The 57012-nt window shown below is 74.7% G+C and carries 48 protein-coding genes and 1 pseudogene (1 of these 49 only partly in view); 25 read left to right on the top strand and 24 right to left on the bottom strand.

The window, feature by feature from the left end; all coding sequences use genetic code 11:
- Window positions 1-317, top strand: partial view of a cysteine desulfurase family protein gene (locus BF93_RS09035; protein ID WP_038372158.1) — the 3' end only. It extends 805 nt beyond the left edge of the window; only the last 317 of its 1122 coding nucleotides appear in the window; its start codon lies beyond the left edge, outside the window; it ends in the stop codon at window positions 315-317.
- A gap of 54 nt (window positions 318-371) precedes the next feature.
- Here BF93_RS09035 and BF93_RS09030 read toward each other — a convergent pair whose 3' ends face one another.
- The 3 genes and pseudogenes from BF93_RS09030 to BF93_RS09020 form a co-directional block, all read right to left on the bottom strand.
- Window positions 372-677, bottom strand: a complete 306-nt coding sequence (locus BF93_RS09030) for a hypothetical protein (RefSeq protein ID WP_051486767.1) — start codon at window positions 675-677, stop codon at window positions 372-374.
- Between the two features lie 92 nt (window positions 678-769).
- A pseudogene (locus BF93_RS09025) lies at window positions 770-1948 on the bottom strand (magnesium and cobalt transport protein CorA).
- Between the two features lie 151 nt (window positions 1949-2099).
- A complete protein-coding gene (locus BF93_RS09020; protein ID WP_232226292.1) occupies window positions 2100-4520 on the bottom strand; it encodes an AAA family ATPase in 2421 nt (806 codons plus the stop codon).
- 88 nt (window positions 4521-4608) lie between these two features.
- Here BF93_RS09020 and BF93_RS18965 point away from each other — a divergent pair, with 88 nt between their 5' ends.
- The 3 genes from BF93_RS18965 (at window position 4609) to BF93_RS09005 (ending at window position 7842) form a co-directional block, all read left to right on the top strand.
- Window positions 4609-5922: a sensor histidine kinase gene (locus BF93_RS18965; protein ID WP_051486766.1), complete on the top strand. Its 1314-nt coding sequence runs from the start codon at window positions 4609-4611 to the stop codon at window positions 5920-5922.
- 2 nt (window positions 5923-5924) lie between these two features.
- Window positions 5925-6680 carry a response regulator transcription factor gene (locus BF93_RS09010; RefSeq protein ID WP_038372154.1) on the top strand — a complete coding sequence of 252 codons (756 nt, stop codon included), beginning with the start codon at window positions 5925-5927 and terminating at the stop codon, window positions 6678-6680.
- A gap of 67 nt (window positions 6681-6747) precedes the next feature.
- The gene (locus BF93_RS09005; RefSeq protein WP_038372153.1) at window positions 6748-7842 is read left to right on the top strand and encodes an AAA family ATPase; all 1095 of its coding nucleotides are present in this window, start codon (window positions 6748-6750) and stop codon (window positions 7840-7842) included.
- Between the two features lie 54 nt (window positions 7843-7896).
- On the opposite strand, the gene BF93_RS09000 is transcribed toward BF93_RS09005, so the two are convergent.
- Window positions 7897-8691 (bottom strand): SDR family NAD(P)-dependent oxidoreductase, encoded by a 795-nt coding sequence (locus BF93_RS09000; RefSeq protein ID WP_038372152.1) that lies wholly within the window; start codon window positions 8689-8691, stop codon window positions 7897-7899.
- A 50-nt stretch (window positions 8692-8741) separates the two neighbouring features.
- Here BF93_RS09000 and BF93_RS08995 point away from each other — a divergent pair, with 50 nt between their 5' ends.
- The 4 genes from BF93_RS08995 (at window position 8742) to BF93_RS08980 (ending at window position 11973) form a co-directional block, all read left to right on the top strand.
- The gene (locus BF93_RS08995; protein ID WP_038372151.1) at window positions 8742-9068 is read left to right on the top strand and encodes a hypothetical protein; all 327 of its coding nucleotides are present in this window, start codon (window positions 8742-8744) and stop codon (window positions 9066-9068) included.
- A 62-nt stretch (window positions 9069-9130) separates the two neighbouring features.
- On the top strand, window positions 9131-10426 hold the full coding sequence (locus BF93_RS08990; protein ID WP_038372149.1) for an alpha/beta fold hydrolase: 1296 nt from the start codon (window positions 9131-9133) through the stop codon (window positions 10424-10426).
- A 70-nt stretch (window positions 10427-10496) separates the two neighbouring features.
- Window positions 10497-11393 (top strand): TIM barrel protein, encoded by an 897-nt coding sequence (locus BF93_RS08985; protein WP_198025392.1) that lies wholly within the window; start codon window positions 10497-10499, stop codon window positions 11391-11393.
- Between the two features lie 79 nt (window positions 11394-11472).
- On the top strand, window positions 11473-11973 hold the full coding sequence (locus BF93_RS08980; protein ID WP_038372148.1) for a GNAT family N-acetyltransferase: 501 nt from the start codon (window positions 11473-11475) through the stop codon (window positions 11971-11973).
- Window positions 11974-12035: 62 nt separating this feature from the next.
- Here the strand turns inward: BF93_RS08980 and BF93_RS08975 are convergent, their stop codons facing one another.
- Window positions 12036-12482, bottom strand: a complete 447-nt coding sequence (locus BF93_RS08975; protein ID WP_156954106.1) for a hypothetical protein — start codon at window positions 12480-12482, stop codon at window positions 12036-12038.
- A gap of 322 nt (window positions 12483-12804) precedes the next feature.
- Between BF93_RS08975 and BF93_RS08970 the strand changes: the two genes are divergently transcribed.
- Window positions 12805-14019: a Cmx/CmrA family chloramphenicol efflux MFS transporter gene (locus tag BF93_RS08970; protein WP_051486765.1), complete on the top strand. Its 1215-nt coding sequence runs from the start codon at window positions 12805-12807 to the stop codon at window positions 14017-14019.
- Here the strand turns inward: BF93_RS08970 and BF93_RS08965 are convergent.
- Both BF93_RS08965 and BF93_RS08960 read right to left on the bottom strand, forming a co-directional pair.
- A complete protein-coding gene (locus BF93_RS08965) occupies window positions 13934-14683 on the bottom strand; it encodes a response regulator (RefSeq protein WP_038372146.1) in 750 nt (249 codons plus the stop codon). The genes BF93_RS08970 and BF93_RS08965 overlap by 86 nt on opposite strands.
- Entirely contained in the window at window positions 14680-15990 is a 1311-nt protein-coding gene (locus tag BF93_RS08960) for a sensor histidine kinase (RefSeq protein ID WP_051486764.1), read from the bottom strand. Before BF93_RS08960 ends, BF93_RS08965 begins: the two co-directional genes overlap by 4 nt.
- Window positions 15991-16146: 156 nt before the next feature.
- Here BF93_RS08960 and BF93_RS08955 point away from each other — a divergent pair, with 156 nt between their 5' ends.
- Entirely contained in the window at window positions 16147-16890 is a 744-nt protein-coding gene (locus tag BF93_RS08955; RefSeq protein ID WP_051486763.1) for a GAP family protein, read from the top strand.
- Window positions 16891-16937: 47 nt separating this feature from the next.
- On the opposite strand, the gene BF93_RS08950 is transcribed toward BF93_RS08955, so the two are convergent.
- Window positions 16938-18287 carry an MFS transporter gene (locus BF93_RS08950; RefSeq protein ID WP_051486762.1) on the bottom strand — a complete coding sequence of 450 codons (1350 nt, stop codon included), beginning with the start codon at window positions 18285-18287 and terminating at the stop codon, window positions 16938-16940.
- Between the two features lie 105 nt (window positions 18288-18392).
- Between BF93_RS08950 and BF93_RS08945 the strand changes: the two genes are divergently transcribed.
- From BF93_RS08945 to BF93_RS08925, 5 genes are all read left to right on the top strand, one after another.
- A complete protein-coding gene (locus BF93_RS08945; protein ID WP_051486761.1) occupies window positions 18393-19484 on the top strand; it encodes a glycoside hydrolase family 172 protein in 1092 nt (363 codons plus the stop codon).
- Between the two features lie 361 nt (window positions 19485-19845).
- The gene (locus tag BF93_RS08940) at window positions 19846-20772 is read left to right on the top strand and encodes an aldo/keto reductase (protein ID WP_051486760.1); all 927 of its coding nucleotides are present in this window, start codon (window positions 19846-19848) and stop codon (window positions 20770-20772) included.
- Between the two features lie 200 nt (window positions 20773-20972).
- Window positions 20973-21899 carry an aldo/keto reductase gene (locus BF93_RS08935; protein ID WP_051486759.1) on the top strand — a complete coding sequence of 309 codons (927 nt, stop codon included), beginning with the start codon at window positions 20973-20975 and terminating at the stop codon, window positions 21897-21899.
- 253 nt (window positions 21900-22152) lie between these two features.
- A complete protein-coding gene (locus tag BF93_RS08930; RefSeq protein WP_038372144.1) occupies window positions 22153-22650 on the top strand; it encodes an FBP domain-containing protein in 498 nt (165 codons plus the stop codon).
- 95 nt (window positions 22651-22745) lie between these two features.
- Window positions 22746-23372, top strand: coding sequence for a hypothetical protein (locus BF93_RS08925; protein WP_038372143.1), 627 nt, complete (start codon window positions 22746-22748; stop codon window positions 23370-23372).
- 42 nt (window positions 23373-23414) lie between these two features.
- Here the strand turns inward: BF93_RS08925 and BF93_RS08920 are convergent, their stop codons facing one another.
- The 14 genes from BF93_RS08920 to BF93_RS20215 form a co-directional block, all read right to left on the bottom strand.
- Entirely contained in the window at window positions 23415-24071 is a 657-nt protein-coding gene (locus BF93_RS08920; RefSeq protein WP_038372142.1) for a nucleoside/nucleotide kinase family protein, read from the bottom strand.
- Complete coding sequence (locus tag BF93_RS08915; protein ID WP_038372141.1) at window positions 24064-27507, bottom strand: UvrD-helicase domain-containing protein; 3444 nt, start codon at window positions 27505-27507, stop codon at window positions 24064-24066. Before BF93_RS08915 ends, BF93_RS08920 begins: the two co-directional genes overlap by 8 nt.
- A complete protein-coding gene (locus BF93_RS20035) occupies window positions 27504-30293 on the bottom strand; it encodes a PD-(D/E)XK nuclease family protein (protein WP_038372140.1) in 2790 nt (929 codons plus the stop codon). Before BF93_RS20035 ends, BF93_RS08915 begins: the two co-directional genes overlap by 4 nt.
- A gap of 139 nt (window positions 30294-30432) precedes the next feature.
- Window positions 30433-30765: a nucleoside triphosphate pyrophosphohydrolase family protein gene (locus tag BF93_RS08905; RefSeq protein ID WP_038372139.1), complete on the bottom strand. Its 333-nt coding sequence runs from the start codon at window positions 30763-30765 to the stop codon at window positions 30433-30435.
- Window positions 30766-30840: 75 nt separating this feature from the next.
- Window positions 30841-31419, bottom strand: coding sequence for a hypothetical protein (locus BF93_RS08900; RefSeq protein ID WP_038372138.1), 579 nt, complete (start codon window positions 31417-31419; stop codon window positions 30841-30843).
- Between the two features lie 78 nt (window positions 31420-31497).
- Complete coding sequence (locus tag BF93_RS08895) at window positions 31498-32484, bottom strand: hypothetical protein (protein ID WP_232226291.1); 987 nt, start codon at window positions 32482-32484, stop codon at window positions 31498-31500.
- 181 nt (window positions 32485-32665) lie between these two features.
- Window positions 32666-34189 carry an arylsulfatase gene (locus BF93_RS08890; RefSeq protein ID WP_084148409.1) on the bottom strand — a complete coding sequence of 508 codons (1524 nt, stop codon included), beginning with the start codon at window positions 34187-34189 and terminating at the stop codon, window positions 32666-32668.
- A gap of 85 nt (window positions 34190-34274) precedes the next feature.
- Window positions 34275-35426, bottom strand: coding sequence for an SPFH domain-containing protein (locus tag BF93_RS08885; RefSeq protein ID WP_038372136.1), 1152 nt, complete (start codon window positions 35424-35426; stop codon window positions 34275-34277).
- Between the two features lie 180 nt (window positions 35427-35606).
- Complete coding sequence (locus tag BF93_RS08880) at window positions 35607-36140, bottom strand: glutathione peroxidase (RefSeq protein ID WP_051486757.1); 534 nt, start codon at window positions 36138-36140, stop codon at window positions 35607-35609.
- A 231-nt stretch (window positions 36141-36371) separates the two neighbouring features.
- Window positions 36372-37940 (bottom strand): HNH endonuclease signature motif containing protein, encoded by a 1569-nt coding sequence (locus BF93_RS08875; protein WP_051486756.1) that lies wholly within the window; start codon window positions 37938-37940, stop codon window positions 36372-36374.
- Window positions 37941-38194: 254 nt separating this feature from the next.
- The gene (locus BF93_RS08870) at window positions 38195-40114 is read right to left on the bottom strand and encodes a penicillin-binding transpeptidase domain-containing protein (protein WP_038372134.1); all 1920 of its coding nucleotides are present in this window, start codon (window positions 40112-40114) and stop codon (window positions 38195-38197) included.
- A gap of 82 nt (window positions 40115-40196) precedes the next feature.
- Entirely contained in the window at window positions 40197-41108 is a 912-nt protein-coding gene (locus tag BF93_RS08865; RefSeq protein ID WP_038372132.1) for a PfkB family carbohydrate kinase, read from the bottom strand.
- 18 nt (window positions 41109-41126) lie between these two features.
- Entirely contained in the window at window positions 41127-42077 is a 951-nt protein-coding gene (locus BF93_RS08860) for a serine hydrolase (protein WP_051486755.1), read from the bottom strand.
- Complete coding sequence (locus BF93_RS20215) at window positions 42070-42915, bottom strand: LysR family transcriptional regulator (protein WP_051486754.1); 846 nt, start codon at window positions 42913-42915, stop codon at window positions 42070-42072. The genes BF93_RS08860 and BF93_RS20215 overlap by 8 nt, the downstream gene beginning before the upstream one ends.
- 136 nt (window positions 42916-43051) lie before the next feature.
- Here BF93_RS20215 and BF93_RS08850 point away from each other — a divergent pair, with 136 nt between their 5' ends.
- Complete coding sequence (locus tag BF93_RS08850; RefSeq protein WP_038372131.1) at window positions 43052-44524, top strand: alanine/glycine:cation symporter family protein; 1473 nt, start codon at window positions 43052-43054, stop codon at window positions 44522-44524.
- Window positions 44525-44591: 67 nt separating this feature from the next.
- On the opposite strand, the gene BF93_RS08845 is transcribed toward BF93_RS08850, so the two are convergent.
- Both BF93_RS08845 and BF93_RS08840 read right to left on the bottom strand, forming a co-directional pair.
- Entirely contained in the window at window positions 44592-46721 is a 2130-nt protein-coding gene (locus tag BF93_RS08845) for an NADPH-dependent 2,4-dienoyl-CoA reductase (RefSeq protein ID WP_084148407.1), read from the bottom strand.
- A 120-nt stretch (window positions 46722-46841) separates the two neighbouring features.
- Window positions 46842-47957: a MerR family transcriptional regulator gene (locus BF93_RS08840; RefSeq protein ID WP_038372130.1), complete on the bottom strand. Its 1116-nt coding sequence runs from the start codon at window positions 47955-47957 to the stop codon at window positions 46842-46844.
- 123 nt (window positions 47958-48080) lie between these two features.
- On the opposite strand from BF93_RS08840, the gene BF93_RS08835 reads away from it, so the two are divergent.
- The 9 genes from BF93_RS08835 to BF93_RS08795 all read left to right on the top strand — a co-directional run.
- Window positions 48081-49121, top strand: a complete 1041-nt coding sequence (locus tag BF93_RS08835; protein ID WP_038372129.1) for a GNAT family N-acetyltransferase — start codon at window positions 48081-48083, stop codon at window positions 49119-49121.
- Window positions 49122-49483: 362 nt separating this feature from the next.
- Complete coding sequence (locus tag BF93_RS08830; RefSeq protein WP_232226289.1) at window positions 49484-50659, top strand: YncE family protein; 1176 nt, start codon at window positions 49484-49486, stop codon at window positions 50657-50659.
- Window positions 50660-50764: 105 nt separating this feature from the next.
- A complete protein-coding gene (locus tag BF93_RS08825) occupies window positions 50765-52432 on the top strand; it encodes a purine-cytosine permease family protein (protein ID WP_038372128.1) in 1668 nt (555 codons plus the stop codon).
- 7 nt (window positions 52433-52439) lie between these two features.
- On the top strand, window positions 52440-52742 hold the full coding sequence (locus BF93_RS08820) for an urease subunit gamma (protein ID WP_038372127.1): 303 nt from the start codon (window positions 52440-52442) through the stop codon (window positions 52740-52742).
- Between the two features lie 9 nt (window positions 52743-52751).
- Window positions 52752-53081: an urease subunit beta gene (gene ureB, locus BF93_RS08815; RefSeq protein ID WP_038372125.1), complete on the top strand. Its 330-nt coding sequence runs from the start codon at window positions 52752-52754 to the stop codon at window positions 53079-53081.
- Entirely contained in the window at window positions 53081-54784 is a 1704-nt protein-coding gene (locus tag BF93_RS08810) for an urease subunit alpha (protein ID WP_038372124.1), read from the top strand. The genes ureB and BF93_RS08810 overlap by 1 nt, the downstream gene beginning before the upstream one ends.
- Window positions 54785-54788: 4 nt before the next feature.
- Complete coding sequence (locus BF93_RS08805) at window positions 54789-55556, top strand: urease accessory protein UreF (protein ID WP_051486753.1); 768 nt, start codon at window positions 54789-54791, stop codon at window positions 55554-55556.
- Window positions 55549-56349: an urease accessory protein UreG gene (gene ureG / locus BF93_RS08800; RefSeq protein ID WP_038372123.1), complete on the top strand. Its 801-nt coding sequence runs from the start codon at window positions 55549-55551 to the stop codon at window positions 56347-56349. Before BF93_RS08805 ends, ureG begins: the two co-directional genes overlap by 8 nt.
- The coding region (locus BF93_RS08795; RefSeq protein ID WP_051486752.1) for an urease accessory protein UreD at window positions 56346-57012 on the top strand (667 nt) is incomplete at its 3' end. The genes ureG and BF93_RS08795, both read left to right, overlap by 4 nt.

Below are 57012 nucleotides of genomic sequence, written 5' to 3'. Positions count from 1 at the left end.
GCCGGGTCCTGGCGGCCTACGACGGCGCCCTGCTCACCGGGCCCCGCGCGCCGCGGCATCCCGCCCATGCCTCGTTCTGCTTCCCCGGCGTCAGCGGCGAATCGATCCTGCTGGACCTCGAGGAGCGCGGCGTCATCGCCTCGAGCGGATCGGCCTGCGCGGCCGGCAGCGACGAGCCCTCGCACGTGCTCACGGCGCTCGGCATCGACCGCGAGATCGCGCAGACCGCCGTGCGCCTCACGCTCGCCCCGACCACCACCCCCGAGGACGTGGACCGCGCGGCCGCCGCCGTCGAGGACGTGCTGGGCGGGCGCTGAGCGGCGCGGCTCGCTGAGCCGCGCGCCCGCCGGGATCGAGATCCCGCCGACCGGTCAGACGGTCGCGGCCTGCCAGGCGCGCACCGCTTCGGTCACCTCGTGGCCGAGCATGCTGGTGCGGTCGCGATCGCGGTACCGGGACGCCGAGCCCCGGGCGACGGGGGCGGAGGCGTCGATCGCCCGGGCCAGGTCGTCCAGCGCATCGGGCCCGCGGCGCAGGTATGCGCGGCGCTCGGACAGGTTCAGGACGATGAGCACGCTGTAGCCGAAGGACCGGTGCTCGCAGTGGGCTTCGAGGAGCAGCTCCTCGTCCTCCTGCAGCAGGTACCAGGAGCCTTCGCGATGATCGATCACCTTCATCCCGTCATGCTTCCATCGGGAGGCAGCCGCTCCCAGGCCGCCGGGGCGCCGTGACCGTTCCGTTGCCGAGGCCGGTCATGGCCTCCGAGGGATCAGATCCAGCCGCGGCGGCGGAAGGCGGCGTACAGGGCGACGGCGACGGCCAGCATCATCACCAGGGCGAAGGGGTAGCCGTACGCCCAGTGCAGCTCGGGCATGCGGTCGAAGTTCATCCCGTACACGGTGCCGACGATCTGCGGGGCGAAGAGGATCGCCGCCCAGGCGGAGATCTTCTTGACCTCCTCGCCCTGGGCCACGCTGAGCTCGCTGAGCTTCTGCATCTCCTCGTTCTGCGCCTGAGCGACGAGCGTGGCGTTCACGGTGAGGATGTCGCGCAGCATCTCGCGGAACCCGCTCACGTGCTCGACGACCTGCACCAGGTGGTCCTCGACATCGCGCAGCTAGCGCTGGAGCTCCTCGTCGGTGCCGTACTTCTGGAAGCCGGCGCCCAGGCTGCTCAGCACTGCCAGCAGGGGCTTGGTGGCGCGCTCGAACTCGATCACCTCGCGGGAGAGCTCGTAGATGCGCCGCGAGACCCCGGGGTCGCGCAGGAACACCTGGGTCTCGATCTCGTCGATGTCGTTGGACAGCCCCGCGACGACCGGTGCATAGCCGTCGACCACCCGGTCCAGGACCGCGTAGAGGATCGCCTCCGGCCCCAGGCGCAGCAGCTCGGGGTTGGACTCCAGGCGGCGGCGCACGGCGGAGAGGTCCGGGGACTCGCTGTGCCGGACGGTGAGCACGAAGTCGGGGCCGACGAAGAGGTGCACCTCCCCGAACTCGACCTCCTCGACGTCGTCGAGGTAGCGGGCGGCGCGCAGCACCACGAACAGGGTGTCGTCGTACCGCTCGATCTTGGGGCGCTGATGGGCGAGGATCGCGTCCTCGACGGCCAGCTCGTGCAGGTCGAACTCCGCGGCCAGGCTCGCCAGGTCGTCCTGCCCCGGGCGGTAGAGGCCGATCCAGCCCACCGCGTCCTCCTGGGAGCGCAGCGCCCGGTACGAGTCGGCGAGGCAGGCGGGGGATGCGATGCGCGCCCCGTCGACGTACACGGCGCTGTCGACGATGCTCGACTCGGCGCGGGATCCCGCGGGCGTCTCCCGGCGCGGGTCCTCCGCGTCCGCGGGCGCATCGGTCGTTCCCGCGGAGGTGATGAGGTCCGGCTCGAGGCGGCGCCGGCGTCGGCGAATCCGGGAGAAGGGCAGCTCAGGCAAGGTCCACGTCCCGTCCATAGATCGCTCGGGCCCTGGTCCGGGGCGGACGGGGCCCGCGACAGGATAGGCGCGGCGACTGGGAGTAGCAGGCGGCGCAGGGCTCAGGACGCGCCGAGGGCGACGCGGCGGGGGATTCCCCGGAGGCCTCGCGCTGCGGGGGAGTTCCCCCTCAGAGCGCCCAGGCGAGGAAGTCCTCGGCGACCAGGACGGGCTTGCCCCATCTCGCGGCGCTGCGGGACTTGGCGGACTGGCTGCCGCGCTCGGCGACGACCAGGACATCGGTCCGGGTCTTGGTGACGTTCGCGACCGGGAGCAGGCCGCGCCGGGCGGCGATCTGCTCCATCTCCTCCCGCTCGAGCACGCCGTGGTCGGGGTGGACGACGGTGCCGGTGAAGCACACCCGCACCCCCGGCTGCAGCAGCGTCGCGAGGTCGGGCGGGCCCTCGAGCTGCAGGTCCGCGGGCAGCACCGTCACCCCGTAGTGGGCCTCGACCTCGCGCAGACGGTCCACCGCGACCTGGTCGGCGTCGATCACCCGCTCCCATGCCGCGGCCAGGGACTGCGCGAGCAGGTGGGCGGCGTCGTCCTCGGCCGAGACGTTGCCGCCGACGACGAAGCCCGTCGGGCCGTCCGTCCCGGCGGCGCCGGTGGTGCGGGCCAGCAGGTAGCCGTGCCCGCGCGGCAGCTGCGGGAACACCTGGCCGACGGGGGACAGCAGCGGCAGGCTCGTCGCATCGGTCGCATCGGTCGCATCGGTCGCATCGGTCGCATCGGTCGCGTCGGTCGCGTCGGTCGCATCGGTCGCGTCGGTCGCGTCGGTCGCATCGGCCGCGTGGGCCGCCTCGCGGCGCAGCCGCAGCGCCGCGTCGCGCACGGCCCGCGCCCGGTCCAGGGCCGTGCCGGTGCGCAGGGCGGTGCGCTCGGCGCTGGTGAGCTCGGCGGCGGGCAGCTCGACGCCCATCGGCATCGGCTCGAGGCGGCCGTTGCGCTTGAGCTCGACGTCGATGTGCCCCAGCAGCTCGTCGATCCCGACGCCCACGCCGACGCGACCGGCCAGCAGCGGGGACAGCGCCGGCCAGGCCTCGGCGAGGACGGGCGCCAGCTGCACGTCACTGGTGGTGATGCCGTGCTCCGTGCGCGCCCGGTACAGGTCCATGGTCGGGTTGACGACGGTGGAGGCCTCGTCGCCGTCATCGGTGACCACGGCGATCTCCACGGGCCGCGGCCGGAAGCGGTCGCCGCGCTCGCCGACCATGAGGGCGGCGAGGTACACCTCGCCCAGGGCGTCCTCCGCCGGGGCCGATGCGGTGAGGAACCGCCGCACCCGCGGGTCCGTCTTGAGGTCCCGGGGCAGCACGTCGCGGCGCAGCACCAGGCCCTCCAGGCTCGTGCACCGGCTCAGCGCCACGTACAGCTGGCCGTTGGCGAAGGTACCGCCGGTGAGGTCGACGACCACCCGGTCCAGGGTCTGCCCCTGGGACTTGTGGATGGTGATGGCCCAGGCCAGCTTCATCGGCAGCTGGGTGAAGCTGCCGACGACGTCGTGGAGCAGCTGCCCGCCCTCGACTCGCGGCCGGGTCACGTCCCAGGTGTGCGGGCGGACCTCGACCTCCTCGCCCTCACGCAGGCGGACGTCCACGACCGGACCGTCCGCATCGCGGCGGATCCGGGTGATGCGGCCGATGCTCCCGTTGACCCACCGGTCCGAGGGGTCGTTGCTGAGCATCATGACCTGGGCGCCCTCGGCGAGGTCCAGGCGGGCATCGGTGGGCTGCTCGAAGCCGTCCAGGTCGCCGCGGATCTCGGCGGCGAACGGGTGGACGGGCCCGGGCAGCTGCGCGAGCATGCGTGCGTTGCGGCTCTTCACGGTGGAGTTGGTGGTCGCGAGGGTCAGCCAGAACTCGTGCTCGGCCGGCTCGAAGTCCCGGTCGGTGCGGGTGTTCAGCCGGGTGCGGGCGTCCTCCAGCAGTGCCCCCTCGCGCACCTGGTTCAGCAGGTCCACCAGGTGCGCGTCGCCGATCTGCCGGAACACGGTGGTCAGCTCGACGACGGGGAAGGCGTCGCGGTCGAAGTGCCGTGCGGAGAAGAAGTACGGGCTGCCGAAGCGCTCCTGGATGAACCCGGCCTCGGAGTCCCGCACCACCGGCGGCAGCTGGTGCAGGTCCCCGACCAGCACCAGCTGCACCCCGCCGAAGGGTGCGCCGGGCTTCGGCCCGAACCGCTCGAGCGCCGCGACGAGGGCGTCGAACAGGTCCGCGCGCACCATCGACGCCTCGTCGACGATCAGCACCTCGAGCTCGGCGAGGGTCCGGGCGAAGCGCCCCGGGAAATACCGGGGCCCGCGGACGGTCTCCTCGCTGACCCCCGGCGGGAAGGAGAACAGCCGATGGATCGTGTACCCGTCCACGGTCAGGGCCGCGATCCCGGTGGGGGCCACGGTCACCGCCCGCCGGTCCGTGCGCTCCAGGAACAGGCGGATCAGCGTCGACTTGCCCGTGCCCGCGCGACCGGTGAGGAACATGCTCCGCCCCGAGAGCAGCAGGTCCAGCGCCGTGCGGAACTCGTCGGTCATCGTCAGCGGGGAGCCCATGGGAGCCATTGTCCCCGAGGCCCCCGCCGCGCGGAGGTCGTGCTTTCGGCCGATCCGCCGGGCCGGCCCCGGTTCCTACGATGTCCTCATGCCCGCCCCCGTGATCGCGTCCTCCGCGCACCCGTCCCCGGCCGGCGACTCCGCGGACAGCCCCTCCCCGGCCGGGCCGTCCCTGGAGCCGCCGCCTCCCGCCCCGTGGTGGCTGCGCGCCCTGCGCGCCGTCGGCGTCTCCGCGATCTGCCTGATCATCGGCCTGCTCGTGCTGGTCTTCGTCTACGGGACGACGATCGACGAGCAGGGCGACCTCTCGGACCGGCTGGTCGCCCTGTTCGTCGTCGACCTGCTGGTGGGGCTCGCGGCGGCGCTCGCCGTCGGGCCGATGCGCCGCGCCGGGGCCGCGAACCTGATCCTGGTGGCGGCCCTCGCCGTCAGCGGCATGTCGGTCGCGGCGGCCGCCGTGGCCCTGGCCCGCCTCGGCGAGCGGCGCACACGGCTGCTGGACGCGGCGGCGATCATCCTCGCCGTCGGCGGCTCGGTCGTCTCCTCCCTGCTGTTCCGCTGGGCGGAGGGATCGTCCAGCGGGACCCTGCCCTGGGAGATGCTGATGACCTGCGCGTTCGCGGCAGCGGCGCTGCTGTGGGGCCGGGCCCGGGGCACCCGCGCGGCGCTCATCGCCTCGCTGCGCGCGCAGGCCTCCACCGCCCGCCGCGAGCGGGACGCCCTCGAACGGGAGCATCGCGCGCTGATCGCGCAGGCGCAGGCCGAGCAGCGGGCCGCGATCGCCCGCGACATGCACGACAGCCTGTCCCACCATCTCTCCCTCATCGCCATGCACGCCGGCGCGCTCGAATACCGCCGGGACCTGCCGGAGGCGCAGCGGCAGGAGGCCGCGAGCATCATCCGTCGCGGCGCCCAGGCCGCGAACACCGAGCTGCGGGAGGTCCTCGGGGCGCTGCGCGCCGACGGCATGCCGCTGCCCACCGCCGCGGACCTCGTCACCATGCTCGAGGACGCTCGCGCCGCCGGGCAGGAGATGACGCTCCTGTGGAGCGATGCCCCGGCCGAGGATCCGGCCGCCGGCGAGGAGCCCTTCACCCCGCAGATGCTGGACGGCATGAGCCGGGCGGGCGTGGTCACCCTGGTGCGGATCGCCCGCGAGCTGCTGACCAATGCGCGCAAGCACGCCCCGGGCACCCGGCTGGACCTGCGCCTGCACCGTGCGGGCGAGCAGCTCGTGCTGCGCGCCTCCAACCCCGTGCCCCGGGAGGCGCCCGCCGCCGGCGCCCGGCTGGGGCTGGTCGGGGTGCGCGAGAGGATCGTGCTGCTGGGCGGCAGCCTGCACATCGAGGACGGGACCGCGGGACGCTTCGCGGTCGAGGCACGACTTCCCTGGAGGGACTGACCATGACCGACCCCGGCACGGGCACCGTGCGGCTGCTCCTCGTGGACGACGAGAACCTCATGCGCGCCGGGCTGCGCCTGATGATCGACGGCGCCGAGGGCATCGAGGTGGTGGGGGAGGAGGCCGATGGCGCCGGCGCCCTCCGCGCCGTCGACGCCCTGGATCCCGACGTCGTGCTCATGGACATCCGCATGCCCGGCATGGACGGCATCGAGGCGACGCGGCGCCTGCACGCCCAGGGGGCCCGCGCGGCGATCGTCGTGCTCACCGCCTTCGACACCGATGGCTTCCTGCTCGATGCCCTGCGGGCCGGCGCCGTGTCCTTCCTGCTCAAGGACACCCCTCCGCAGGACGTGGTGCAGGCGGTGCACGAGGCGGCGCAGGGCCGGGCGCGCTTCTCCCCGCTGGTGCTGCGGCGCCTGGTCGACCTCGCCGCCGACGGCGCGAGCGGGGCCGAGGGGTCCCGTCCTCGCGACCCCCGCGCCGGATCGCTGCCGGACGGGGCGCCGCGCGGCGCATCGGACAGCCCCGGCGGCGGGCTCCGCTCCGCGCCCGCCGGGCAGCTTCCCGCCGGCGTCACCGCCCGCGAATGGGAGGTCGCGCAGCTGGTGGCGCAGGGGCTGACCAACGGCGAGATCGGCGAGGCGCTGTTCCTGTCGCTGCCCACGGTGAAGACGCACGTGGGGCGGCTGTTCGACAAGCTCCACGTCACCAACCGCGTCCAGCTCGCGATCCGGGTGCTCGAGCTGCAGGCCTGAGCCGTCGGGCCGTCCTGCAGACGATATTCCTGTGCCCGCCCCGCCTACCTCCCAGTAGGCTCCTGACATGCATGTTCTACGTCTGGCCGGGCCTCCCGGCGTCGGCAAGTCGACGCTGGCGCTCGCCATCGCCGCGCGCCTGGCGGCGGACGGGGAGCCCGTCTCCTCCGTCGACATCGACCAGCTCGGCATGCTCTACCCCGCCCCGGACGGCGACGCGGACCGCTGGGTGCTCAAGGAGCACGCCCTCGACCTCGTGGCGAGCATCCACCGTCGCGCCGGCTCCCGGTCCCTCCTCGTCTCCGGGGTCGCCAGCCCCGACGCCCCGCCGCCGCGCACCGCAGGCGAGTCCGTCGCCTCCCTCTGGCTGGACCTCGCCCCTCAGCAGCGCCATGCACGGCTCGGCGCCCGCGGCTGGAGCGCGGAGCAGCGCGAGGAGGCCGTCCGCATCGGCACCGAGGAATCGGCCCGCCTGGCCGATGGCTGGCGCCGCGTGGCGCTGGACGGGCTCGGCGTCGAGGACGCGGTCGAGGCCGTCCTCGCCGCGGCGGCCGGAGAGGACAGCGGTCCGGAGGGGCCGGCGGCGCCGCTCGAGCACGCCGATGCGCAGACCGCGCCGGTCCTGTGGATCACGGGGCCGCGCTGCGCGGGCGCCTCGAGCGTGGGCTGGGAGCTGGCGCAGGCCGCCTGGGGCGCCGGCACGCGCACCGGGTTCCTCGACCTCGCCGAGCTGTCCCTGGCCCGCAACCTCCCCGGCGGTGCGGCGGCCGCGCGGGTCGCCGGCGCCGACTGCGTGGCGGCGCTGCACGAGTGCTTCGTCGGCGCCGGCGGCGTGGCGAGCATCGTCGTCGCCCCCATCGGCGCCGGGCCGGACCTGGCCTTCGCGGCCTTCGGGGACGTGCCGGTGATCTCCGTGCGGCTGGATGCGACGCCCGCCGAGCTGCGCGAGCGCGCCCGCTCCCGCGCCCGTGGGGCGGGACCGCATCTGGCGGCCGATGATCTGCGCGGCGCCACCGACATGGAGGTCGCCGCCGTCGCCCGCCGCGCGGCGCGCGAGCGGGAGCTGCCCCTGCACAGCGGGGAGGTCCTCGTCCCGACCTCGGGCGCCGACCCGGCCGGCGTCGCCGCCCGCATCCGCACCGCCACCGGCTGGTCCCTCTGACGCGCCCGGTCCCGTCCTCGCCGGCTCCTGTGCCCGGCGGCGGCCCGGAGGGGGTCAGTGCACGCTGAAGCCGCCGTCCACGGCGATGGACTGGCCGGTCACGTAGGCGCTCGCGGCGCTCGCCAGCCACACGACCGGGCCCGCGAAGTCCTCGGGGCGGCCGTTGCGGCCCACCAGGGTGCGGGCCGCGAGGGCCTGCACCGTGGCCGGGTCCGAGCTGAGGCGGGTGTTCAGCGGCGTCGGCACGAAGCCGGGGATCAGCACGTTCGCGGTGACGCCGCGGGCGGACCAGGCCTCGGCCTGCGAGCGGGCCAGCGCCTCCAGCGCCGCCTTGGACACCCCGTACGCCCCGCTCGCGGCGAAGGGCCGATGCGCCTGCTGCGAGCTGATGTGGATCAGACGGCCGCAGCCGCGCTCGGCCATGGCGGGGGCCAGCGCCTGGCCCAGCAGGAACGGGGCATCGAGGTTCACGGCCATCGTCGCGTCCCAGGTGTCCTCGTCGAGCTCGGGCATCGGCGGGCGCAGGTTGATCCCCGCGCTGCACACCAGCACGTCCACGCCGCGGGGGCCGTCGGGCGCGACGTGCGCGAGGGCGCGCTCGGCGAGATCCCGGGCTCCCTCCCGGGTGCCGAGGTCCGCCGGCAGCGCCGCGGCCGAACCTCCCGCCGCGGCGATCTCGTCGACGACCTCCCGGATCGGCCCCTCGCGCCGGGCGGCGATCAGCACGTGCGCGCCGGCGGCCGCGAGGGCGGTGCTGATCGCGCGGCCGATGCCGCTGCTGCCGCCGGTGACCAGGGCGGTGCGGCCGGACAGGGAGAAGAGCTCGGGCAGGGCGGCGGAGGTGCTCATCGCAGGACCGTACACTGCCTGCACCTGGACCTGACGGAGGGAGCCGCACCATGGCCCTGGGAGTGGTGGTGTTCCTCGCCGTGCCGACGCTGCTGGTGCTGCTCGGCGCCGCGGAGATCGTGCTGGCGGTCCTCGACCTGCGATCGCCGATGCGGGTGGTGCCCGGGAGGCGCCTGTCGGCCCGCCTGCTGCTGGTCGCCGGGATCGGCACGGTGATCTGCGCGGTGATCTCCCTGGCGCCGCTGTACTCCGAGCTGCAGTACGGGGCGGTGCTGTGGCCGGTCGTCGCGCTCGCCCTGGCGCTGATCTGGAACGTGGTCGCCGTCGGCGGGGCGATCCTCGCCCGCGTGGTCCGCCCGAGGACCCCCGGCTCCTGAACCGCCCGCCGCGCCGTCCCCGGTGGACCCACCACCCGGCCGGCGCTCCTAGACTGCAGGTCATGCCCCTCACGACCCGCACCTGGACCCTGCCCGGCCTGCATCTGAGCGACCTCACGCTCCCCGTGCCCCTGGACCCCGAGCGTCCCGACGGCCCGCAGCTCGAGGTGTTCGCGCGCGTGGTCGCCGCCGAGGACGGCCGGGACCGCCCCTACCTCGTCTACCTGCAGGGCGGGCCCGGCTCCGAGGCGCCGCGGCCCACCCTCGAATCGGCCGCCCCGGCGTGGCTGCCGCGGGCTCTCGAGGACTTCCGCGTGGTGATGCTGGACCAGCGCGGCACCGGCCGCTCCACGCCGATCGGCCTGGACTGCCCGCTGCCGCAGGGCGCCGCCGGCGGCGCCGCGACCCTGCGGGAGGCATCGGCCGAGGACCAGGCCGCCTACCTCGCCTGCTTCCGGGCCGATGCGATCGTCCGCGACGCCGAGGCGCTGCGCGAGGCCCTTGAGGTCGCGTCGTGGAGCCTGCTGGGACAGTCCTTCGGCGGCTTCACGGCCCTGCGCTACCTCTCCGAGCACGCCGGCAGCGTGGACCTGGCGCTGTTCACGGGCGGCCTTCCCGCCGTCGGAGAGCAGCTGGACGCGGTGTACACGACCACCTGGGAGGGGATGGCTCGCCGCAGCGAGGCCTTCTACGCCCGCTTCGCCGGGGACCGCGACCGGATGCGGCACCTGGCCGATCTCGCCGCGGCGGGGCAGCTGCACCTGCCCGACGGCCAGGCCGTCTCCGTCGACCGCCTGCGCACGCTCGGGCATCTGCTGGGCGCCTCCGGCGGGCCGGAGCGCCTGCACTACCTGCTCGAGCTGGACCCCGCGAGCCCCGCCTTCCGCCATGACCTCACCGCCGCGCTGCCCTTCAGCGGCCGCAACCCGCTGTACGCGGTGCTGCACGAATCCTGCTGGGCCGACGGCCACGCCACCCGCTGGGCCGCGGACCGCACCATGCCGCAGTCCGTGCGGGAGGACCCGACCCTGCTGGCGGGCGAGCACGTGCACCGCTCCCTGTTCGCCGAGGATCCCGAGCTCGCCCCGTGGGCCGAGGCCGCCGACCTCCTCGCCGAGCACGCCTGGCCCGCCCTGTACGACCCGGACGCCCTGCGCGCCGCCCAGGTGCCCGCCGCCGCGGCCGTGTACTTCGAGGACGCCTACGTCCCCCGGGAGCACTCCCTGGCCACGGCCGCCTTGCTGCCGCAGATGCGCCCCTGGGTGACCAGCGAGTACGAGCACAACGGTCTGCGCGCCAGCGCCGGCGGGGTGCTGGACCACCTGCTGGACCTCGCCCGCGGCCGCCGCACCGCCTGACCGGCGCGGCGCCCCGCGGCCGCGCCTGCGGCCTGCCGCGGGGGCGGGGCCGGCCGATACAGTGGCGCGCATGAGCAATGCCGCCCAGAACGTCGCCCCCGCTCCCGCCCTCTCCGCCGATGCCGCGCCCGGCTCCGCCGCCCCGGCGACGCCGATGGCCGTGCACGCGTGGTCGCTGCATCGGACGCTCGGCCGCTTCGTCGCCGAGCACGCCAACCCGCCGGGCTCCACCGCCATGACCCCGACGCCCGCGGCACCCGGCGCCGTGGACATGCTGGACCTGCCCCGAGAGCTCGCCGCGCACGGCATCGGCACCGTGCAGCTGTGCCACTTCCACCTGCCCCGCCGCGACCGCTCCTACCTCGAGGAGCTGCGCGCCGCGCTCGCCGAGGCCGAGGTGGCGCTGGACGCCCTGCTCGTGGACAACGGCGACCTCGTCCACCCCACCGACGCTGATGCCCACGAGGCGTGGATCGCCGGCTGGCTGGAGGACGCCGCCGTGCTCGGCGCGACCCGCGGCCGGGTGTGCGCCGGCGAGTCCGATCCCACCCCCGAGCTCATCGCCGCCAGCGGCGCCCGCCTGTCCCGCCTGGCCGCCGGATCCCCGGTGCGCGTGGTCACCGAGAACTGGAAGCAGCTGCTGCCCACCGCGGACGACGTCCACGCGCTGCTGGACGCGACGGGCGGCTCCATCGGCCTGCTCATCGACCTGGACAACTGGACGATGCCGGATCGCGACCAGCAGCTGGCGAGCATCGCCGGCCGCGCCGAGACCTCGCACGCCAAGTGCCCCACCACCGAGGACGGCGCCCTGGACCCCGCGCGGTACCGCCGCACGCTGGAGGCCGTCCTCGGGGCGGGCTACGACGGACCGCTGTGCCTGGTGTACGCGGGCGCGGACGACGACGAATGGGCCGGTCTGGCCGCCTGCCAGCAGGTCGTCGACGCCGTGCGGACCGATGGCTGAGACGGCTCGCCGGGCCGAGGACGGCCGCGTCGGCGGACCCGGTGGCGCCGGTCCACGCCGGGATGCCGCCGCTGCGCCGGTGATCCGCCGGACCCGGCCGGAGGAGCACGAGGCCCTCTCCGCCCTGGCGCTGCGCTCGAAGGGGCATTGGGGGTATCCGCCGGAGTTCCTCGAGGCCTGCCGCGAGGAGCTGCGCTACGACGCCGAGACCTGCGGCTCGGAGCTGATGTGGGCGGCCGAGCGCGACGGGACGGTGCTCGGCATCGTCCGCCTCGCGCCGGTCGCGGGCGCGCCGGACCTGCCCGGCCCGCCCGAGGCGCTCGAGCTCGAGGCCCTCTTCGTCGACCCTCCCGCGATCGGCACCGGCTGCGGCCGGCTGCTGCTGGAGCACGCCCTCGCGCAGGCCCGCGCCCGCGGTGTGCGGCGCGTGCTGCTGGACGCGGACCCGGGGGCGGAGACCTTCTACCGCCGCTTCGGCGCCGTGCGGATCGGCTCCGCGCCCAGCGGTTCGATCCCCGGCAGGATGCTGCCGCGGCTCGAGTACCGCCTGGGGGACGAGGCGGAGGCCGCCGGACACTGACGGGCGCCGTCGGCCACGGACGGGCGCCGTCGGCCGCGGCCCGGGTCTGACGTCGGCGCGCCTCAGATCGCGCGGTCTCCCGGGATCTCCTCGTGCGCGCGGTAGCAGGTGGACCACCAGGTGCCCGTCCCTGCGCGATACGCCTGCGGCACGAGGCTCGAGACGACATCGATGGACTCACCATCCGGGGAGGCGATGCCGAGCCCGCAGGCGGCGTCGCCCGCCGCTTCGCCGAGGAGCGACGGGGGCAGCAGGGTCCACGATCCGCCGAACCGGCGCCGGAGCCCCTCGCCCAGGAACGCCTCGTACTGAGCGGCCTGGTCAGCAGGCACGTCCCCGGCCGATGCCCACGTGGCGAGCATCTGCTGCTCGAGCGCATCGAGGGACGGCGAGCTCCAGGGATCGTCGGCGTCCAGCGGCGCGAAGGGAGCGGAGGGCGCGACCTCCTCGAGGATCTGGGCGCAGCGGGCCTGCCAGGCCTCCATGTCGACGTCGCCTCGTGGTGCCATCGTGGAATCTTTACCCCTTGTCGGTGCGGACATGTCGGTGCACCGACCCTATCGCCCGCCCGGGCGGACCCGCCTCCGGCGGGGACGCCCCCGGAGAAATGCCGCGCGCCCGGCCGCGGGCCCCGGCTAGCATCGGGGCCATGACGAGTCCGGAATCAGACAGGTCAGGGGCTGACGGTCACACCGCCGGCCCCTGGAACCGCTGAGCCCCCACCGCTGCGCGCGGAGCATCCGCCCTGCGCAGCCGGTCCGGCGCATCCCGGGCAGCCGGCCGTGGTGACGAGACGACCCCCTCTCGTGAACCCCCACCCCGGAGCATCCGATGCCGCTCGTCCTCTTCCTTCTCGCCCTGGCGGTCTTCGTCATGGGCACCTCCGAATTCATGCTGGCGGGGCTGATCCCCGCCATCGCTGCTGATCTCGACGTCCCTCTGGGCGCGGCCGGTCTGCTGACCTCGGCGTTCGCCGGGGGAATGGTCCTCGGCTCGCAACTCATGGCGGTGCTCGCCCGCCGCTGGCCGCCCCGGACCACCCTGCTGGCGTGCCTGCTCGTCTTCGCCGGATGCCACGCGGTCGCGGCGCTGACCCCGCAGTTTCCGATCCTCCTGGGCACCCGGGCGCTCAGCGCCCTCGCCTGCGCCGGCTTCCTCGCCGTCGCCCTGAGCACGGCGACCACGCTCGTGCCGGCGCATCGCACGGGGCGGGCCCTGGCGATCCTGCTGTCGGGCACGACGCTCGCCACCATCGCCGGCGTCCCCGCCGGGGCCCTGCTCGGCACCGCCATGGGGTGGCGTGCGACGTTCTGGGCCATCGCCCTGCTCTGCATCCCGGCGGCCCTCGGGGTCCTCGCGGGGATGCGGCGGACGCCCGCTGCCTCCGCCCGCACCGCCGGACCGGACCTGCGGTCCGAGCTGGCCGCGCTCGGATCCTCGACCCTGCTCCGGGCGATGGTGCTCGCCGCCCTGGTCAACGCCGGCACCTTCGCGGCATTCACCTATCTGGCACCGGTCGTGACCGGGGTCGCCGGGCTCGCGGACGGCTGGATCCCGGTGGCGCTGATGGCCTTCGGCATCGGATCCTTCCTCGGGGTCACGATCGCCGGTCGACTCAGCGACCGCTGGCCCGGCCCGCTGCTCGCCGTCGGAGGGCCGATGCTGCTGATCGGGTGGGTCGCCCTGGCGCTGCTGGCGGCCCGTCCCGGTCTGCTCCTCGCCCTCGTGCTGGTGCAGGGCATGGTGTCCTTCGGGGTCGGCAGCACCCTGGTCGCCCGGGTGCTCCGCGCCGCCTCGGGCGCGCCGACGATGGGCGGAGCCTTCGCGACCGCGGCGCTGAACATCGGCGCCGCAGCCGGGCCAGGGCTCGGGGCCCTCGGCCTCTCCGCCGATCGCGACGTGCTCGCCCCGATCTGGGTCGCGGCGGGGCTCACGGCGGCGGCGCTGACGGTGATGGCGCTCAGCCGTCCCCGCCGCGATGGGTCTGCCACCACAGGGCGGCCTGCAGGCGCGAGTCCACACCGAGCTTCGCGAGCACGTGGGTGATGTGCGACTTCACCGTCGTCAGCTCCACGAACAGCTCCCGGGAGATCTCCCGGTTGGACATGCCGCGGGCCAGCAGGCGCAGCACGTCCTCCTCCCGGCCGGTCAGCGGCGGCACCGGCTCGGCCGATGCCCGCTGCGCGGGATCTCCGGGCGCTGCCGTGGCGGGCTGCTCGGCCGCTGCCGGCGCTGCGGCCGGTCCCGACCCCCGCCCGGAGGCGTCCGCCGCGGCCGCGGCGCCCTCGCGGCGCCGCAGCTGCGCCAGGACCGCCTGCATCGCCTCCTGCGAGAGCGCGGCGTCCCCGGCGGCGACGGCGCGCACCGCCTCGAGGAACCGCGCCGGGTCCTCGGACTTCACGAGATAGCCGTCGGCCCCCGCCGCGAGCGCCCCGAGGACGTACTCGTCCAGGTCGAAGGCGGAGACGACGAGGACCCGGGCGCCGGTCGCCCGCAGGCCCGGGGTGATGTCGATGCCGGTCGCCCCGGGCATGCGCACGTCCGTGAGGACCACATCGGCGCGGTGCTCGCGGGCGGCGGCGAGGGCCCGCGGCCCGTCGCCCGCCTCGGCGACGACGTCGATGTCGGCCTCGGCGCGCAGCAGGGCGACGAGGCCGGCGCGCACGGCGGCGTGGTCGTCGGCGACGATCACGCGGATCGGGTCCGTCATGGCAGGTCTCCTCCGGGGACGGCGGGAAGGCGCACCTCGAGGCGCCACAGGTCGGGGCGGTCGGGATCGGGGCCGGCGTCGACGGTCCCGCCGAGGGCGCGGGAGCGGTGCGCGATCGCGGCGAGCCCCAGGCCCGTGCCGGGCTCCGCGGCCGGGTCCCGGGTGTTCGTGCTGGTGAGGCGGAGGTGCCCGGGAGGATCGACCGCCACCTGCAGGGTGCGGGGCGGCAGCCCGTGACGCAGGGCGTTGGTGACGGCCTCGGCGCCGGTACGCAGCAGCGCCGCGCGCACGGCCGGGGCGGTGCGGGACGGGTCCTCGACCGCCGGGTCGATGGACACCTCGCCGCCGTCTCCGCCCACGGCCAGGCGGTCGGCCAGGACCTCCCAGGACAGGGTCGTGCCCGGGGCGATCCGCGAGCCGTCGGCATCGGCTGCGCTCAGCAGCCCGATCATGGCGCGCAGATCCCGCAGGGCCGCCCGGGCGGAGTCCTGGGTGGTGGCCAGCGACCGTTCCCGCCCCTCCGCATCGGGCAGGGAGCGGGCCAGGCCCGCATGGATGCTCACGGCGCTGAGATGCCCGGCGACCAGGTCGTGGAGGTCCTGCGCGATCTCACGGCGCTCCTGCTCGACGGCGCGTCCCGCTCGCTCGACGGCCAGGGCCTTCTCCGTGTCGGCGAGGATCTCCGCGGTCAGCTGCGCGGTGCGGTGCAGGCGCACGTCCCAGCCCCACATCATCGGGGTGATGACGGCGACGGTGACCACGAGCAGCCCGACCGCGATGCCCTCCCCGGCGCCGAGCTCGACCCACAGCAGGACGACCAGGCCGAGCGACAGCGCCGCCCCCAGCCCCGTCGCGATGCGGGCGACGGGCCGGGCGCCGTGGGCGATCGGCGACCACAGCGCCTCGAACAGCAGCACATAGGCCGCCAGGGTCCCGAACCACAGGATCACCAGCACGGCGAGCGGCCCGGCGAGGGCCAGCGTGATCGCAGGGCGGCGCCGCCGCCACAGGGTCGAGACGCCGCCCACCACCAGCATGACCGTGGCCAGGGACGCCACGTCGGGGCTGCGGCCGATGAGCAGTCCGCTGCTGCCCATCGGGATCATCGGCAGCGCGATCACCGCGGAGAGGTAGGCGAGGGCGACGATCACGTCCCGCCGCTCCAGGCGGGGCGGGCGCATCCGGACCCCCGGATCCGCGGCGGGCCCGACCGCCGCCGGGGCGCCGGCCGCCGCGCGCGAGGACGGCGGGGCGGCGCCGGTCTCCGCGCCGCCGAGCGCGCGCCGGAGAAGAGCGGGAAGGGGCATGCTGCGAGGCTACCGGCGCCGGGGTCCGGATCGGCCCGAACGGTGCCCCGCCGGCACCGCAGCAGTACCAAAGGAGGAGACGGCGGCCCGGACCGTCCTCCCGTCCGGCACCTTGGGACGATGCCTGCGCCGATGCCGGGCGGAAGGATTCTCGGCATGGAACAGCTCGCCTCCGCCGCAGGACCCCTGGGCCTCGCCGTCCTGGCCCTCATCGACTCCACCAGCGTGGGAACCCTCGTCATCCCGCTGATGATGCTCGTGGGCTCCGCGGGGCCGGCCCGTCGCGTGGTGGGCCGCACCGTGCTGTACCTGCTGGTGATCGGCGTCTTCTACTGGGTGCTGGGCGTGGCGCTGCTGGCCGGTCTGCTGCCGCTGCTGGAGGCCGCGCAGGGCCTGCTGGACTCCCCGGCGGTGACGGTCCTCGCCGCGGCCGCCGGTGCGGGCCTGGTGGTGTGGTCCTACCGGTCCGATCCGGCGGCGATCCGCAAGCGCGGCGGGGACCCGGAGGCCTCCTCGCGGCGCTGGGCCGAGCGGGTCCAGCGGGCGGCCGGCTCGGCGCGCCTGCTCATCGGCCTGGCCCTGCTCGCGGGAGTGGTCGAAGCCGCCTCGATGATCCCGTACCTCGCGGCCATGGGCATCCTCGCGGACATGGAGGTGGGGCTCGGATCCGGAGCCGTGATCCTGGCGGGCTACTGCGCGGTCATGATCGCGCCGGCGCTCGTGCTGGCCGGCGGGCGCCTGATCGCGGGGCGCCGGGCCGATCGCCTGCTGGCGCGCGTGCACGCCTGGGCGATCCGCAACGCCGCGAGCGCGTTCTCCTGGGCGATCGGGATCATCGGCGTGCTGATCCTGCTGCGCACCCTCGGTCCGGCGGTCGCGGTGCTCACCGGCAGCGCCTGAGCGGCTCGGCGTCCCCTCTTCCGAGCCAGGATCACGACCGTGCTCCGCTATCGCGCATCCCGCCGGGCCTGTCGCGCATCCCGCCGCGTCCCGGGCCGTCCTCCCGCCGCGGCGACGAGCACCACGGCGAGCAGGGCCAGGGCCGGCAGCGCGGGAACCACGAGCAGGGCGGCCCGCACCGAGGCGACGGCGATGAGGCCGCTCGCGACGATCACGCCCACGGAGCTCGCGGTGCGCAGCAGCGCGAAGACCTCGGCCCGGCGCGCGGGCGGGGAGAGGCGGTCCAGCATGAGCGAGTAGAAGGTGCCCAGCGGGGCGAGCACCAGCCCCACCATCACCGCCCCCAGCAGCGTCCACGCGACCGCCTGGCCGACCGCGACGATCCCGACCCCGAGCGCCGTCGCGCCGAGCCACGCCACGACGGTGCGCAGCCGCGGGGTGCGGCCGCGCACGCTCACCCAGACGCCGCCGGCGACCGAGGCCAGGCACAGGGCGACGGGGAAGATCGACCCCCAGGCCGGCGCCAGGCCGTAGGCGACGGCGAGGGAGACCGCGCCCGTCTCGATGGTCGCGATCGCCGCGGAGCTCGCCATCGAGCAGCCCAGCCACAGCCACACCCGGCGCGGCAGCGCCTGACGGCCGGCCTCCGCGCTCCGGGGCAGGTCCGAGGACGGAGCGGCATCGGCCGACAACCCTGCGGCCGATGATCCTGTGCCCGTCGGCTGTGCGGACGATGCGTCCGCGACCGCCGCCGGATCCGACGCCGCCGAGGGGGTGCGCGGCATGGCGACCAGCGGCACCGCCCCGAGGGCCACCACGGCCCACATCGCCAGCAGCGGCGACGCGGTGCCGAGCACCGAGGCGAGGGCAGGGGAGAGGACGAAGACGACCTCGTTGAGGGTGGCGGAGACGCCGAGGGCCCGCGGCAGCCGGCCCGGCGGCACCAGCGGGTTCAGCGCCGCGCGCAGGTGCCCGAAGGCGGCGCCGCTGACCAGGCCGGCCGCGGCGGAGCCCGCGACCAGCAGGGAGAACGGGGCCTGCAGTCCGGCGAGCAGGGCGATCGCCGCGAGGGCGGCCGTGCGCACGGCGACCAGCACGCCCACCGAGGCCAGGGCCGGCACCCGCCGCCCCAGCCGCGCGACGGGCACCGCCCCGAGCACCTGGGCCACCGTCATCGCCAGCACCAGGGCGGCGCCGGAGTCCGCCGATCCGGTCACCGGCAGGGCGATCAGCGCGAAGAGGATGGGCGCGGCGGCCTGCGGCACGGCCAGCGCGGCGGAGGAGGCGAACCAGCCCAGCAGCGGTCGGCCCGGGCGCGGCAGGCGGGCCAGGCGAGGGCGTCGCGGCGCTCCCGGCCCGGTCCCGGGTGCTGCGCCCTGTGCGTCCTGTCCGCTCACCGTCCTACCTTTCCACAGCTCGGCGGCCGGGGCTCGCCCCGAGCCGTTGACCGGCCCCGGGCGCTCCCGTACGGTCGGCGCACGTCGATCACCCAGGAGAGACCCATGTCGTCCGATCCCGGTTCCCTCGCGCGCCTGCGCCGCACCGTCACCCGCTCGATCAGTCCCGAGAACCCCGATGGCGCTCCGGGCGGCGGGGGCCGCGCCACCGAGGGCACCGGGGCGCACAGCGCCCGTGACCTGGGGCGCGGCTGGAAGGTCTCGCCGAGCGTGGACGTCGCCGCGGGGGAGACGCTGACCCTGGGCGAGATCGACGGCGCCGGGGTCATCACGCACCTGTGGATCACCACGCACACCGACCACTGGCGGACCCTGGTGCTGCGAGCGTACTGGGACGGAGCCGAGGAGCCGGCGATCGAGGTGCCCTACGGGGACTTCTTCTGCCAGGGGTGGGGCGTGTTCTCCCAGGTCTCCTCGCAGATGATCGCCGTGAACCCGCACGGCGGCTTCAACTCCTACTGGCCGATGCCCTTCCGCACCGGGGCGCGGCTCACGCTGGAGAACGTCTCCGAGCAGCCGGCCCGGGTGTACTTCCAGATCACCGTCGAGCAGGGCGGCGACCACAGCCAGGACGGCTGCCTGCATGCGCAGTGGCGGCGCTCGAACCCGCTCGAGGACCGCACCCCGCACGTGATCGTCGACGGGGTGCAGGGGCACGGGCAGTACGTGGGCACCTATCTGGCCTGGGGCGCGAACTCCCCGGGCTGGTGGGGCGAGGGGGAGGTGAAGTTCTACCTCGACGACGACGGGGAGTTCCCGACCATCTGCGGCACCGGGACCGAGGACTACTTCGGCGGCGCCTGGAACTTCGACGTCCCCGGCGCGGGCTACACGCCGTACACCACGCCCTACCTGGGGATGCCGCAGGTGATCCGGCCCGATGGTCTCTACGCCTCCCAGCAGCGCTTCGGGATGTACCGCTGGCATGTGGCCGATCCGATCCGCTTCGCGCACGCGCTGCGGGTGGACGTGCAGGCGCTGGGCTGGCGCTCGGGCGGCCGATACCTGCCGCTGCGCGATGACATCGCGAGCACGGCGCTGTTCTACCTCGACGCCCCCGTCGCGGCCCGGCCGCCGGCTCCCACGGCCGATGCCATGGAGATCCACACGGGGACCGGAGGCGCCCCGCGGGCCTGAGCCGAAGGCGGCGGCCCCGGGTCGGCGAAGGCAGAGCCGGGGCGGAGGAGGCGGGCCCGAGAATGAGGGCCCGAGAAGGAGATGGCGCGCCGCCGATCGGAACCGTTCGCCCCATGCCCGATCAGCGGCGCGCCGTGGGTCGCGACAGCTGGCGGGTGAACCACCGCGTCAGCGACAACCGTGGCGCCAGGGAGGTGATCCGCAGACCGTCTCCCCGACGGCTCCCTCAGCGTAGGGCACCCTCACTCGATTACGCAAGCATGGGCTTGCGAAAAGTGCGCATAATTCGGTGACCTGCAGGATCGCGGTCCCGGCGCGGGGAGGTCTGTACCGCGGGCGAGGGAGGCCATAGGCTCGTCGTATGACCCAGGACACCGCTTCCCAGAACTCCGCCGCCTCGACCGCCCCCGCGCCGCGCCGCATCGGCTCCCTGTCCGTCTCCCCGCTGGGCCTGGGCGCCATGCCCTCGTCCATGGGAGGCAACGTCAAGCCCTCGCACGAGCAGGCCATCGCGACCGTCCACGCCGCTCTCGACGCCGGCATCACCCTGATCGACACCGCCGACATCTACGCCCCCAGCTGGGACACGATGGGCCACAACGAGAAGATCGTCGCCGAGGCGCTGAGCAGCTGGAGCGGCGACGCCTCGCAGATCTCGATCGCCACCAAGGGCGGCATCACCCGTTCCGAGGGCGAGGTGTGGGGCCGTGACGGGTCCGCCGCCTACCTGCGCAGCGCCCTCGAGAAGTCCCTCGAGGCGCTCGGCCGCGACAGCGTCGACCTCTACTACTGGCACCGACCCGACCGCAGCATCCGCTACGCCGAGGGCGTCGAGGCGCTCGCCGCGCTCAAGCGGGAGGGGCTGATCCGCGAGATCGGCGTCTCCAACGCCAACGTCGAGGAGCTCGACGTGGCCCGCGAGGTGCTCGGCGAGGGCGGCCTCGCCGCGGTGCAGAACGAGTTCTCGCCCCGCTTCCACCACACCAGCCACGGCGAGCTGACGTACTGCGGCGAGCACGGCATCGCCTTCGTCCCGTGGTCCCCGCTGGGCGGGACCGGCGGTGGCTCCAAGGCCGTCGGCGAGAAGTTCCCCCAGGTCGCCCGTGTCGCCGAGGCCCGCGGCGTGAGCCCGCAGCAGGTCGTGCTGGCCTGGGAGCTGTCCCTGGGCGAGCACGTCATCCCGATCCCCGGCGCCAGCCGCCCCGAGTCGATCACCGACTCGGCGCAGGCCATGACCCTCGAGCTCAGCGCCTCCGAGCTCGAGGACCTCGCGACCATCCTCGGCTGATCCTGCCCGCTCGTCCCCGGTCCGCGCCGCCGCGTGCCCCGGGGGCGAGCGGAGTGCACAGCGCGGGCACGCGCGCCGTGCACGGCCCGGGCGCGGGTGCCGTGCGGGCCCGGCGGCACTGTCGTGCCACGACGTGTCGCGATCCCGCCCGCGCGGTCGAAAGGCTGTACCGCATGCGCGAGAAGCCCTACAGTCGGACCATGACCACGGATAACGCTTCCCGTTTCTCTGCTCCCCAGGTGGCCGCGCAGCGCCGCATCGGCTCCCTGGCGGTCTCCCCGATCGGGCTCGGCGCCATGCCCTTCTCCCTGGGCAAGGACCCGCTGCCGCCGCGCGAGCAGGCGATCGCGACCGTGCACGCCGCCCTCGACGCCGGCGTCACCCTGATCGACACGGCGGACGTCTACGCCCCGCGCTGGGACATGATGGGCCACAACGAGCAGATCGTCGCGGAGGCCCTGCGCACCTGGAGCGGCGACGCCTCCCAGGTCGTCGTCGCCACGAAGGGCGGCATCACCCGCGAGAAGGACGTCTTCCCCAACCGTCGCAACGCCTCGCCCGAGTACCTGCGCAGCGCCGTCGAGGCCTCGCTCACCGCGCTCGGCGTCGACACGATCGACCTCTACTACTGGCACCGCCCCGACCGCTCCCGCCGCTACGCCGACGGGGTCGAGGCGCTCGCCGCCCTGCAGCAGGAGGGCCTGATCCGCGAGATCGGCGTCTCCAACGCGAACGTCGAGGAGCTCGACGTGGCGCGCGAGGTACTCGGCGAGGGCGGCCTCGCGGCCGTCCAGAACGAGTTCTCGCCCCGGTTCCACCACACCAGCCACCGTGAGCTGCAGTACTGCGGCGAGCACGGCATCGCCTTCGTCCCGTGGTCCCCGCTGGGCGGCATCGGCGGCGGATCGAAGGGCGTGGGGGAGCGGTTCCTGCAGGTCCAGCGGGTCGCGGAGCTGCGCGACGTGAGCCCGCAGCAGGTGGTGCTGGCCTGGGAGCTGTCGCTGGGCGAGCACGTGATCCCGATCCCCGGTGCCAGCCGCCCGGAGTCGATCACCGACTCGGCCCAGGCCATGTCCCTCGCGCTCAGCGTCGACGACCTCGAGGAGCTCGCCACGATCCTCCCGTGACCGCCCGGTCCTGGGGGCGTCGTAAAACACCTTGCCACGCGGCATCGGCCGCAGTAGCGTGGCGAGGTCCGTGACCGGAGAGGAGATCAGCATGCCGCAGCAGCATGCAGGGAGCGAGGCGGCCCGACGGGCCTTCTCGGGCCGGAGCCTGCGCGCCTGAGCGCGCTCCCCGCCCACCCTGATCTCCGCACGCCCTTCCCGGCCGCGCCCCGTCGCGCGGCCTGGTCGGCGTGCCCTCTCCCTGAGGACCCTCATGCATGCTCTGACCGAATCCCAGATCCGTACGTCCTTCGTCAACGCCTCCAAGGGCGAGGCCAAGCGCGCCACCCTGCCCGACCTCTCGGCCGTGGCGTGGGAGGAGCTCGACTACTTCGGCTGGAAGGACGCCAAGCGCCCGCTGCAGCATTACGTCGCGCTCGAGGTGGACGACGAGCTCGTCTGCCTGCTGCTGCGCGGCAACGAGCGGCCGATGAGCCGCAAGATGCTCTGCGCCTGGTGCGAGGACGTCGTCGACGGCGTCCACGCCGCCGTCTTCAGCGCCCCGCTGACCGGCGACTCCGGGCGACGCGGCAACAGCATCGGCACCGCGATCTGCGCGGACTTCCGCTGCTCGCGCAACGTGCGCCGGGCGCCGACGTCCTTCGAGCTGCGCAGCGAGGACCCGGCCCTGCTGGAGTACCACCGCGAGCAGAAGATCGCCGGGCTGCGCGAGCGCTCGACGACCTTCGCGCGCGCCGTGATGAACCGCTGAGCTCGAGCCTCCGGCGCACACCTGCGCCGATGGTCCCGGCGGACCGCGACCTTCGTCCGATCCGCCGGGACCGGCCTCCCGCCTAGCGTGCAGGGATGACCCTCACCGCGCGCAGCGCCCTCCGCGACCTCCACGACACCCGCACCCTCACCCACGGCCTGGTCTCCACCGCAGCGACCGTCGCCCTCACCCTCGTCGAGCCGCGCGGCCTGACGCCCGGACGCCGCGCCGTCTATCGCACGGCCGTCGGCGTCTTCTCCGCCTGGACGATGTGGGCGGGCCTGCGCACCGAGGTCGCCGCCGCGGCGGAGACCGCGGCCGCCGGCACGGGCGATGCGGCAGAGCCCGCCGATGAGCCGGACCTGGACGATGCGGCGGAGCCTGCCGATGAGCTGGACCTGGACGATGCGGCGGAGCCTGCCGACGAGCTGGACCTGGACGATGCGGCGGAGCCCGAGGAGGACCTGGCCGCGGATGCCGTGGCGGAGCCCCTCCGTCTCGAGGAGCGGTGGGCCTATCACCCTGTGAACCGGATGGTGATCGCGCTCGGCGCGGGCGGAGCGGTCATCGGCTACATGGACGTGCAGGAGGCGATCGACGCGCGCGTGGTCGGTCTGCTCTCCCGTGCGGGCGTCGAGCGGCCGCGCGGGACCCTCGCGATCGCCGGCGCGGCGCTCTCGCTCGGCACCTGGTACCTGGGGCGGCGCAGCCTCCGGGCCTGATCCGGGCCGCCCGGCACGCATCTCGGTCGGCACGCATGCTGGTCAGCCCAGGTGTACCTCGGCATCGGCCCGGGCGCGGGTGGCGGCGACGAGGCGGGCGTTGGCCTCATCGGGGCCGAGCGACCAGTCCCGCGCGGCCTGGGGGGACTTGCCGAAGCGCTCGTGACGGGCGATCAGCCGCTCATGGCGCAGCTCCTCCGGCGTGCTCACGAACCAGCAGGCGTCCAGCAGGGCGTGCACGTGCGCGAACGGTCCCTCGTCCAGCAGCAGGTAGTTGCCCTCGGTGATCACCAGCGGCACCTCGGGGCCGATCTCGATGGCGCCGGCCAGCGGCTGCTCGAGGTCGCGCTCGAACATCGGCGCCCACACCGGGGCGTCCCCGGGTCGCGCCCCGCGCAGCCGCTGCAGCAGCGCGACGTACCCGGCGGCGTCGAAGGTGTCGGGGGCGCCCTTGCGGTCGCGGCGGCCCAGCCGGTCCAGGGCGATGTCGGCCAGATGGAAGCCGTCCATCGGCACGACCAGGCAGGATCCCGCCGGGAGCGCCTGCGCCAGCAGCGCGGTGAGCGTCGACTTGCCGGCCCCGGGCGCCCCGGCGATGCCCAGCATGCGCCGGGATCCCGAGCGCAGGGCGTCATCGAGCAGGGTGCGGGCGGCGCGGACGGCGGCGTCCTCATCGGGAAGGATCTGCGGCTCAGACATCGAGGACCCCCTGAAGGCCGGGGAGGGTCGGCTGCGACGCGGCCGTGGGCCCGGACGGCGCGTCGCGCCGCGACGCATCGGCGGGGCCTGTCGGGTCCGCGGGGCCTGTCGGGTCCGCGGGCCCGTCGCGGTGCAGCATCACCTCGAGCACCTCGCCGCGCAGGGGCAGGTGGATGAGCACCCGCTCGACCTCCACGCCGGAGGCGCCGAGGGCCCGCGCGTAGGTGTCCATCTGCCCCAGGTAGTGCTCGCGCACGTGCCCCACGGGGTCGTCGCCGGGGTAGGTCTTGTGGTCCACGAGCACGGCGCCGCCGCCCGGCAGGCGCAGCAGCGCGTCGATCCAGCCCTCCATGACCTGCTCGTCCTCGTTCCACCAGGCGATCGGCTGCTCGGTGAGCAGCTGCGCCCCGGGCAGCTCGGCGGCGAGGAAGCCCTGCCAGGCCTCCCCGGCGCGCAGCAGCGCCTCGGGGCCGATGGCCCGCGACACCGCCCAGCGCTGCACGAGCCGCTGCGCCGCCTGCGCCCGCTGCTCGGCATCGAGGGAGGCCAGCGGCAGGGCGAGGTAGGCGTGGACGGCCTCGCCCACCCGGTCCCAGTCGCGGTCCCCGTGCGCGACGAGCGCGGGGCCGATGCGCCGGGGCGTCCCGACGGAGCCGAGAGCATCGGCCGAGGCGGACGCGGAGGCCTGGAAGCGGGCCGCGGCCCCGGCCCCCGGCGCCGGGCGGCCGAGGCCGACGAGATCGGTGGCCGCGAGCGCCGTCTGCGTGCCCGCGTACTGCTCGCCCTCCGGCGGTTCGATGCGCAGGGTGCGGACCACGGCCGGCAGCGAGGGGCCGCCGGCGACGTGGATGTGCGCGCCGCCGGACTCCCAGCGCAGCAGCGGCACCGGCTCGGCCTCGCGCGGCTCCGGAGCAGGGGCCAGCAGGGTGTCCAGCAGCGGCGCGCAGCCGTCGCCGCTGAGGATCGTGACGTCCTGCGCGCGGGTGAAGGCGACGTACTGCAGGCGACCGGCCTCCTCCCGCGCGCCGCGGGCGCGGCGGCGGGCATGCTCCGAGGCGGCCAGGGCCTCCTGCAGCGGGGCGAAGCCGGGCAGGACCGACGGCCAGCAGCGGGGCCGCCGTCCCGCGAGCGGCGTGGTGACGTCCAGCTGTTCGGCGGGGACGATGAACACGCCGTCCGTCTGCGGGCGCTCCTTCGGGTCGGGATCCAGCAGCACCACGACCCGGGACCACTCCAGGCCCTTGGCGGTGTGGATGGTGCCGACCCAGACGGTGTCGGGGATGCCCTCGAGGTCGGGGCCGCGGTCCAGGGCGTCGAGCTCGGCCCGCAGCCCGGTCAGGGTGATCGGCGCGGAGGAGGCCCGGGCCCGGTCGGCGTACTCGTGGGCGACGGCCCGCACCGCGTCGAGGGTCCGCAGGCGCTGCTCGGGGTCGGACCAGGCACGGATCCGCTCGGGCAGGTCGAGGGCATCGACCAGGGCCGTGACCATCTCCTCCGGAGTCAGGGAGATGCACTCCTCGCGCAGCGCCCGCAGGCCCGCCAGGGCGGGGTCGCGCCACCAGTCCTCGAACACCTGCCGGCGTGCGGGAGCATCGGGCGCCTCCGCGAGGGTCGCGAACCATCGGCCGTGCGCGGCATGGTCGGTCAGCAGGTCCACGAGCTCGGTGAGGGCGAGCGTGTCGCTGAGGTCCAGCGTCACGGCGAGCCCCGCCCGCAGGATCCGGCCCTCGCGGGTGGCGAGGATCGGGGTGCCCTCGCCGGAGGCGGGGATGCCCCGCGCGGCCAGCGCCGCGACCACGGCGTCCCGGGTCCGGTTGGTGCGCACGAGCACCGCCACGTCGCCGGGGCCGGTGCCGGGCTCCTCGAGCAGCGCGGCGACGCCGTCGGCGATGGCGGTGGTGTGCTCGGCGGCCGTCGGAGGCCACCGCTTGCCGTTCTTGCGGAACCGGGGCGGGGTGGTCCACGCCTCCAGGCGCCCGGGGGCCCGACCGGAGGCCGCCCGGCGGCGGGCGGCCTCGGGAGCGGGGCCGATGGCGACGCGCTCGGGCGGCAGGTCGGGGAAGATCCGCGGGAAGATGCTGCTCACCAGCTCCAGCACCGGCTCCTGGGAGCGCCAGGAATGCTCGAGGTTCTCGATGCTGCCGGTGCCGAGATCGCTGGTGCCCGCCTCGAGCTGGGCGATGACGCCGAGCATGAGGGTGGGATCGGCCGCGCGGAAGCCGTAGATGGCCTGCTTGGGGTCGCCCACCCAGATCTTGTCCTCGATCAGCCGGCTCAGCTCGAGGAACAGGGCCAGCTGCACGGGGGAGGTGTCCTGGAACTCGTCGACGGCCAGCAGGCGGAACCGCGAGCGGATCACCGCGCGGACCCGCTCGCTGGAGCGGATCAGCGCCAGCGCCCCGACCTCCTGGTCGATGAAGTCGATCAGGCCCAGCTCCCGCTTGTGCGCCGCGTAGGCGTCCAGGGAATCGGCGGCGGTGTCCATGATCAGCGTGATCATGGCGCGGATGTCGGCCTGCAGCGCCGGGAGGGAGAGCAGGTCGTCGCGGACCTCCTCGGCGAGGCCCTGCAGGGCGAGGTCGACGTCCTTGGAGTAGGCGTAGTCGCCGGCCTCGGGGTTCACGGCCTTGCGCTCGGCGACCCTCGCGATCCGCACCCACGCCGACCAGGGGCAGCGGTCGGCGTCGGCGAGGGTCCGGCGCAGCTGCTCGAGGGTGCGCACGTGCTTGGCCACGCCCGCCACGCTGCCCTTGGCGATCGGTGGCTTCCCGGCGGCCGGGTCCGGATCCTCGGAGGCGGCGAGGTCCGCGCGCAGGCCCGCGATCGCGAGGTCCAGCCGCGACAGCCACGCCGGTCGCAGATCGGTGCCCGCGGCGGGGAGCGCCGCCTCGGCGTACTCGCGCCAGGAGTCATCGGCCGCGCGCCGCAGATCCTCGGCGCCGAGCATGTTGATGCGGGCCTCCTCGGCCAGGCGCCGCACCGAGATGCGCCAGGAGCCCTTCTCGCCCCGGGTCGGGTCCGGGTCCTCCACGCCGTCCAGCTCCATCCGGGCCACCAGGTCCTGGGCGTCGGCGCCGATCTGCGCGACCTTCGCATCGATCGCGGCGGAGAACGCGGTGCGCTGCGAGGCGTCGTCCAGCACCCGCGTCTCGGGGGAGATCCCGGCATCGAGCGCGAACTCCTGCAGCAGCAGCCCGAAGACGGAGTTCACGGTGCCGATGAGGGCGCTGTCGATCCCGCGGGCCTGCTCGAGCATCCCCTCCTCGAGCAGGGTGCGCCGCACCCGGTCGGACAGCTCCGCCGCGGCCTTGCGCGTGAAGGTCGTCGCGATGAGCTGGGAGGGGCTCAGGCCCGCGCGGATCTCTGCGGCGATCCGGTGGGTCAGGGTGTGCGTCTTGCCCGATCCGGCGGAGGCGTTGATCAGGGTGAAGGTCATCGCCAGTCTCCTTGCAGCCCGCACAGCTGGGCATAGTCGCTGGTGGCGCAGTAGGACTTCACGACGAGCCCGCCGCGGGACCGGGCCTCGGCCCGGGCCGCGTCCCAGGCCTTGCGCTGCGCGTCGTACGGGGAGGAGGCATCCAGCCCTGCGTCCTCGAGCAGGTGGCGGCAGCCCACCTGCACCGTGCCGGCGGCCACCTCCGACAGCGCCCGGGAGATCGCGGAGACGGCCCGGTCCCAGGCGCCGCGGGTGTCCATCGGCGCGCGGCCGTGCGGGTCCAGCGTCGGATCCGCGGCGATGAACTCCCCGGTGGTGAGGATGTAGTAGCCGACGGCGGGGGCCGTCTCCTGCGGCTCCTCCTGCTCCATGGACCAGGCGTAGGAGGCCAGCTGGATGGCCTCGTCGGTGTCGAAGAGGTCCGCGTAGGTCTTCGCGCTGCGGGCCCACTTCAGGTCGATGACGACGGGGCGGCCGCGGGCGTCGCGCGCATCGACGTCCCGGCTGCCGCCGAAGTCGACCGTGCGCCCGCCGGCCTCCCCGGCCAGGACCAGCGGATGGGAGAAGCGGGTCTCCGTACCGGTGATGCGCAGCCCGGCATCGGCCATGCGGGCGAACAGCGCGTGGACGGAGCGCACGGCGCGGGCGCGGATGTCCTCGCGCTCGGCGCTGCGGCCGGGCAGGTCCAGCTCGGAGGCGAGCTGGGGGACGAGGGCGTCGAACACGGCGCCGATCCTCTCCGGCGTCGGGGCCTCGAGCCGGACCCCGCCGAGCTGCGGGTCGTGCAGCTCCTGGACGAGATGCTCGACCACCGCGTGCACGAGCGTGCCGATCATCGGCGGGCCGGTGGGCAGGGCCGCGACCTGCGCGGGTCGGATCCCGAAGCCGTACTCGAGGATCCAGCGGTGGGGGCAGCCGATGAGGGTCGCGGCCTGCGAGTAGGAGAGCCGCTGCGGCATCAGGTGGGCGGCGGGGCCGATGCGCACGGGACCCGGGGCCGGTACGGAGAATCGTGCGCGGGCGGGGCGGTGCAGCTCCCGGGTGCGCCCGGCGAGCGACCAGGTCGTGCCCTCCAGCAGGGAGGCGGGAGAGCGGCGATCGCCCTCGCCGCGCCCGAGGGCGGCCTCGAGATGCGCGAGCAGGCCGCTCGGGGCGGGGGCCGCCTCGAGGCGCCGGCCGGGCAGCACGGCGATCACCCGGTCGGCGCGGCGCAGCCCGGCCAGGGCCGCATCGACGTGCAGGGCCGCCAGGGCCTCGGGGGCGGGTGCCCGGGCGCCGTCCCGGTCGAGGGCACGGATCTCCTCCGCGTCCCAGGTCACGGCCGCCGGGACGGCATCGTCGGCCGGTCCCCACCACAGGACGGTGCCGCCGGAGGCCGTGATCTGGGCAGGGCGCGTGGTGGTGGCCCAGTCGGCGACCTCGGCGCGGGCCCGGGGGGAGGGGCCGGATCCGCCGCAGGCGTCGATGATCTGCTGCAGGGTGCGGCGCGACAGCGGCGCGGAGGCGTCGAGCATCTCCAGCACCTGCTGGAGGGTCTGCACCTGGGTGAGGCTGGCGCGCAGATCCCCGTCGCCGCGGGAGACGCGCCGCAGGCGGTCCGCGAGCCATCCCAGGCGCCGGGAGATCGCGGCGGGTCGCAGGTCCTCGGCCGGGAGGGGGTCGGTGACGAGGCGGTCGATCTCCCGGGCGGCCTCGAGCGCCGCGGCGGCGCCGGGTCCCTCCTGCTGCGCGAGGTGCTCGAGGGCGGACTGCCAGGCCGGGCCGCCGACGCCCGGCTCCTGGGTGAGGGCGCGCAGCAGGGTGCGGCGCGCCGCCGCGGGCACGAGGCCGATGGGCTCGGCATCGGCATCCGGCCCGGGCAGCACCCGCAGGTCCAGCAGCGCGGCCAGCTGGTGCACGTCCACCGGGGCGGTCGCGACGTCCAGGAACAGCCCCAGCACCTGGTGATGGGCGCGGTCGGGGGACGGTGCGACGCGGCCGATGCCCGGCAGGCCGCGGCGGTGCAGCGCCCGGTCCAGCACGTCGGTGTCGGACGAGGCCAGGACGGTGAGCGGGCCGTCGCCGGGCGGGGCCGGGGCGGCGAGGAAGCGCGCGGCGACATCGGCGGCGGACCATTCGTCCAGGCAGGAGACCACCTCGAGCTGCGGGGCGCGCTCCGCGGGCGCCGGCACGGCGGTGATCTCGACGCCGCAGCCCGCGATCAGGTCCAGCAGCATCGGCCACAGCCCCGGCAGCTCCGCGGGGTCCTCGTGCAGGCTGATGCGGTCCACGCCCAGCGGCCAGCTCGCGCCGCCGGCACGCAGCTGCGCGAGGAGGTCCACGATCTCGCGCAGGTCGTCGGCCGGGCCGGGGGAGAGCGTGGCGGGGCGACCGTCGGGGGCGCAGGTGCCGGGCATGCCCACGACCACGCGCCGCTCCACCGCGGCGATGGCGGCCAGCCGCGGAGGCAGCAGGGCCGGGTCCGCGGTCGCGGGCCGCCAGCCCGCCTCGACGGCGGCGTCGCGCCAGCGCAGCAGCTGCCGTGCGGTGCTCCACGGGTCCACCGCGCAGGAGGCCGCCGGCCAGAAGGCTGCGGGATCCGAGAGGCCGGCCAGGTGCTCGTCGATCAGGCGCATCCACTGCGCCGTCCGCACCGCGCGGTCGACCTCGGGCCGGGTCAGGCCCAGCCGCGTCTGCAGCAGCGTCACCAGGCCGCGCGGGCCCATGCGGACGGTCCCCGCCGCCCCGCCGGAGGCGGCATCGGCCCAGGACGCGCCGTCCAGGGACCACCCGAACTCGATGCGCATCCGCCGACCTCCTCCGTCCAGGGCTGCGTCCCCCGCAGCCGCGCATCACCACCCTAGGGGAGCGGGCCGACACTCCGACGCTCAGACCGCCGGGATGATCTGCACCGTCCGGCCGTGCAGGCCGTCCGTCCGGCGCGCGTCAGTCCGGCGCGGGCAGCTTCCGTTCGAGCGAGAGCTGGAGATCGGACATCAGCCGGGCGAACTCTCCCTCGAGATCGATCCCGTACTCCGCCGAGAGCACGAGGAGCGACCACAGGCAGTCGGCGAGCTCGTGGCCGAGCTCCTCGTCCAGCTCCGGTCGTGGCCGGACGCCTGCTCTCCCGAGCACCAGCTTCGCGAGGTCGCCGACGTCCCCTACGAATCCCAGCATCACCTCGTCGGTCGTCCACGCACGTCGGGATCGGGACGCGTCGACCTCCGCGAAAAGGGTCCTGACCTGCAGAGCTTTCTCCGTCATGTCCTGGAGGGTCATGGTGGGAGACTACCGCCACGCATCCGTCCGACCCGGGACGGCGGGCCGGGAAGGGCGCGCCGCAGGCACCGCGGGTCAGGTCGTGCGGGGGCGCTCGCCGATGCAGGTGCGGATGATCCCCACGATCAGCTGCACGAGGCGGCAGCCGGGGACCACCAGGTAGAGGACGGCCATCAGCAGGATGAACGAGCCGAGCATCAGGTCCTGGTCGTCGCCCTGCACGGCGAGGACCACCAGCGCGATGCTCAGCACCGGAGCGAGCCACGCGATCGTGATCGCCACGATCACGCACCACGGGACGATCGCGTCGCCGATCCGCCCCACCAGACGGCGCACGGACTGCACCACGGCCACGAGGTCGAGCACGATCGTGGCGACCACCCCGAGAGCGGTGAGCGCGAACACCACGATCGACGCCGTGAGCGGAGCCCACGGGTCCACGCCCCCGGAGCCGCCGTCCGCCGCGGACTCGATCGACGCGAGCAGGGCGAAGCTCGAGGCGTAGAGCAGCGTCCCCCCGATGAGGAGCCCGAGCCCCCACATCACCGCGCCGACGAGGACGACGATGCCGTAGCCGCGCCGGGCCGGAGGGAGCGAGGGGACAGGGGCGTACGGCGCGGCGTACGGGTGGGGAGGCGGTGACGAGGAGTGCATCTGCGCACGGTAGCGCGGTCCGCCCTCGGCCCGCTCGCGGTCTGTGGACAACCCGGCCGATCGCGGCTCCGCCGCAGATCAGCGGTTGAACGGATCGTCGGGCCGCAGCCCCCAGCTGAAGCCGCGGTCGTAGAGGACCCGGCCGTCCTCGTCGGGGGAGAGGACCAGGTCGATGCCCTCGCCGTGCAGGCGCAGGGAGCCGTCGGCGTGCTCCTGGACGGTGAGGGTCCAGGTCAGCTGCTCCGATGCGGCGTGCTCGGCGAAGGTCTGCCCGGGGTCGCGCTGCTCGCGCAGGGCCAGCTCCACCGTGGAGCCGCCGGTGCGCTCGTAGGTGCCGTCCAGCAGCGTCCCGTCCGCCCGGCGCACCTGGGCGCGGGCCGTGCCGTCGTAGGCGACCTCGCCAAACGCCGCCTTCTGCCAGCGGGTGTCCTCGGACAGCTGGGCGGCGGGCTCGGCGGTGTCCTGCGCGACGACCCAGACGCCCGCCGGCGGCGTCGCGTCCGTGCTCCGCGCCGGGTACAGGGCGCTCACGCCCCAGGCCACCAGGGCCAGCAGCGCGATCCCGGCGAGGGGACCGGCCACGTCCGTGACCTTCCGGAAGGGACGCCCGGGGATCAGCGCGGGCTCGGGACCGGCGGGGATCGCCCCGTGCCCCAGCAGCGACCGCGCCACCCGGGGCATCCACGGGCCGAGCACCACGAGGGACATCACCAGCAGCACCAGGGCGATCGTCTTCACGGGCACGTCGTAGCCCAGGTTCAGCACGAGCACGAGGGCCATGTCCGCCGCGGCCAGCAGCGCACCGAAGGCCACCGACCGCCGCCACATCAGGGCGAGCGCGGCCCCGGCCTCGGCGAGGCCGGCGAGGACCTGGAACAGCGGGGAGAAGGCCACCAGGCGCCACAGCATCCCCATCGGGCTCATCTCGCCCTGCGCCACGAGCGCGTCGCCCATGTCCGCGACCCCGAACTGCCCCAGGACCAGCTTCGCGACGCCGTAGTAGGCCAGCGCCAGCGCCAGCAGCACGCGGACGAGACCGTGCAGCCACCACCCCAGCGTCACCACGATCGTCCGTGCTGGTGCTGGTGCTGGTGCTGGTGCCGGGGAGGGGGCGGGTGCGGGAGCGGAGGAGGCATCGGGCGCGGTCATGGCGTCCACCCCACCATCGGGCGCGCCGCGGCGGGAGCGCCCTCCGGCGGAGGCGACCCCGACCTTCGCGCGATCCCGCGCTCGACCTTCGGCCCGGTCAGAGCGCGGCGTGCTCCCGCACCCAGCTCGCCTCGGACTGCAGGGGCCGGCCCGGCACGAGCGCGCCGTCCCGCACGAATCCCTCCTCGCGGCCGTCCAGCTCCGCCACCAGGAGCGCGCGGTGCCGGGCGAGCTCCTCGGCGTGGGCGTCGTCCCCGGCGAGGTCGTGCAGCTCCTGCGGATCGGCCTCGAGGTCGAAGAGCTGCTCGTGCCCGTCGCCGGAGAACCACAGGTACTTGTGCCGCGCGGATCGGATCCAGTGCATCCCGTGCCGGCCCAGCGAGCCGATGAGGTGCTCGCCGTGGAGGTGCTCACGCACCGCGGCGCGGTCGCGCGTGGCCGGGCGCAGGCTGAGGCCGTCCACGCCCTCCGGCACGGGCACGCCCGCGAGGTCCAGCACGGTGGGCATGATGTCGCGCAGCTCGGCGATGGCGTCGACGTCCCCGGGCGCGCCCCAGCTCTCCTGCAGGCGCGGCGGCACGTGCAGGACCATCGGCACCCGCGCGGATCCCTCGTAGCCCACCGACTTCCGGTACATGTCGTGGTCGCCCATCATGTCGCCGTGGTCGGAGACGAACACGATCACCGTGTCCTGCAGCAGGCCCAGGTCCGAGAGCTTCTCGCGCAAGCGGTTCAGCTGCAGGTCGATGAACTCGATGCTCCCGTAGTACCCGGCGCGGACCTGCTGATGGGTGCTCTCCTTCTGCGCGCCGAACTCCGCCTCCGAGCCGTGGTCGCGGCGGTGCTCGTCGAAGCGGGAGACCCACCGGCCCATCGGCCGCGGCGGATAGGTCCGGGCACGGTACTTCTCCCACAGCCAGGCCGGCGGGTCGAAGGGCGCATGCGGCCGATGGAAGGACATGTACAGGAAGAAGGGGCGGGAGGGGTCGCGACGCTCGAGGAAGCGCAGGGACTCGTCGGCGACCCACCGGGTCGGGTGCAGGCGCTCCTCCCGCTCCCACGGCCGCGCGGTCATGGCGTTGCAGCCGATGCCGGTGTCCTGGTAGTCGGCCCGCGGATCCCCGGTCTCCCGGCGCAGGAAGTCGACGTAGTCGTCGATCCCGGCCGATGCTCCCCGGCTCAGCCGGCGGGAGGCGTGCAGGAAGCCGTCGTGCAGCAGCACGTCGTCGAAGCCGCAGCGGGCCCGGTCGGGGAAGACGTGCATCTTGCCGACGCCGAAGGTCTGGTAGCCGGCCTCCCGCAGCGTGGACTGCAGGGTCACGGGGTAGGCGTCGGGGAAGGAGATGCCCTCCCGGTAGCCGTAGCGGCCGTGCCGGTCCGGCGAGGTCCCGGTGAACAGGGCGACCCGCGCCGGCACGCAGGTGGGCGTGGCCGAGTAGGCACGCGTGAAGCGGTACCCGCCGCGGGCCAGGTCGTCGAGGTTCGGGGTGTCGATGTGCTCGTTGCCGGCGGCGCCCATCGCATCGGCGCGCATCTGGTCGACGCATACCAGGACCACGTGGGGCCGGCGGGGAGGGGTCTCGGCGGAGGCCGGGACGGCGGACGGGGTCTCAGGGGTCACGGTGGCGGGGTCCTTCCCGGTGCCGGGGACGAGAACTCCCCCCGCCCGACGGATCGGACGAGGGGAGCATGAGGTCGGGGGCGGCTCAGCCGAGCATGTCCCCGGGCTTCGCCCACGGCGGGGTGCCGCCGGCGCGATGCCCGCCCTGCTGTCCCTGCTGGGACTGCTGGGCCTGCTGGGCGGCGCGCTGGGCGGCCTCGGCCTGGGAGCGGGCCTGGTCGCGGCGGGCCGACTCCTGAGCGTGACGCGCCTGCTCGGCGGCGCGCTGCGCGCTGACGACGGCGTCCTTGTCGGCCTCGCCGTCGGCGTCGTGCGCCGCCTGCGCCTGCAGCATGGCGGTGCGGATCTCGTCGCCCATCGAGCCGACGGTGCCGGGGTTCGAGGGCAGGAACAGGACGTTGGAGCGGCCGTTGCGGGCCACGTCCTGCATGGTGTCGAAGTACTGGGTCATCAGCAGCAGCTGCTCGGCGGAATGCTCGATGCCGACCTTGCGGAGCATCTCGTACTGCTCGGCGATGCCCATGGCGATCGCCTTGCGCTGGGCGGCGACGCCCTCACCCTGGAGGCGCTTGGACTCGGCCTCGGCCTCCGCCTGGGTGACGCGCTTGATCTTGTCGGCCTCGGCGAGGGACTGCGCGGCCACGCGGTCGCGCTGGGCGGCGTTGATCGAGTTCATCGAGTCGCGCACGCGCTGGTCCGGGGAGATGTCCTGGACCAGGGTGTTGACGATGTTGAAGCCGAACTCCTGCATGCGCGCGGAGAGGGTCTCCTCGACGTTGCGGGCGATGTCGTCCTTGGACTCGAAGGCCGCGTCGAGGTTCAGGCCCGACAGCGCCGAGCGGACCGTGTCGAACACGTAGGAGCGGATCTGCGCCTCGGGGTTGGACAGCCGGTAGTAGGCGTCCACGACCTGGTTCTCGCGGATCACGTACTGCACCGCGACCGGCACGTTGACGAACACGTTGTCCTTGGTCTTGGACTCGATGTTCACCTCGAGCTGCTGGATGCGCAGCGAGATGGGGCGCGTGGTGGTCTCGATGAAGGGGGTCTTCATGTTCAGGCCGGGCCCGGCGACCTTCTTGAACTTGCCGAAGCGCTCGACGATCACCATCTCCTGCGTGTGGACGGTGAAGAAGATGCTGGTGCGGAGCCCGCCGAACAGCAGGCCTCCCACGATGATGAGCGCGATCACGAGGATCACGGCGATGACGAGGAATGCGATGATGCCGCCGTCCACGGGTACTCCCTTGGGTCGTCGGGTCGATGGTTGTGATCCAGGCTACCAACGGTGCATCGCCGCAGGCCCCGCCGAACGTCGATGATCTGCTGCGGGCTCGCGGGCTCGCGGGCTCGCGGGGGCGCGGGCTCGCGGGCTCGCGGGGGCGCGGGCTCGCGGGGGCGCGTCGGCCGGGCCGGGTCAGCGCTGCAGCCGCGGCCCGCCGGTCAGCCCCAGCTCCGCCTCGATGCGCCGGGCGATCCGGTGCGGCGGGACGACCGGGGCGTAGCGGCGCAGCACCTTCCCCTCGGGGGAGACGAGGAACTTGGTGAAGTTCCAGGTGATGCGGCCGCCGATGACGCCGGAGCGCTGCGAGGTCAGCCACCGCCACAGCGGATGGGCCCGGGGGCCGTTGACGTCGACCTTGGAGAACAGCGGGAAGGTGACGTCGTAGGAGGTCGTGCAGAACTCGGCGATCTCGTCGTCGTCGCCGGGCTCCTGCAGGAACTGGGCGCTGGGGAACCCCAGGACGGTGAAGCCGTGGTCGCGGTAGGCCAGCTGCAGACGCTGGAGATCCTCGTACTGCGGGGTGAACAGGCAGCGCGAGGCGGTGTTGACCACCAGGAGCACCTTCCCGCGGTACGCGGAGAGGTCCTGCTCCTCGCCGTCGATGGTGGTCGCGGTGAAGCTGTGGAGGGTCGGCCCGGCATCATGCGCCGTCCGTGATCGGTCCATGTGCCCTCTCTCCTCGTCCGGCCCTGCCCGGGCCCGTGCCGCTGACGTCGAGGCACCGGGGGCGGTGCCGTCCATCACATCGTAGGCGGCGGCCCTGCACATCCCCCGGACGTGTGGTGTGCGCGAGCCTGGAACGCCCGGGGCCCGGGCGCAGGCGCGGGCGGGCATGCCGGTGCGCCCGGGCGGAGGCCCGGGGGCGGCAGAGGGGACGGAGAGCGCAGGAGAGGAGGGTCAGTACGGCGGGGGCTGGCTGTCCCGGATGGCGTCCTGCACCGCGCGGACGGGCGCGTGGAACTCCTCGAGCGCCTGGTGGTGCAGATGGTCGCGGAATTCGGGGACCGTCTCGGGGGTGGCGAGATCGGTGTTGTCGGGGATGTCCACGGTGAGATCGACGCCGATCCTCCATCGCGTCGCCCCCGCGACCTGACGAATCGGGTCGACGGATTCCTCGGTCTTGAGGCGATGGTGGGTGGTGCAGAGATCGTGGAGATTCTCGGGGGTGGTCATCCCGCCTTTCGCGGGACGCCTGTGATCGTATTCCTCGATATGGTCCACCTCGTACCACCCGCTCGAGGGCCTGCCGCATCCCGGCATCGCGCACAGCGGGGTCTTCAGGTGCGTCAGCTCGATCATGGCCGCCGTGGGCGTGTACCGCGCGGGCGGGGTGTTCAGGAACGTGCCGGTGACGGGATCGGTCAGCACGCGATGCCAGTCGTCGCTGCGCCCGGCGATCGCCCGGGCCGTCGCCGCGTCCACGGGCACGTCGCCCTCGAGCAGGCCCGGTGCGTTGGAGCGACCCATCAGCGTCAGCGCGGGGACGGTGAGGTTGACCCGCCGCCGCGGGGAGGGCACGTGCACGCCGCCGGTCTCGATCCGGGAATGGACGAGGATCGCGTAGCGCAGCTGTGCCAGGGACATCGGCATGCCCGTGCCCTCGACCTGGGCGTCGAGGTCGAAGGGGATCTCGTCGGCGCCGCCGGCCAGGGCGTGGCGCTGGGCGTCCTGCACGGCGCGGGCCCCGCGGTTCAGCCGGTCGATGACGTCGATGATCTCCGGGGTCGGGCCGGTGATCTCGAGGGTCGTGGTGCCCTCCACGAGATCCGGGTCCCGCCAGGTCACGGTGCGCTGCCGGGCGGGGTCCGGCGCGGGGCGGCGGTCCTGGGCCAGCGCCGTGACCAGCAGCCTCAGGCGGCGGCGGAAGCCGGCGACGGGGAGGGTCGGCAGCGACCAGCTGCTGACGGCCCGGTCGACCTCCTCGAGGATCGCTGCGGGGAGGTCCCGGGTGTGGCTGAGGATGCGGGTGAACCAGGCCGCGGGGAGATCTGCGGCCTCCAGCCGGGCCAGGGTCCGCGGGAAGGACGTCACGGCGGTATGGGCCTGGGCGATCAGGCGGCGGGCCCGGGGGATGTCGCAGCGCAGCGCGACGGCGCAGGCGGCCTCGGCGGTGGCCTGCTCCGACGCCGCGGCCCGGGGGTGCAGGGTCGAGGGGTCCACGTGGAACCGGTCCAGGTCCCGCAGGCGCTGCGCGTGGGCGCGGGCCTCGGCGGCGGTCGAGGCCAGCAGCGCCGCGGCCCGCGGGGAGATCGGCGCGGAGGGGACGATCCCGCCTCGGGTCGGGGCGGGGTCCGGCGCGGTGCGCTCGAGGGACGGCAGGGCCGGCTTGGTCGAGCGGGCGCCGGAGGGGGCGGCGGCGGGCAGAGCCGCGGCGGACAGGGCCGCGGCGGGAGGCGCGGGCGGGCCGGCGGCGCGAGAGCCCGGGTCCGGGGGATCGTGGGGAGCGGAGGAGTTCTCCTGGAGCATGGAGCGTGGCACCTCCCTCACAAGGGTGAGGGTGAACGGGAGGAACGGAGAATATTCGAAGGGGCGCGGGAGAAATGGCGACAGGGATGTCGAGGGACGCCATCGTCACCATTCAGGGTTCCGCATCCTGCGCTTCTTCTGCGGCCCCCTGGAGTGCTCTCCATAATACTCCCCGCACCGCCGCGTTTCCACCCGTATCGGACATCGGCGGCGATTTTGTGGACAACTCTGCAGGGGGAGGAGGAGCGGAATCCTCACACCAGATCGGCGGCCCCGCGCAGCACGTCCAGGCCGATGGGCCCCGCGGTCACCGAGCCGTAGCTGCCCTTCTCCACGAAGACGGCCAGGGCCAGGTCGCCCTGCGCGACGATCACCCAGGAGTGCAGGCTCAGCGCGCCCTCGCCGTCGATCCACTCCGCGGTCCCCGTCTTGCCGATCACGGGATCGCCGGGCAGGTCCCGGAAGTCGTCGAGGCTGCCGTGCTCGACCACGCCGCCCAGCAGGCCGCGCAGCTGCTCGGCCTCGGCCGCCGTCAGCGGCACGGCCGGGGCGGGGGCGGCGGGCTCGGCGTCCGTGAGGATCCGCGGGGCGACCGTCTCGCCGCGGACCACGCTCGCCAGCACCACGGCCATCGTCAGCGGGGAGGCGAGCACCTGGCCCTGGCCCATCATCGCCGCAGCATGCTCGGTGGTGCTGTTCGGGGTCCCGACGGCGCCCATGTAGGCGTCCAGCCCCTCGGGCTCCTCCTGCCCGACGCCGAGCGCGGCGGCGGCCTCGGCCAGCGCCTCCTGGGAGACGCGGTCGTGCTGGAGCAGCAGCGCCGTGTTGCAGGAGTGGGCGATGACGTCCGACAGCGGCAGCGGCCCGAACAGCCCGGGGTCCAGCGAGTCGGCGTTCTTGAAGGAGCGGCCGTCGACGACGGCCCGTTCGGGGCACTGCAGGACCGTGTCGGGCGTGTCGCCGGCGCGCAGCAGCGACAGCGCGGTGACGGTCTTGAAGGTCGAGCCGGGTGCGTACCGGCCCACGAGGCCGATGGGGTACTCCTGGGTCCGCGGGCCCAGGGCGGCGGCCAGCAGCTCCCCGGTCGAGGGGCGCAGCGCGACCACGGCGCTGGGCGCCTCGGTCCCGGCGAGGCGCTCGGTGGCGAGGTCCTGCAGCTTAAGGTCGAGGCTGATGGTCACCTCGGTGCCGTCGACGGGGTCGCGGCGGTGCAGCTCGCGGGAGCGGTCGGCGTCGGGGTCCGTGGCCAGCACCTTCGCTCCCGGCGTGCCGAGGATCTGGTCGCGCCGCGCGGCGACGACCCCGCCGGTGCCCACCAGGTCCCCGGCCTGCAGGGACGGGTCCTCGGCGAGGTCCTCGGCGCTCGCCTCGCGCAGGGAGCCCAGCACGCCGGGGGCGATGCCGCGGCGCACGGACAGCGGCCGGGTCTGCTCGACCTCGTGGTAGCCGGGCAGCTGGGCGGCCTCGTCGAGCCGCCGCTCCTGCGCCTCCTCGACGCGGACGGTGAGCGCGGGGACGAAGGCCTGCGGGCCCGAGTCGGCGACGGTCCCGGCGTAGCGGTCGGCGTCGATGCCCAGCAGCGCGGCGAGGTCGCGGGCGGCGCCGTCCTGCTCGGCGGGATCGAGGGCGGTCTTGTCGATCCCGACGACGAGCACCTGCCGCGGGCCCAGCAGCTCGGTACCGCGGCGGTCCCGCACCCGGCCGAGCTCCGGGGCGATGCTGCGCAGCTCGAGGTGCTCGCGCTCGCCGAGCCCGGCGGCGTACGTCGCGGGGGACAGGCGCGCCTGCCACCCCTCGTCGCCGCGCACGAGCGCGGCGCCCGCCTCGACCTCCCAGGGCTCGGGGAACCCGGGAAGGCTCCAGGACCAGCGCAGGGACAGCTCGCGGCGGCCGTCGGACTCGGGGGCGAGGTCGTGCGCGGAGAGCTCGACCTCCGCGCCGTCGAGGGCGAGCAGGGGGCCGATGATGCGCTCGCGCTCCTGCGCGGCGGCGTCCGGGTCCGCGAGGGGTGCGGCGGTGAAGTCCCCCGAGCGGAGGGCGGCCAGGAGGGCATCGGCCTCGGCGGTGCCGTCGCCGCCGCGGGTGAGCAGGAGGGCGCCGCCGGCGCCGGCGGCCGCGACGAGGCCGGCGCCGAGGACGAGACGGCGGGCGAGGCGGGGACGATCACGGGTCATGGGCGAAGCCTTCCGGAGCCGGCGCGATCCGTCCAATAGGTACGGACGTGCCGGGAATGCACCCTGCAGATATGACCCCAGGTCAGGACAGGAATTCGTCGACCTCGGCGCGGGTGGGGGCCGTCGCGGGGCCGCGGCGGGTCACCTTGATTGCGGCGGCGGCGTTGGCCCGGGTGGCCGCGCTCTCCCAATCGGCGCCCAGGGCGCGCTCGGCCAGCAGCACCCCGGTGTGGGTGTCGCCGGCCCCGTTGGTGTCGATCGGGGTCTGCGGGAAGCCGGGGATGCGGGTGCCGCGCCCGTGGTGGAAGACGATGCAGCCCTCGGCGCCGTCGCGCACGATCACCGCTCCGCGGCGGCCGATGCGGCGGCGCAGCGCGGCGGGAGTGTCCTGCAGCGAGTCCAGCCCGGTGGTCGCCCGGGCCTCGTCGGCGTTGGAGGTCCATACGCTCGTGCACGCGAGCACCCGGTCCTGCAGCGCGCGGGGGAACTGCGCGAAGGGCGCGCCCGGGTCCAGGACGACGTCCACGTCCTCGGGCAGGGATTCGAGGAAGTCGAGCAGGGGGTCCCGGGTCGGCTCGAACAGGCTGTAGCCGGAGACGCAGACGAGGTCGCCGGCCTGCGGCTCCAGACGGGCGAAGGACTCCGCGCTGACCCGGCGCTCGGCGCCGAACGTCGTCACGAAGGTCCGCTCCGCCGAGGACTCGACGAGGACCAGGCAGGTGCCGGTGTCGGCATCGGGGACGGGCAGATCGGCCACGGCCACGCCCTCGGCGGCCAGCGTCTCGAGGATCAGATCGGCGCGGGGGCCGGTGCCGTAGGCCCCGCCGTGGACGGCCGTGGCCCCCGAGCGGGCCGCCGCGACCAGGACGTTCACCGCCCCTCCGGCGTAGCGGGACTCCCGTGTGGCGTTCACGTTGCTGCCGCGCTCGGGCAGAGCCGGAACCTCGACGACGACGTCCACCAGGGCCTGAGCGGTGTGCAGCACACGGGGCATGGGGCCAGTGTAGGGGCCTCACCGGGAGGAGCGGAGCTCTCCGACCAGCGCCGCGGCGATCTCGCCGATGCCGTCGTCGACCGCGGGCAGCAGCCGCCCGATCTCGAGGCTCTCGGTGAGCACGCAGACGGCGATCGGCACCTCGCCCTCATGCATCACCAGGGCGCTCTCGTGACGGAACGGACCCCAGGTCCCGGTGCGTCCCGCGACCCGGGCGCCGGGGTGGTCGAAGGCGCTGGTGATGCGGCTGCGCTGGACCAGCCGGCCCATCGTGCCGATCACCAGCTCGGTGTCCGCCGGGCCGGCGAGACGACCCTGCCACAGGGCCGTCAGCAGGCGCAGCTGGTCGGAGGCGGTGGTGGTCGAGCCGAGCACCGCGTCGGAGGCGGCCTCGGCGAGCAGCGAGTCGTCCCGGTCCGTGCCGGTGCCGCTCCCGCCGGTGCGGCGCGCGGAGACGGCCGCGGCGACCGTCTGCGCGGTGGTGCCCACGGCGGTCGAGGTCATCCCGGCCTCGCGGGCGACCGCGTCGAGGGCCGGGATGCCCGTACGGCGCAGGATCACCTGCGCCGCGGTGTTGTCCGAGCCCACCAGCATGGAGCGCAGCAGATCGCGCCAGGTCAGGGTCACGGGGTCGCCCAGCAGGGACAGGCCCGCCCCGCCGGGCACGCGGTCCGCCGCGGTGACGGTCACGCGCTCGGACGGATCGAGGCCGGGGACGCGCAGCAGGGCCAGGGCCGCGAGGGTCTTGTAGAGGGAGGCGCCCGGCCAGGGCTCCTGCGACCGATGGGCGAGCACGGGGCCCGTGCCGTCGGCGCGCGCGGCGGCGACCGCGACGTCCACTCCCAGCCGGTCGGCGATCCGCAGCACGTCGCCCAGGGCCAGCGAACCGCCGGTCCCCGGGCCGCAGGGGCCCGGATCCGGCGCGCCCGGGGCGGACGTCCCGCCTGCGGGGGTCGAGAGGTCAGGCATCGTGCACCCGTGCCAGGGTCGCGGCGGCCGCCGCGTGCACGGCGACCGTCGCGCGGTCCCGGGCCGTGCGGCGCAGCACGGCATGGAAGACGGCGGACGCCCGGCCGATCGGGAGGGAGCGCACGCGGACGCTCCCGGCGAGGGCCTCGGGCAGGACCGGCGCCTCGGTGCTGATGACCGCGTGGACGCGGCCGGCGGCCAGTCGTCCCAGGGCGGTGGCCTGGGGCATCGGCACGAGGTCCCCGCCCACGGCGAGGCCGCGCAGCTCCCGGGCCAGCCGCGCGAGGAATGCCGCGGAGGCCTTCTCATGCACGAGCGCGGTGGTTCTCGAGCGCGGGGCCTCGTGGCGCGCCTCCCACAGCAGGGCCGGGGCGGCGCCGCTGGCCCGCAGCCCCTCGGCGCGGAAGGGCGCGAGCACCACGGCGGGCAGGTCCGCCGCGCGGGCGCGCTGCAGGGCACCCTCGGTGGGGACGGGCTCGAGGTCGACGGCGAGCCCGGAGGCCTCCGCGTCCCGGACGATCGCGGCCGCCCACGCGCCCGGCAGGGCGGGATCCACGAGCAGGCGCACCGGGGCGAGCGCATGGTCGGCCGCGGCGGCCCGGACCTCCGCCACGGCTTGACGGGCCCGGCCGGCGGCCTCGCGCACCCGCGCCCCGGCCGGGGTGAGGACCGCGCCGGAGCTGGTGCGCTCCAGGAGCACGCAGCCCAGCTCCGCCTCGAGGCGCTTGATCGCCTGGGACATCGGCGGCTGGGCCATGCCCATGCGCTCCGCGGCGCGGCCGAAGTGCCCCTCCGAGGCCACCGCCTCGAACAGCTCCAGGTGCCGGATCAGGTCCATGCGGTCAGCCTAGGGCGCTCCTGCGGCCGCGGTCCGTGCCGGCACCGGGGGAGGGCGGGCAGGAGGTGAGAACGCCCTCGCTCGCGAAGAACCGCAATCGCCGGTGCCGGCGATCCCCGCGGGCCATACTCGTGCGATGGATTCTGTCGCCGCATGGCTCGCCGATCGAGGGGATCAGCTCTGGACGTGGGTCGTCCTGCCGATCGTGGTCGTCCTCGGCCTGTACCTGACCCTCCGATCCGGGCTGGTCCAGCTCCGGCTGCTGCCGGAGATGCTCCGCACCCTGGGCGACCGCACGCCGCGGGACGAGTCGGGGGCCCCGCAGTCGGTGTCCTCCTTCCAGGCGTTCACGATCTCGGCCGCATCCCGGGTCGGCACCGGGAACATCGCCGGGGTCGCCACGGCGATCGCCGTGGGCGGCGCGGGCGCCGTGTTCTGGATGTGGCTGATGGCCTTCATCGGCGCGGCCTCGGCGTTCGCGGAATCCACCCTCGCGCAGCTGTTCAAGGTCCCCGACCGCGACGGCTTCCGCGGCGGGCCGGCCTACTACATGCAGCACGGCCTGAGGGCGCGGTGGCTGGGCGTGGTGTTCGCCGTGATCCTCATCGTCTGCTTCCCCTTCGCGTTCAGCTCGCTGCAGGCCAACACCATCTCCGCCTCGATGGGCGGCGCCGTGTCGTCGCTGACCGGCGGCGAGGAGCTGCGGTGGCTGCCGTGGGCCTCCGGCCTCGCCGTCGCGGTGCTCACGGGCCTGGTCGTCTTCGGCGGGGTGCGTCGCATCGCCTCGGTGACGCAGGCGGTCGTGCCGGTGATGGCGCTGGCCTATCTGCTGCTGGGCCTCGCGGTGGTGGCCGTGTCCTGGCGCGAGATCCCCGACGCCCTCTCGGCGATCGTCACCGGAGCCTTCGGGTACAACCAGGTCGTCGGCGCCACCTTCGGGTACGTCGTGCTGACCGGGATCAAGCGCGGCATGTTCTCCAACGAGGCCGGCCTGGGATCGGCCCCGAACGCGGGGGCGAGCGCCGCGGTCACCCACCCGGTCAAGCAGGGGCTGGTGCAGTCGCTGGGGGTGTACTTCGACACCTTCCTGGTCTGCTCGATCACCGCGTTCATCATCCTCACCGGCGTCCCCGACCTGGCCTCCGCGCCCCTCGGCGTCGACCTCACCCAGGCGGCGCTCGCGAGCACGCTGGGCCAGTGGTCGCTCACCGCGCTCGCCGCGATCGTCTTCCTGCTCGCGTTCAGCTCGATCATCGGCAACTACTACTACGGCGAGGCGTCGATCGAGTTCATCTCCACCCGGCGCCGGGTGCTGCATGCCTACCGCGCGCTCGTGGTCGTCTCCGTGTTCACCGGGTCGGTGCTCTCGGCCGATGTGGTGTGGAGCTTCGCCGACGCCGCGATGGGGTTCATGGCGATCACCAACCTCGTGGCGCTCGCGCTGCTGTCCGGCCTGGTGCTCGCCCTGCTGCGCGACTACGTCCAGCAGCGCCGGGAGGGCGTGGACCCGGTGTTCACGCGCGACCGCCTGCCGGGCGTCCCGGGCATCGCCTGCTGGAAGGACGCCCGCAGCGTCACGGGACCGATCCCGGTGCCGCGCATCCGCTGATCTCCCGCGGTGCCGCCCGCCCGAGGCGTGCGGGCGCCGCCCGAGACGTGCGGGCGGGGCGCGGGAATCAGAGCGCGGCGGCGACCTCGACGGCCTGGCGGATGGCGCGCTGGGCATCGAGCTGCGCGGCCCGCTCCGCGCCGCCGATGACGTGGACGGCGGGGCCGTCGGGGAGGGCGGCGAGCTCATCGGCCAGGTCCCGCACGGACTCCTGCCCGGCGCACAGCACGACGGTGTCGACCTCGAGCAGCGTCTCGGCGCCGTCCTCGCGGATCCGCAGGCCCTCCGGGGCCAGGCCCAGGTACTCGACGCCCACGTGCTGGCGCACCCCGGCGTGGCGCAGCTCGGCCCGATGCACCCAGCCGGTGGTGCGGCCCAGGCCCGCCCCGATGCGCGTGGTGCTGCGCTGCAGCAGGTGGACCTCCCGGCCGGACGGGGCCGTCGTCGGCGCGGGCCCGCCCTTCTCGCGCGGCTGCAGCCCCCCGCGATGCTGCGCGGGATCGCCGATGCCCCAGCGCTCGCGCCACGCCTCGACGTCCAGGGTGAAGGAGGGGGTGGGGGCCGTGAGGAACTCGGCGACGTCGACGCCGATCCCGCCGGCGCCGATGATCGCGACCCGATTTCCGGCCGTGGCCTCCCCGGACAGCAGCTGCGCGTAGGACACGACCACGGGCCCTCCCGCGGACGCGGGGGCGAGCTCGACCTCCCGCGGCCGCACGCCGGTCGCCACGATCACCGTGTCGAAGCCGGCGAGGTCCTCGACCCGGGCCCGCACGCCCAGCCGCACGCCGACGCCCGCGGCCAGCAGCCGGGCCCGCCACGACTCGAGCGCCTGGGCGTAGTCCTCCTTGCCGGGGATCCGGGCGGCCAGCAGGAACTGCCCGCCGAGCTCCTCGCTCGCCTCGAACAGCGTCACGTGATGCCCGCGGGAGGCGGCGGCGACGGCGGCCTCGAGACCCGCCGGGCCGCCGCCGACCACCGCCACCCGGCGCGCACGATGCGCGGGCACCGGCACCAGGCGCAGCGTGGTCTCGTGGGCGGCGCGCGGGTTGACCAGGCAGCTGGCCCCCTCGCCCACGAACACCCGGTCCAGGCAGGACTGGTTGCAGGCGATGCAGGCCACGACCTCGCGGGCTCGATGCGCGGCGAGCTTGTTCGGCAGCTCCGGGTCCGCGAGGAAGGGGCGGGCCATGGAGACGAGATCCGCCTCGCCGCGGGCGAGGACCTGCTCGGCCAGCGCCGGGTCGTGGACGCGGTTCGAGGCGACCACCGGCACGTCCACCGCGGCGCGCAGGCGGGCGGTGACCGGCACGAAGGCGCCGCGGGGCACGGAGGTGGCGATGGTCGGCACGCGGGCCTCGTGCCAGCCGATGCCTGTGGAGAGCACATCGGCCCCCGCGGCGATCAGACCCTGGGCGAGGTCGAGGGTCTCCTCCCAGGTCTGCCCCTCCTCGACGAGGTCCAGGAGGGAGATGCGATAGCTCAGCAGGCGATCGGCGCCGAGCGCCTCGCGCACGGCCGCGGTGACCGCCAGCGGCAGGGCGCGCCGCCCGGCGGCGTCCACGCCCCAGGCGTCGCGGCGGCGGTTGGTGCGCGGCGCGGCGAACTGGTTGAGCAGGTAGCCCTCCGAGCCCATGATCTCCACGCCGTCGTAGCCGGCCTCCCGGGCGCGCCGCGCCGTGGCCGCGTAGGCGCGGATCAGCCGGCCGATGCCCCAGCGGCTCATCCGCCGCGCACGGATCGGGGAGATCGGCGCGCGGGTGGAGGAGGCCGAGACCGCCAGCGGATGCGCCGCATAGCGCCCTGCGTGGAGGATCTGGAGGAGGATCCGGCCGTCGTGCTCGTGGACCGCCCGGGTGACCAGGCGGTGGCGCTCCGCGAGGCGGCCGTCGAACACCCGCGAGTGCGCGGTGAGGCGGCCGGAGAGGTCGGGGGAGAACCCTCCGGTGACGATCAGCCCCGCCCCGCCGCGCGCCCGCTCGGCCAGGAACTCCGCCAGGCGCGGCACGTCCTCGGCGCGATCCTCGAGACCGGTGTGCATGGAGCCCATGACCAGCCGGTTGCGGACGGTGAACGGCCCCAGCTCCAGCGGCGAGAGCAGGCGGCGGGGCGATGCCGGGAACGCCGAGGGCGCAGTGGGCGCCGAGGCGGGGAAGGGCGCGGGGGTCGGCGCGGGGGTCGGCGACGGTGCAGACATGCCGTGATTGTGCCAGCCCGAGCTGACCGATGGGTAACTTACGGTCGGTCCCACCCCCGCCGCCCCTCCGCGCCGCCCCCGCCTGCGCCGTCGCCCGCCCGCGCCGCCCCCGCGGATCCGTCAGCGAAGATCGGCGACGGCTGCGGCGACGTCGTCCTCGCCCTCGGCCTCCTCGGCGGCGCGCAGCAGGGCGAGCGCCGTGTGCTCGGCGCCGGCGGAGACGTCGCAGACGATCTCCGCCAGGAGCTCGGGGGCGAGGACCGCGTGGACGCCGTCGCTGGTCAGCACCACGCGATCCCCGCTGCGCAGCTCGCGCAGCAGCAGGTCGGGCTCGCGCGGGGCTCCCGCCGCCAGGGCCCGGTTCAGCACCGCCCGCTGCGGATGCGCCGCCGCCTCGTCGGCGCGCAGGCGACCCGCCGCCACGAGCGAGGCGACCAGGGTGTGATCCTGGGTGATGGGGAACAGCGTGCCCTCGCGCACCAGGAGCGCCCGCGTGTCGCCGATGTGCGCGATGACGAGGGTGCCGCCGTCCACGAGCGCTGCGGTGAGGGTGGTGCCTCCCTCGTGCGCGGCCTCCTCGCCCGGACCGCCGCCGGTGCCGAGCGCGGCGGCGGAGGCGTCCTCCCACGCCGCGCGGAGGGCGGCGATGGCCTGGTCCCCGCGGCCGAGGGCGGACTCCAGGGCGCGGGCGAGGGCGGCCAGCGCCTCGGGCGCCGAGCCGGCATCGGCGAAGCCGTCCGCGACGGCCAGGAGGTGGCGCCCGCCGGGCATCGGCGTGCTCATCGCGGCGTCCTGCAGCTGCGGGCGGCGGAGCCGACGGGCCAGGGCGTGCGCGCTCGTGCGCGGCGCCGGGCGAGCGGTGGTGGGATCGATCGTGGTCATGGTGTCCTCCGAGGGAGATTCTTCGAGGGCGGCGATCAGCTCGGCCACGGCCGCCGAGCGCGAGAGCGCATCGGCCTGCTCCTGGCTCCACCAGGAGCGCAGCTCCTGGGCGGCGCCCTGCGGCGCGAGATCGCAGACGGTGCGGATCCGCGCCAGGCCCATCCCGATGCCGCGCAGGGCGGCGATGCGCCGGGCCCGCGAGACCTGCTCGGGGTGATAGGACCGGTAGCCCGTGAACGGGTCCACGCGGTCCGGGACCAGCAGCCCCGCCTCGTCGTACAGGCGCAGGGCCTTCGGGGTCAGGCCGCTGCGCCTGGCGAGCTCTCCGATGCTGAGCAGTTCCGTGCTGGGCATGTCGCCTCCTCGTGCCGGGACCGTCCCGGCACCGACCACGGTGAGGATTGTCCCAGGGGGAGGGTCAAGCGCACCCCGGAAAATCCGTCGACGTCGCCGGTGGGAGCGTGGTGTGCTTCGGGCATGAACCTCACCGTGCGCCCCCTGGACCTCGCCTCCGACGCCGACATCGCGCAGGTCAACGCCTTGGACGAGGCGTGCGACCGGGCGCTGTTCGGCGGCGAGGAGCGCTTCACCGTCGCGCAGTCGCGGGCGCGGCTGCAGCCCAGCCCGTACTGGGAGCGGGGGCACTGGGTGGCGGTGCTCGAGTCGCTGGAGGGCGGGGAGAGCATCGTCGGCTACGCCGCGATCACCGTGCCCCTGGCCGAGAACCTCGACCAGGTGTTCGTGGACCTGTCCGTGCACCCGGCGCATCGCGGCGGCGGCATCGGCACCGCGCTCGTGCGCGAGGCGCTCGTCCCGGCGATCCGCGAGACGGGCCGGCCCGTGGTCGCCGCCTGGGGCTCGATCCCCGCGGACGGGGACCCGGACGATCCGCAGCTGCCCGCGAACCGCCTGGCCTCGACCTTCGGGCTCGCGCGCAAGAACGTCGCCGTGTGCCGCGTGCTCGACCTGCCGCTGCGACCCGAGCTGCTGGACGAGCTGGCCGCGCAGGCAGCGGAGAAGATCGGCGAGTACCGCGTGCTCGCCTTCGAGGACGAGATCCCCGAGGAGCACCTCGCCGCCTACGGCGTGCTGCTGCACCAGCTGGACCTCGACGACCCCGACGAGGACCTCGAGTACGAGGCCGCGGACTACACCCCGGAGCGGATCCGCATCGCCGAGCAGCGCCGCCGGGACGCCGGCACGCGCGAGATCATCGCCGTGGCCGTCGCCCCGGACGGCAGCTTCGCCGGGAACAGCGTCGTCGACTTCCACGCGGGCGAGGGGACGACCCTCGGCTGGCAGGAGAACACGCTGGTCATGCCGGAGCATCGGGGGCATCGGCTGGGGCTGGCGCTGAAGGTGGCCACGCATCGGCGCCTCGCGGCGGAGGCCCCGCACCTGGACCGGATCGCGACGTGGAACTCGCACGTCAACCCGTGGATGATCGCCATCAACGAGCAGCTCGGCTACCGGATCTCCCACCGGGAGGTGGCCTTCCAGGGGCGCCCCGCGCTCTGACCCTGCGGCCGGCGCCGGCACCGCCCCGGCGGGGCCGGCGGCCCGATCCCCGGCGACGGCCGCGGAGCCGACACGCCCCCGGATGTCCTTGCTCCGGGGGCGTCCCCGGCCTACATTGCGGCACATCGTGCAGATCGGACATCCCGGCCGCGGACCACGGCCCTCCGATGCGCACGGCGCGAGCGATGGGGGTCGCCATGGCGATGTCGGGCAAGCACATGCGCAGGCCGGTGCCGCCCTCCGGCAGCGGGCGGGGGGACCGGAGCCGCCCGGGGCATGGAAGCACCCCGGGGCGGGGGAGCGGCCCGGGGGAGGAGGACGGGCCGGGCGGTCGGCGGCGGGCTGCGGGCGGGGCCGGTCCCGTGATCGCCGCGCTGATCGCGGCGGCGGCGCTCGTGACCACCTGCGTCGTCCTCATCACGGAGGAGGCCCTGGAGGTCCCGCTCCCTCCGCAGCAGCCGCCGGGCGCCGCCCCGACCTCCGACCCGACGTCCGATCCGCCACGGCATCCTCCGTCGCACACCACGCGGATGGGCGAGCGGACCCGCATCACCGGGGACATCAGCCCCAAGTCCGTGGTCGCGAGCCCCGACGGCCTGGTGATAGCGAACAACATGATGTACCGGCACAGCTCGACCGTGTACGACGCGAGCACGCTGGACCTCGTGGCGACCGTCCCGGACACGGTGGACCTGTCCCAGCACGGATTCGAGGACCGCGCCGGGCGGACCCGGGGCGCCCCGGTCGAGGCGGCCTGGAGCCCTGACGGCCGCTACGCCTACGTCTCCCAGTACCGGCTGTACGGCCCGGGAGGCGGCGAGCCCGCGACCGACGACTGCCGCCACGGCGAGGGCATCGGCCGCAGCGCGGTGTACCGGATGGACGCGCAGACCCTCGCCTGGGACCAGGTGATCGAGGTGGGCCGCGTCCCGAAGTTCATCTCCGTGTCCCCGGACGGGAGCCGGGCGCTGGTCTCGAACTGGTGCGACAGCACGGTGTCGGTGCTGGATCTGGGGGCCGGCGTCGAGCTGCGGCAGATCCCGGTCGACGCCGCCCCGCGCGGCAGCGTGATCCTGCCGGACAACCGCACCGCCTACGTCGCCGCGATGTATGCCGACGAGCTGTACCGGGTGGACCTCGTCGACGGCACCCATGAGCTCGTGCTCGAGACCGACCGCAAGCCGCGCCACCTGGTGCTCTCGCCCGATGCCTCGCGGATGTACCTCACCGAGTCCGGCTCCGACCGGCTGCTCGAGCTGGACACCGCCACCGGCGAGGTGCTGCGCGAGATGCCCACGGGCCGCGAGCCGCGGTCGATGGCGATCTCCCCGGACGGGACGGCGCTGTACATCGTGAACTACTACGAGGACACCGTCTCCAAGATCGACGTCGCCGCCTTCGCGGAGATCCAGCGCGAGGAGGTCGGCCACCACCCCATCGGCGTGACCTACGAGCCCCGCGAGGGGCGCGTCTGGGTGGCGAACTACGGCGGCTCCCTCGACGTCTTCGAGGACACCCTGCCGTCGTCCTCTGCATGAGACAGCAGATCACGAAAAGGTCACGGCCCTCATCTGCGGGGTGGCCCAGATATCGCCGTTCCTAGGGTTGCCAGCGTCCACAGCGCTCGCCCAGGGAGGCACCAGATGACCGTCGAGACCAGGCCGCCCGCGGGGACACCCGCCGGCAGCGAGGACGCCCGCGCCGCCGCCGCGGAGAGCCTCGAGGACTACACCCTCCGCTTCGCCCCGCGCTCCTACCGGACCTGGGGACCGGGCGTCGTGGCCACCAGCGCGCTGGGCGGCATCGCCTACCTCGCCGACTTCTCGATCGGCGCGAACATCGGCCTCGCGCACGGCACCGTCAACGGGATCCTCGGCATCCTCGTGGCCGCCGGGATCATCTTCCTCACCGGCTTCCCGCTGGCCTACTACGCGGCCCGCTACAACCTGGACCTGGACCTCATCACCCGCGGGGCGGGCTTCGGGTACTACGGCTCGGTCATCACCAACGTCATCTTCGCGACGTTCACCTTCATCTTCTTCGCCCTCGAGGGCTCGATCATGGCGCAGGGCCTGTACCTGGGCCTGGGGATCCCGCGCTGGCTGGGCTACCTGATCTCCACGGTGCTCATCTTCCCGCTGGTCATCTACGGCATGAAGGCCCTCGCCAAGCTGCAGGTCGCCACCACCCCGGTGTGGCTGGTGCTCATGGTCATCCCCGTGGCCTACCTCGTGATCTCCCATCCCGACTCGGTGGGCACCTTCCTCGCCTTCGAGGGCGAGGGCGGCGGGGGCGTCAGCTTCGCCTCCGCGATGCTCGCCGCGGGCGTGTGCCTCTCGCTCATCGCCCAGATCGCCGAGCAGATCGACTACCTGCGCTTCATGCCGCCGCGCACCCCGCAGAACCGCCGCGCCTGGTGGACCGCGACCATCCTGGGCGGGCCCGGCTGGGTCGTCTTCGGCGCGATCAAGCAGATCCTCGGCATGTTCCTGGCGATCTACCTCGTCGCCAACGTCCCCGGCGCCCGCGAGTTCGCCAACGAGCCCGTCCAGCAGTTCCTGGCCACCTACGAGCAGCTCATGCCGGCCTGGCTGGCGCTGACCCTGGCGGTGATCCTGGTGGTCATCTCGCAGGTGAAGATCAACGTCACCAACGCCTACTCCGGCTCGCTGGCCTGGACGAACTCCTTCACCCGCGTGACCCGCCGCTACCCGGGGCGCCTGGTGTTCCTGGGCGTGAACCTCAGCATCGCCCTGGTGCTCATGGAGGCGAACATGTTCGACTTCCTCAACAGCATCCTGTCGTTCTACGCGAACCTCGCCATGTCGTGGATCTGCGTGGTCGCCACCGACATCGTCATCAACAAGTACCTGCTGAAGCTCTCCCCGAAGAAGCCCGAGTTCCGCCGCGGCATGCTCTACGACTGGAACCCGGTGGGCGTGGTCTCGCTGGTGCTCTCCGGCGGGTTCTCGATCGCGATCTTCTTCGGCGCCTTCGGTGCGGCCGTCCAGCCGTTCTCCCCGCTGTTCGCGGTGGGCATCGCCCTGGTCGCCACCCCGCTGATGGCGATCATCACCCAGGGCCGCTACTACCTGCGCCGCACCGACGACGGCATCGACGCGCCGATGTACGACGAGCACGGCAACCCCTCCGGCGAGACCCTCACCTGCCACGTCACCGGCATGGAGTTCGAGCGCCCCGACATGATCGCCTCCGCGCGGACCGGGCCCGACGGGGAGCCGCTGTACCTCAGCTCCCTGGCCCTGTCCACGGACCGCACGGGCGAGCACGTCCTGCCGGCCCAGCGGTGATCGCCCGATGCACCTGAGCCCGGCCGATGTCGAGAAGCTCCTGCTGGCGGTCGCGGGGAACGTGGCCCGCGACCGCCTGGAGCGGGGAGTGCTGCTGAACCACCCCGAGGCCGTCGCCCTGCTCAGCTGCTGGGTGATCGAGCGGGCCCGCGAGGGCCGCGCCGTGGAGGACCTCATGGTCGCCGGCCGCGAGGTCCTCGCCCGCGAGCAGGTCATGGAGGGCGTCCCCGAGATGCTCGCCGACGTGCAGGTCGAGGCCACCTTCCCCGACGGGCGCAAGCTCGTCACCATCCACCACCCGATCTCCTAGGAGGCCCCCGTGGCAGGAATCCGCACAGAGGGCCCCGGCGCGATCCGGGTCCGCCCCGGCACCCGTGTGCTCAACGAGCGCGAGGACCCCGCCGACCGCGGCAGCCTGGTCCTCGAGAACACCGGCGACCGTCCCGTGCAGATCGGCTCCCACCTGCACCTGGCCGATGCCAACCCGGCGCTGGCCATGGACCGCGAGGCCGCGACCGGCTTCCGCCTCGACGTCCCCTCCGGCACCTCGGTGCGCTTCGAGCCGGGCGCCTCCCGCCGCGTCGACGTGGTCGCGCTCGCCGGCGCCCGCCGCGTCCCCGGCATCCAGCGCGGGAAGGACCAGTCCTGATGGCGCGCCTGGACGCCGAGCGCTACGCCGCGCTGTACGGGCCCACCACCGGGGACCAGGTGCGACTGGGCGACACCGACCTGTGGATCGAGGTCGAGCAGGACCTGACCTTCGGCGGGGAGGAGGCCGTCTTCGGCGGCGGCAAGTCGATCCGCGAGTCGATGGCCCAGGGCATGACCACCCGCGAGGGCGGAGCCCCCGACACCGTCATCACCAACGCCATCGTGCTCGACTGGTGGGGCATCGTCCGGGCCGACGTCGGCCTGCGCGAGGGCCGCATCGTGGCGCTGGGCCGGGCGGGCAATCCCGACGTGGCCGACGGGGTGCACCCGGACCTGCGCATCGGCCCCTCGACCGACGTGATCTCGGGGGAGGGGAGGATCCTCACCGCCGGCGGCTTCGACTCCCACGTCCACCTGCTCTCGCCGTCCCCGCTGCACGAGGCCCTGGCCACCGGCATCACCACGATCGCCGGCGGCGGCACCGGGCCCTCCGAGGGCTCCAAGGCCACCACCGTCACCCCCGGCGCCTGGCACCTGGGCCGGATCCTGCAGGCCCTGGACCACGTGCCGATGAACGTGCTGCTGCTGGGCAAGGGCAACACGGTCAGCGCGCAGGGCCTGGCCGAGCAGGCGCTCGGCGGCGCGGCCGGGTACAAGGTCCACGAGGACTGGGGGTCCACGCCCGCGGCCATCGACGCCGCCCTGCGCGCGGCCGAGGAGCACGGGCTGCAGGTCGCCCTGCACTCGGACTCCCTGAACGAGGCCGGATTCGTGGAGTCGACCATCGACGCGATCGGCGGGCGCAGCATCCACGCCTTCCACGTGGAGGGCGCCGGCGGTGGCCACGCCCCGGACATCCTGTCCATCGCCGCGCTCGCGCACATCATCCCCGGCTCGACCAACCCGACGCTCCCGCACACCGTGAACACCGTCGCCGAGCACCTCGACATGCTCATGGTCTGCCACCACCTCAACCCCGCCGTGCCGGAGGACCTCGCCTTCGCCGAGTCCCGGATCCGCGCCAGCACCATCGCCGCGGAGGACCTCCTGCACGACATGGGGGCGCTGTCCATCACCAGCTCGGACGCGCAGGCCATGGGCCGGATCGGCGAGGTGATCACCCGCACCTGGCAGGTCGCCCACGTCATGAAGCACCGCATCGGCGACCTCGGCGAGAGCCTCCCGGCGGACAACGAGCGGGCCCGCCGGTACGTCGCGAAGTACACCATCAACCCGGCGGTCGCCCACGGCGTCGACGCGCACCTGGGCTCGGTCGAGGCCGGGAAGATGGCCGACCTGGTGCTCTGGGACCCCCGGTTCTTCGGGGTGCGGCCGGATCTCGTGATCAAGGGCGGGACCATCGCCTGGGCGGCGCTCGGGGACCCGAACGCCTCCATCCCGACCCCGCAGCCCGTGCTCATGCGGCCCGCCTTCGGCGACGCGATCGGCGCGCGGACCTCCGTCTCCTTCGTGGCCCCCGCCGCCGTGGACGCCGGGCTGCGCGAGCAGCTGGGGCTGCAGCGGGAGCTGCTCGCGGTCGCTCCCACCCGCGCGGTGACCAAGGCCGACATGCGCAACAACGACACCCTGCCGCGCATCGACATCCGCCCCGACACCTTCGAGATCTCCATCGACGGCGAGAACGTCGAGCCCGCCCCCGCCGCCCGCCTGCCGCTGGCCCAGCTGTACCAGATGTTCTGAGCCGATGCCCCCGACCGCCGTCCCCTCCGTCTCGCTGGCCATGCTGCTGGCGGACTCCCGCCTGCCCGTGGGCGCGCACGTGGTCTCCGGCGCCCTCGAGGCGGCGCTGCTCGACGGCCTGCCCCGGGAGCAGGTCGGCGCCTACATGCGCGCCCGCATGGCCACGATCGTGCAGGTCGAGGCCGGGACCGCGGTCGTCGCCCGGCAGGCGGCGGCCGCCGGGCGCGCGGCGCGCGGCACCGGCGCGCCCGGTGAGGACGGCCCCGACGCGGACGCCCCCGGTGCGGACGCCCCCGGCTCGGACGGCCTCGGGGCGGCGGCGCTCGCGGAGGTCGCCCGGGCCTGGGAGGCCCGCACCCCGGCGCGTCCGCAGCGGGAGATCGGGATCGCGCTCGGCGACGGGCTGGCCCGCCTGGCCCGCACCGTGTGGCCCGAGGCCTTCCCCGCCCGCGCCGGGCGGGGGCCGCACCTGCCCCGGCCCGTGGTCCTCGGGGCCATCGCCGCGCACGCGGGCCTCACCGCCGTCGACCTGGTGCGCCTGGTCGCCTACGACGACGCGCAGACCGTCGCCTCGGCCCTGCTCAAGCTCGAACCGGGCGATCCGCTGGCCGCGGCGGGCCTGGTGCTCGAGGCCTGCGCCGCGCTCGAGCCGAGCGTCCCCGAGCTGTCCCGCCTGACCTCGCCGACGGCGATCCCCGCCGCCGGCGCCCCGCAGATCGAGGAGTGGGCCACCGCCCAGTCCGTGCTCCCCAGGAGGCTGTTCCGTGCCTGATACCCCGCACACCCACCCCTACCGCTCGCTGCGCCTCGGCGTCGCCGGGCCCGTCGGCACCGGGAAGAGCTCGCTCATCGCGACCCTCTGCCGGGCCCTCGCCGCGGAGATCGAGATCGGCGTGATCACCAACGACATCTACACCGACGAGGACGCGCGCTTCCTGCGCTCCGCCGGGGTGCTCGACCCGGCGCGGATCCGCGCCGTCGAGACCGGGGCCTGCCCCCACACCGCCATCCGCGACGACGTCACCGCCAACCTCGCCGCCGTCGAGGAGATGGAGGAGGAGTTCTCGCCGCTGGACCTGGTGCTCGTCGAGTCCGGCGGGGACAACCTCACCGCGACCTTCTCCCCGGCCCTCGTGGACGCGCAGATCTTCGTCCTCGACGTCGCCGGCGGCGGCGACGTGGCCCGCAAGGGCGGCCCCGGCATCGCTCGCGCCGACCTGCTCGTGGTCAACAAGACCGACCTCGCCCCCTATGTCGGCGTGGACGTCGCGCAGATGGTGGCCGATGCCGAGTCCGCGCGCGAGGGCGCCCCCGTCCTCGCCCTGTCCCGCAGCGACGCCGCGTCCGTCGCCGCGCTGCGCAGCTGGCTGCTGGGGCTCCTCGCCGCCCACCGCGACGGCGCCCACGAGCCCCAGGACCCGGGCCCGATGGCCCCGCACTTCCACGCCGAGGACGATGAGCACGACCACTCCCACGGCGAGTCTCACGACCACGCCCACGACTACGAGCATCCCCACGACCACGAGCATCCCCACGAGCCCGTGCCCGCCGGGAGCGGGGCGTGACCAGCGTCCTCGCGCACCCTCGGGGCGTGCGCACCCGGCCGGGGCTGCTGCAGCCCCGACTGGTCTCCCGCCGCGGGCACCGCGCGCACGTGGCGCTCGTCGCCGGCGGGGCGCTGCTCATCGGCGGGGACGAGATCTCGGTGGAGATCACCGTCGAGGCGGGCTGCACGCTGCGCCTGGAGGACATCGGCGGGACCGTCGCCTACCCGTCCCGCGGGGAGGCCAGCCGCTTCGACGTGCGGATCGCGCTGGGGGAGGGGGCCCGCCTGGTGTGGGAGTCGCATCCCTTCGTCGTCGCCGAGGGCGCCGATGTGCGGCGCCGCACCGAGGTGGTGCTCGGCGCCGGCGCGGCGCTGTGCCTGCGCGAGACCCTCGTGCTGGGCCGCACCGGCGAGCAGGGCGGGAGGCTGCGCACTCTGCTGCAGGTCCACCAGGAGGACGGCGTGCCCGTGCTCGTCGAGGACCTGGCCCTCGACGGCCTCGCGCCGCGGCCCGGGATCCTCGGGGACGCGAGCGTGCTGGACACCGTGCTGGTGGCAGGACTGCGCCCCGGCCCCGCGGCCGGGGCCGGGACGGATGCCGGCGGCGGCGCGGGTCCCGGCGGCGGCGCGGGTCCCGGCGGCGCCGCGGGCCCCGGCGGCGGCGTGGGTCCCGGCGGCACCG

Origin of the sequence: Brachybacterium phenoliresistens (assembly GCF_000576425.1) — a bacterium.
GTDB lineage: Bacteria > Actinomycetota > Actinomycetes > Actinomycetales > Dermabacteraceae > Brachybacterium > Brachybacterium phenoliresistens.
Note: the sequence above shows the minus strand (reverse complement) of the source record. Positions and strands in the feature narration are given on the sequence as shown.

What these genes read in the sequence shown, in the direction of transcription:
- BF93_RS09030 (WP_051486767.1), bottom strand. Translation starts at nt 677, where the DNA reads ATGAAGGTGATCGATCATCGCGAAGGCTCCTGGTACCTGCTGCAGGAG.
- BF93_RS09020 (WP_232226292.1), bottom strand. Translation starts at nt 4,520, where the DNA reads ATGGGCTCCCCGCTGACGATGACCGACGAGTTCCGCACGGCGCTGGAC.
- BF93_RS18965 (WP_051486766.1), top strand. Translation starts at nt 4,609, where the DNA reads ATGCCCGCCCCCGTGATCGCGTCCTCCGCGCACCCGTCCCCGGCCGGC.
- BF93_RS09010 (WP_038372154.1), top strand. Translation starts at nt 5,925, where the DNA reads ATGACCGACCCCGGCACGGGCACCGTGCGGCTGCTCCTCGTGGACGAC.
- BF93_RS09005 (WP_038372153.1), top strand. Translation starts at nt 6,748, where the DNA reads ATGCATGTTCTACGTCTGGCCGGGCCTCCCGGCGTCGGCAAGTCGACG.
- BF93_RS09000 (WP_038372152.1), bottom strand. Translation starts at nt 8,691, where the DNA reads ATGAGCACCTCCGCCGCCCTGCCCGAGCTCTTCTCCCTGTCCGGCCGC.
- BF93_RS08995 (WP_038372151.1), top strand. Translation starts at nt 8,742, where the DNA reads ATGGCCCTGGGAGTGGTGGTGTTCCTCGCCGTGCCGACGCTGCTGGTG.
- BF93_RS08990 (WP_038372149.1), top strand. Translation starts at nt 9,131, where the DNA reads ATGCCCCTCACGACCCGCACCTGGACCCTGCCCGGCCTGCATCTGAGC.
- BF93_RS08985 (WP_198025392.1), top strand. Translation starts at nt 10,497, where the DNA reads ATGAGCAATGCCGCCCAGAACGTCGCCCCCGCTCCCGCCCTCTCCGCC.
- BF93_RS08975 (WP_156954106.1), bottom strand. Translation starts at nt 12,482, where the DNA reads ATGGCACCACGAGGCGACGTCGACATGGAGGCCTGGCAGGCCCGCTGC.
- BF93_RS08970 (WP_051486765.1), top strand. Translation starts at nt 12,805, where the DNA reads ATGCCGCTCGTCCTCTTCCTTCTCGCCCTGGCGGTCTTCGTCATGGGC.
- BF93_RS08965 (WP_038372146.1), bottom strand. Translation starts at nt 14,683, where the DNA reads ATGACGGACCCGATCCGCGTGATCGTCGCCGACGACCACGCCGCCGTG.
- BF93_RS08960 (WP_051486764.1), bottom strand. Translation starts at nt 15,990, where the DNA reads ATGCCCCTTCCCGCTCTTCTCCGGCGCGCGCTCGGCGGCGCGGAGACC.
- BF93_RS08955 (WP_051486763.1), top strand. Translation starts at nt 16,147, where the DNA reads ATGGAACAGCTCGCCTCCGCCGCAGGACCCCTGGGCCTCGCCGTCCTG.
- BF93_RS08945 (WP_051486761.1), top strand. Translation starts at nt 18,393, where the DNA reads ATGTCGTCCGATCCCGGTTCCCTCGCGCGCCTGCGCCGCACCGTCACC.
- BF93_RS08940 (WP_051486760.1), top strand. Translation starts at nt 19,846, where the DNA reads ATGACCCAGGACACCGCTTCCCAGAACTCCGCCGCCTCGACCGCCCCC.
- BF93_RS08935 (WP_051486759.1), top strand. Translation starts at nt 20,973, where the DNA reads ATGACCACGGATAACGCTTCCCGTTTCTCTGCTCCCCAGGTGGCCGCG.
- BF93_RS08930 (WP_038372144.1), top strand. Translation starts at nt 22,153, where the DNA reads ATGCATGCTCTGACCGAATCCCAGATCCGTACGTCCTTCGTCAACGCC.
- BF93_RS08925 (WP_038372143.1), top strand. Translation starts at nt 22,746, where the DNA reads ATGACCCTCACCGCGCGCAGCGCCCTCCGCGACCTCCACGACACCCGC.
- BF93_RS08920 (WP_038372142.1), bottom strand. Translation starts at nt 24,071, where the DNA reads ATGTCTGAGCCGCAGATCCTTCCCGATGAGGACGCCGCCGTCCGCGCC.
- BF93_RS08915 (WP_038372141.1), bottom strand. Translation starts at nt 27,507, where the DNA reads ATGACCTTCACCCTGATCAACGCCTCCGCCGGATCGGGCAAGACGCAC.
- BF93_RS20035 (WP_038372140.1), bottom strand. Translation starts at nt 30,293, where the DNA reads ATGCGCATCGAGTTCGGGTGGTCCCTGGACGGCGCGTCCTGGGCCGAT.
- BF93_RS08905 (WP_038372139.1), bottom strand. Translation starts at nt 30,765, where the DNA reads ATGACCCTCCAGGACATGACGGAGAAAGCTCTGCAGGTCAGGACCCTT.
- BF93_RS08900 (WP_038372138.1), bottom strand. Translation starts at nt 31,419, where the DNA reads ATGCACTCCTCGTCACCGCCTCCCCACCCGTACGCCGCGCCGTACGCC.
- BF93_RS08880 (WP_051486757.1), bottom strand. Translation starts at nt 36,140, where the DNA reads ATGGACCGATCACGGACGGCGCATGATGCCGGGCCGACCCTCCACAGC.
- BF93_RS08875 (WP_051486756.1), bottom strand. Translation starts at nt 37,940, where the DNA reads ATGCTCCAGGAGAACTCCTCCGCTCCCCACGATCCCCCGGACCCGGGC.
- BF93_RS08870 (WP_038372134.1), bottom strand. Translation starts at nt 40,114, where the DNA reads ATGACCCGTGATCGTCCCCGCCTCGCCCGCCGTCTCGTCCTCGGCGCC.
- BF93_RS08865 (WP_038372132.1), bottom strand. Translation starts at nt 41,108, where the DNA reads ATGCCCCGTGTGCTGCACACCGCTCAGGCCCTGGTGGACGTCGTCGTC.
- BF93_RS08860 (WP_051486755.1), bottom strand. Translation starts at nt 42,077, where the DNA reads ATGCCTGACCTCTCGACCCCCGCAGGCGGGACGTCCGCCCCGGGCGCG.
- BF93_RS20215 (WP_051486754.1), bottom strand. Translation starts at nt 42,915, where the DNA reads ATGGACCTGATCCGGCACCTGGAGCTGTTCGAGGCGGTGGCCTCGGAG.
- BF93_RS08850 (WP_038372131.1), top strand. Translation starts at nt 43,052, where the DNA reads ATGGATTCTGTCGCCGCATGGCTCGCCGATCGAGGGGATCAGCTCTGG.
- BF93_RS08845 (WP_084148407.1), bottom strand. Translation starts at nt 46,721, where the DNA reads ATGTCTGCACCGTCGCCGACCCCCGCGCCGACCCCCGCGCCCTTCCCC.
- BF93_RS08840 (WP_038372130.1), bottom strand. Translation starts at nt 47,957, where the DNA reads ATGCCCAGCACGGAACTGCTCAGCATCGGAGAGCTCGCCAGGCGCAGC.
- BF93_RS08835 (WP_038372129.1), top strand. Translation starts at nt 48,081, where the DNA reads ATGAACCTCACCGTGCGCCCCCTGGACCTCGCCTCCGACGCCGACATC.
- BF93_RS08825 (WP_038372128.1), top strand. Translation starts at nt 50,765, where the DNA reads ATGACCGTCGAGACCAGGCCGCCCGCGGGGACACCCGCCGGCAGCGAG.
- BF93_RS08820 (WP_038372127.1), top strand. Translation starts at nt 52,440, where the DNA reads ATGCACCTGAGCCCGGCCGATGTCGAGAAGCTCCTGCTGGCGGTCGCG.
- BF93_RS08810 (WP_038372124.1), top strand. Translation starts at nt 53,081, where the DNA reads ATGGCGCGCCTGGACGCCGAGCGCTACGCCGCGCTGTACGGGCCCACC.
- BF93_RS08805 (WP_051486753.1), top strand. Translation starts at nt 54,789, where the DNA reads ATGCCCCCGACCGCCGTCCCCTCCGTCTCGCTGGCCATGCTGCTGGCG.